Genomic DNA, 56,115 nt, shown 5'->3' with positions numbered 1-56,115 from the left:
CACCGCATTCCGGATCCCGTCCGCATCGTTCGGGGCAGGGCCTTCCATCTCGATCAGCGAGAACAGGGTTGGCTCATAGATCACCAGCGCTCGCACTCTGGTCGGGTGCTGGACAGCCGTGCGCAGGGCCACTGCAGCTCCGTACGAATGACCGACGAGCCCGAACGGATCGCCTGCCCTTCGCAACACCGGCTCTATCAGATCGACTTCGTCCTGTAAGGTAATGGTGCTGTCGGAGGGCCAGTCCGGACTCCGACCTGACCCGTACAAGTCGGGTGCGAGCATCCAATAGCGGTCCGCCAGACGCGTCATCAGCGTGCGCCACTGCCCGGACACACTGGCGTTCGAATGCAAGCAGACGATCGCAGGGCCGGAGCCGGCCTCGCGCCAATAGGGTATCGCGGCGCTCATTTGGTTTCTCGACTGCTCATGTGAAGCCTCCGGGAGGGAGACCTTAAAGCCGCCCAACTTTATCGGCAAGAGGGCCACTGGGCGCTCTTTCTTCGGGTCAGCGCCGCGTGACGACCGCCTCCAAGTACGCGCTGGGCACCACCAGAGATGCGCTGCCGGCGCGGTTTCCCTTGGTCAGCAGTTCGATCATGTCTGACTCCAGCGCCGCCGCCTTGTCGGTCGGCAGCGCGGTAAAGGCCTTGTGGGTGGGGCCGTACCAGGTGCGGAAGACTTCGACGAAGTGGGCGGCAGAGCGATAGCGGAAATTAAATAACCGTGGCGTGGTCGAGATCGTCGCCTGGGCGGGAGGGAACAACTCTATTAAGCGCGCTTCGGTGCCCCAGGCCGAGGGTGGTTTGACGCCGGCCGGTGGCGCCACGTAGCGGCCGAGCGTCTTGAAGAGCTGGCCGATGAAGCCGTCGGGCGTCCAGTTCGCTAGGCCGATGCGACCGCCAGGTCGGCAGACGCGAAGCAGCTCGGCCGCGGCCTTGTCCTGATCCGGCGTGAACATCACGCCGAAGGTGGAGAGCACCGCATCGAACGCGTTCGCTGCGAAGGGCAGCGCCTCGGCATCCGCGGTCTGGAAGCTCACCTCGAGGCGTTCGGCCTGCGCGCGCTCGGCGCCGCGATCAAGCAGAGCGCTCACATAGTCGGTCGAGGTCACCTTGCAGCCGCGCCGCGCAGCCGCGAGCGTGGCATTGCCGTTGCCGGCTGCGACATCGAGCACCTTTTCGTCGGTGCGCAGGTCGCAGGACTCGGCCAGCAGCTCGCCAACGAGCTGGAGCGTGGTGCCAACGATCGCGTAGTCGCCGGAGGACCAGGCCGCCTGCTGTCGACCCTTGACGGCCGCGAGATCGGCGGTTGTGCTGGCGGAGGTGGGCGAAGATAATGGGGACATGACGGGCTCCTTGCAGGTTGGGGATCGAAGCCTCCTTCACTTGCGGGAGACAGAGGCCAACTGTGTGCTTCGGGCGTGGCATTGAGCGCTGCAATCCGCGTGGAATTGAGCGTGGCAACGACTGTTGAATTCACTGCCTCGTCCTCCGAATTCGAGCTCCGCCTGCTCGGTCCGATGGCGATGCTGCGGCGCGGGCAGGCGCTCATCCTGCCCCCATCACGCAAGGCTCGGGCGCTACTAGCTTTGCTTGCGCTGGCCCCGCGCCCCATGTCCCGCGACCAACTTTGCGAGATGCTTTGGGACCGGCCTTCGGATCCTCGCGCCGAGTTGCGTAGCGCCCTGTCGAAGCTGCGTGCCCTTCTCGACGAGCCGCTGCGCAAGCGCGTGCTGGCTAACGCGCAAGGCGTGCATCTGGATTTGGGCGACGGAATAATCGACGTACGCGAGCTGGAGTCGCAGGTCCGCAGCCGCAACGATTCCAGCGCAACGCTGGCGTCGTCCATCCACGCGGCGGGCTTCGACGGCGAATTTCTGGCGGGCCTCGACATCGACGGTGCGCCTATCTACGCTCACTGGGTGATGGCGGAGCGGCGTCGCTGGCGCAGCCTTTACATTGCCCTGCTGGAGCGCATGGCCGACCACTTTCCGCCCCAATCCGCCGAGGCATTGGACTGCCTGAGCCGGTGGCTGCGCCTGTTGCCGCATGACCGCCGCGCGCACGAGCGCCTGCTCGACGCGCTTGCGCGGCGCGGCCAGCTTCGCGAAGGCGATGCCCATCTCGCGACCGCCGTCCGACTCTTCGACTGCGAAGGCCAGGACGCAACAGACCTTGTGCAAGCGTGGCGTCTGGCGCGTGAGCGCCACGGCGGCTCGGCGGTCCGCGCTGTGGTGCAGGAACCGCCGCCCTCCGCCAGTGAGCCACCCCACCTGCGTCGCGGGTCGGTCGCCGTCATGCCCTTCGAGGAGTTGCCTTACGGCAGTTCGAGTGGCTTCGGTCGCTACTTGGCCTACGACGTCACAACGAGGTTGGCCAAACTGCGCAGCCTGTTCGTCATCGCCCCGGCCAGCACTAGCGCACTTGAGGCGCGGGGCATGGGAGCGGAAGCCGCTGCGCGCGTGCTCGATGTCGACTACGTGGCCACCGGTCTTTTGCGCCGAGGCTGCGGGCAGATCGCCCTGTCGACCCAGCTCATCCATACCCGTAGCGCACGCGTAGTCTGGGCCGACAGCCTGAGCGCGGCCGAGTCGGAACCGTTCGACGTGCTGGACGAATTGTGCAACCAGCTGGTGGCCGCCATCGCAGACCAGGTCGAGCTCGCCGAACGTCAGCGCGCCGTGCTCAAACCCCCAGGGTCGCTCGATGCGTGGGAAGCCCACCACCGGGGCCTGGAGCACATGTACCGCTTCCGACGCGAAGAAAATGAACTAGCCCGCCACTGGTTCGAAACCGCCACACGCCTGGAGCCGGGGTTCTCGCGCCCGCACGCGGGCCTCTCATTCACGCATTGGCAGAACGCCTTCCAAGGTTGGGGCGACCGGGCGCGCGAAACAGAACTCGCCTGGCGCCATGCCAACGAAGGCCTCATCGCTGACGACCAGGATCCAGCGATCCACTGGGCCCTGGGCCGTGCTCACTGGCTGCGCGGACAGGTGGCTGAGTCACTCGCCGAACTGAACCAGTCGGTCCTGCTCAGTCCTAACTTCTCGCAGGGCCATTACGCGCTAGCTTTCGTGCACTCGCAGTCGGGCGATGCCCATGCGGCCATTGCTTCGGCCGACCACGCCCGCGAGCTGAGCCCGTTCGATCCGATGCTATTTGCCATGTTGGCTACGCGGGCGATGGCGCTGATGCGCCAGGGTCGGATGGACCAGGCCGCCGACTGGGCCGTGCGGGCGAGCGCGCGACCCAACGCACACCAGCACATCCGCGGCATCGAGGCGCATTGCCTCGAATTGGCGGGCCGCCACGACGAGGCCCTGCAGGCGGTTGCAGCCCTGCGTCGCGAGCACCCGGGCTACAGCGTGACCGACTTCCTGCGGGCCTTTCACTTTGCTGACGACGGCGAGAGCCTGATTCGGCGCGCGGCGGTGGGAATAGGCCTCGCATGAACCATTCTGGGCTGTCCGCGCCGACGCGAATTTGAGCCAGGCGCCGATATTTGAATGAGCCGGGAGATTTGAGCCGAAAGCCAAGCCTAGCGACAATTCCAGTGCCAAGGAAGTGGCTCACTGCCGCGCCGGAAGATGGCTCAAATCGGCGTCGGCGGCAACACATTGAACCATTGGCCGGCATTAGAAATCACCGCCAGCACTTGGGTTGGGAGGTGACGGTCTGGGTCAGCCCAGTGTCGGCGTCAGGGTCAAAAACGCGCCGGCGCCAACATCGCATGATGTTGCCAGCGCAACATCCGCGCCCTGCTGCACGTGTCCTGGTCTAATGAAGTCGCACACTGCGATAGCTGGCAATCAGCTGGACAGTACTTCGGGCGGCGGGTGTGATGCAAAAATGGCGGGCTGCTTCTGTCATGGCGCAGTCGGTCGGCACCTAGTCGTGCCCAAAGGCGCGTACTTGTGCACCAGAATAATGTCGATCACTTCTTTTATCGCAGCACACCTTGTTCGCGCCAAGCCGCGCCGGCTGCATCAGCTTTCATGGGCTTGTAGTAGTAGTAGCCCTGCACGAAATCGGCTCCCATTCCCTGCAGCAGCGCTACCTCGGCGGCCGTCTCGGCGCCCTCGGCCACCACGTCCAGGCCCAGGGTGTGTGCCAGCATCACGACCACTTCGGCAATCTGTCGCTTGTCATCTTGACGATCCATTTGGGTCACGAAGGAGCGGTCGATTTTTAGGGTGTCGAGCGGCAGGCGCCGCAATTGGCTGAGCGAAGAGTAGCCGGTGCCGAAATCGTCGAGGCATAACTTGACGCCCAATTCCCTCAACTGCCGAAAAATATCGAGTGCGTGATCAGGGTCGGCCATGACCGCGCTTTCGGTCAATTCCAGTTTTAGCGTGCCAGCGAGAATACCGGTCTCGCTCAAGGTCTGCGCGACCAGCGCGACCAGGCGATCATCGGACAGCTGCATGGCCGACAGATTGACACTCATCGTCAGCGGCTGCCCGCTGTCTTGCTGCCAGGTCCGCAGTTGGTTGCAGGCATTCCGAAGTATCCAACCACCCATCCCGACGATCAGGCCGATTTCTTCGGCCACTGGTATAAATTCAGCCGGGCCGACCGCGCCATACACTGGGTGGTCCCAGCGCAGCAGTGCCTCGAAACCGCGTATTTGGCCGTCGCGGGGGGTGACGATCGGCTGGTAGGCCAGCCAGAGTTCGCCACGGCCCTGCGCCAACCGCAATTCCGATTCGAGCTTCAGGCGGCGCAAAGCGTTGTCCTGCATGGCGGTATCGAACATGACCCAGCGCGCGCGGCCCTTCTGCTTGGCGTAGTACATGGCAGTGTCGGCGTCGCGCAGCATGTTATGCACGTCGGTGTAGCCGCTCGCGCTGAGGGCAATGCCGATACTGGCCGTGACGATGACCTGCTGCTCGTCCAGCACGACGGGCTCGGCCATGACACTCAGAAGCCTTTCGGCTACACGCACAGGGACCCGCTCGTTGCTAATGTTGTCGAGCAGGATGGTGAATTCGTCGCCACCCATGCGCGCCACGAAATCGGCGCCGCCAACATCGCCCTCACCGCGCGACATCATGTCGATGTGGCGCAGCGAGTTGGTCATGCGGTTGGCGGTGGCGATGATCAGCTGGTCACCGGCTTGATGCCCCAAGCCGTCGTTGACGCCTTTAAAACGGTCAAGGTCGATGAACAACACGCTGAACTGGTAGCCCGGCACGCGCTGGGCGCGTAAGTGGGCCTGTTGCAGGCGGTCAAGGAACAGCTTGCGGTTTCCCAGCTGGGTCAGCGGGTCGTGCAGCGCGTCGTGCATCAACCTGTCCTTGGTGCGCCTGCGCTCGACGACGCGCCCGAGCGTCATACCGATCTGGCCCATCAGGCGCAGCAGCGCCTCGTCGGGCGTCTGATGTTTCATGCTGAAGAACTCGAGCACTGCCACCACTTCAGTGCCGATCATGACCGGGAATGCAAACAGGGAGCGCAGACCGGCACGCTCCGCTTCCGGCAGACGCGGATGAGCATTCGCATCGAGACTGTTGGAGTTGACCCATGCTGGCGCGCTGCTTTCCCATACCCTGCCCGGTAATCCGATACTGCGTCCAAATGCGATAGATTCGGTCAGTGCGCGCAGCGCGTCGTAGCGGCCGCTGCTTTCGTCATGCCAGATCATGGTGGAATCGAACGTCGATCTGGCGTCGCCGTCGACCAGCAGTAAATGGCCTAACGGCCAGTCGGCGAACTTGCATACTGCGGCGAGGGCATGGCGCATAGCGTCTTCAACGCTGTCAGCCTCGTTCGATGCCGCAGCAATCGATTCGAGCAGGCCGATTTCCTGCTGCCGCTGGAACAGGTCGCGCAGGCCGTGTTCAGCGATCGCTTCGGCTTCGTGGCGCGCGGCAGACTCGCGCCGCAGGCGTCGGTTCAGGCGTGCGATTTCGGCGTCGGCAACCGCAGACTCAGCGTCATTGATGGAATCGGACATGTAATACGCACTTGGAAGCTCCTTCATGCATGCACTGTGACTGCGTGATGTCGGCTTGCTCCTGGAAGTGTTTGGCGGCGCCCTGCATGAAGCCTTCCGCCAACGCGCACAGCTTGCGCGGCGAGCTATAGCCAATGATCAAGCCGCCATCGTCGCCGGCGCCGAAATCGAACATCGGCGTGTTCGCGCCGGGATACAACTTATGAACCTCAGGATGAATGACGTTGTTCAAGGTGAGCAGGAAACTGCGCGTTTCGGTATGACTGCTGAAAAAAACGGGGTAGCGAGCAACCATCGAGGGTATGGCGCGCTGGCCGAACCAGCGCAGCACGTCCTGGGTTGGCAGGTTCAGCGCTTTAGATGCCGCGTCGACCAGGGCTACGACTTCGCTGTCGGGATAGTTACCGAGAGAAGTGTAGGCGCCCGACAAGTCCGCTTCATCGAGCAGCTTGTCCCAGGTCGCTTCGCCGAAATCGTTGCTGACGGCTTCCTCAAGCAAATTAAAAACAATGCCCTTCATATGCTGCCTTGCCAGGGTGATGGTCTTCGAATTATGCCTTCGGGATGCATAGTCCCGAACGTTTTGTTACGTGATTTTAGGCAGTGAAGTCCGCATCACACTCTGCCGACGGAGTGGAAGGCAATGTTGCTTATGGCCTCGGCATGGTTGGCGTAGTTGTGCTGCCAGTCGCACACCATCTTCAAGTTCAAGGAGAAGCGCTCCATGACCGAACCGTCCCAACAATTTCTTTGTGACTTACGCTGCCAACCATGCTGTACCTGTGCGCTTGAGTGCTTGAGCAACAAAGCTGAATGCCAACTGCTGACGTTCCCATCGTGCGCAGGCTGGTCGGCTGCGGGCGTCTGAGCGGGGTTGGAGCGACGAAGGCCCTGGCGACGCCGTACGCCTCATCTCGCCTTTACGTGAACTTCTTTCAACCATCGTTCAAGCTGAAATCCAAAACACGCGACGGCGCCAAGGTTCACAAGATTTACTTCACACCGGCGACCCCCTGCGATCGGCTGCTGGCTCACGCGGCCATTGAACCGCTGATGAATGCGCAGCTCAAGGCGCAGCTCGAAAGCCTCGACCCGGTGCAGTTGCTGCAAGATGTTCGGAACGCGCAGCAGCCACTGAGTGAGATCGCAGCGCATGGCGTGCCAAGCGGTGCCGCGCCGGCGAGATCGCCGGTCGTCGACGCCTTCCTCAAGAGCCTGTCCACGGCGTGGAAGAATGGACAGGCTCGACCCACGCATGCAAGCAGCCCGGCGCCAAGCACTGGTGGCGCACAAAGGTTGATCCGTTCGCCGACGCGTGGCCGCTCGTTGACGGCTGGCCGATTGCCGAGCCGTCCGCTTCGGCCAAGGAGTTGATGGAACGATTGGCAACGATGTTCCCGTAAGCCTATGCCGGCAATGCGCAACTGCGAACGTTGCAACGCCGGGTCAAAGCCTGGCGTGCCGAGCGGGCGAAAGAAATGATCCTGGGCCGACTGCGTAAGTCGACCGGCATACCGGCTGAAGTGTGAAACAGCGGCGAAAAAACCTCGCGGCTCACGGGGGCCGGGCGCTTCGTGCCCGGCAGGCTATGGACATGTGGACGATGCGCCTGTGGCTCTCCGGCCGCGACCGTGGACAACGCGCCGCTGTGCGGCCTGCGTTGCCCACCGCCGCAGCCTTCGACCACATGCCCACAGCCTTCGATCATTGAATTGAACAGGGCAGATAGAGAGCCAAAACGACAACCGGCCGGCGGGTAACATTCCTTCGTGAGACAACACGCCGGACAAAGCAATCGTCGCCAACCAGTGAGCCCCTGTAAATTTACAAAGGCATAGGCGTCAAAAACAAAGTCTCGGGGTCAAACATGACCGGCGCCGCTGCGGAAGCTTTCACAGTGCGGCACTCACAGCTGGGTCAAATTCCGTCACCACTCGGTTTCTGCCGCCCCTTTTGGCTCGGTACAAAGCTCTGTCAGCGGCACCCAGTAGTTCATCGGCACCGGCATTGGGGCCAGGGAATACCTGCGCTGCCACGCCTGCGCTGATAGAGACGTAACCCAAAACACTGGAGACAAAGGGCAACTGCAGATTCGCCACCGTCAGGCAGATAGCCTCAGCCACCACGACCGCTCCTGCTGTATCCGTCTCGGGCAGGAGCACGGCTATTTCCTCACCCCCATAGCGCGCCACGAAGTCATGGGGCTGGCGCACTGCCGACGCGATGGCACAAGCCACCGCCTGTAGGCATCTGTCGCCCGCGGGATGGCCGTAGATGTCGTTGTAGAGTTTGAAGTGATCGACGTCGACCATGATGAGTGCCATTGGCCGGCCCGTTCTGCGGGCGTTCGCGAAATCCTGCATGAGGGTTTCGTCAAAGTAGCGACGGTTTGCCAGGCCGGTCAGCCCGTCATGGTGCGCCAGGTGGGTCAGCTGCGCGTTGGTCACAGTCAATTCGTTGCGCGCTTTGCGCAACATATTTTCGTCTCGCAGTCGGTCGCGCATCAAGCGGACCACCTTGTTGCCCAACAGGCCCACAAAGCTACATAGCAGCACGATCCAGACTGTCTGAACATACGTTGTGGTCCGCCAAGGTTGCAGCAGTTCCTGCTTGGATAGCGCCACGGTCACAAACAATGGGTTGTTCTTCAGGTATTGGTAGCTCACCACCCGTTCCACACCGTCGAGGGGCGAGACGAACTCAATCGTGCCGGACCGATGTTTTTGAAGCAGCAAAAACTGGGCAGTACCCGCTACGGTTTTGTCCATGTCGGACTCAGTAAACGGACGCCGCGTTAACAGACCTCCTTCGGACAGGCTCAGCGACAGCGCCCCGTACTGGCCAATCTCGTAGTCCGCCATCAACTGCTGGATATGGGCCACTTTGACGGTGGCAAGCACCACGCCGGTGAAATGGCCGTCCAAGTCGTTGAGGCGCCGCGAAACCGGAATGAGCCAGACGTTGCCAATCCGACTGAGATAAGGCTTGCCCAGATGGCGCGCCAGGCTCAGGCTGTCGCGGTGGTAAGTAAAATAGGCCCGCTGGGAATCGTTAGCAAGCGCATTGCCAGTTGATTCGGAACTGACGATCCGCTGGCCTTGGGCGTCCATTACAAAGAGGCTGTGGATCTGCTCAGTCGCCGCAGCATAGTTGACCAGCATGGGGTGCATGTGTTGGACAGCGATGGGGTCCCCGTCCACGCGCCCAAGTTCAAATGCCACCGTGTCCAGAATTCTGGCAGTTTCGGAAAAAAGGCTGTTCATCTGCTGGGCAATCGCCCGCGTCAGATTCATGTCGGCCAGCGTGGCCTGACGGATGGCTTCATCGCGCGCCTGAAGCGCCAGCCAGACATTGACCCCAAGCAGTGCCACGCACACGAATACCACGAACGCCGTGATCGCCATTACCGCTCGGCGAGGCGAGCTCGCACGAGTGTCAGGCTGTTTTAGGCTCGACTCAGGAACAGCGAGACTTTTATCTACAAGCATCTTGGTAAGCCAGAAAAAAGTGTGTTGCGGGAAGGCCCAGATAAAAACAACGTACGGCAATCCAAACTTTTCTCACAACGCCATTAAATGTCACGCATGTCAGAATTTGTCACAGCGCTTCAAATTGTCAGATCAAATGTGAAACTTAACCCATTAAAACGGAATGCAGTTTTCGGGACGTCGGGAGACGTGTAAACGGGCGCCTCCCGGATTGCAAGAACTCATGTTCGTGACGATTCAGGAGACAGGGCTGCAGTCTCATATCCAGCCTGTTGCTTGTTTCGTTGTTTTCATCTTCTTCGCCGTCTGTACGCGGCCAGCCACGCCTCGGGGCGTCAGGCTGGGCCGGGTGCCGGGGCCGCCCAGATCGTCCGCGCGAGCTTGTTCGCGACCGCGGCGACGGCCACGCTTGCGGCCGGCGCTGCAACAAGGCGGTCAGCCATGGCCATGTCGGACCATCCTTGGATCGGATCACGACGGCCCGGGTACCGTGCATCAGCAGCGTTCGCAGGTAAGCATCGCCGCGCTTGCTGATGCCCAGCTGCCGTACCCGTCCACCGGTGCCAGTCTGGCGCGGAAGCAGTCCGGCCCACGCTGCAAACTCCCGTGCATCCTTGAACGCAGTCAGCTCTCCCATGCTGGCGACGACCGCCGTCGCCGTAAGAAGACCAACGCCGGGAATTTCGGCAACAGCCTTGCAGGCCGGTATTTTGCGTTGGCGAAAAGCGGAAACTGCCGGGGTGCATACAAGGGTGTGCCCCCGCATTCTCAGGTGCTTTCCACTTGGGTGGCATGAGGAACAACCGCATCCAAACCAAGTGAAATAACAGCTCATGCTGGGTGACGATCCGCGTCAAGTGCAGGATCAAGGAACTAGTTCGTTCAACGACTCCTCTCGGCATAGTGCAAGGCTCCTGTGCCGTCCCAGCCGCGGTTTAAAATCAGCGTCGCCCCGACACGGCTTCGTCACTTCGTACCCCTGGTTAAAGTCAACTTCAGGGTGACAACGGGCCGTAGCAATCGCACAACTAAATGCGGTTCAGCGCGCGCAGCAAATGATGGGGCTTGACTGTTCGGCAATCTCATATCGCCGGTACTGCGACATGGTTACTGATCGTGGCCCCATCCCCGTGAAGCCAGCTTGTCGCCCTATCGGCCGCCATTGGTCGCGCGTAGAAATAGCCCTGCCCTTTGTCACAGCCGAGGGTCCGCAGCAACGCTGCTTGGCCAGCGGTCTCAATACCCTCTGCTACCGTGACCATGCCCAGACTTCGCGCGATGTGGACGATCGCCTCGATGAGTACGCGGTGGTGTGCACTGGCTTCGATCGGGGTGACAAAGGAGCGATCGATCTTGAAGACGTCGACAGGAAGTTCGTGCAGGCTGGACAGCGACGAGTAGCCGGTCCCGAAATCGTCAAGCGCCAAGGTCAACCCGAGTCCCCTGAGCTCACTCAACCGGGCCTGAACCGCAGTGTCTTGTGCGGCCAGGCTCTCAGTGATTTCCAGCTGCAGACAGGCAGCCGGCAACCCGCTTGCCTCAAGCGCGTTAGCGACGCGCTCGACGATCTTCCGATCGGCAAGCTGCGCTCGCGACAGATTGACAGAGACCGTACGGGGTGCCCGGTCGCCCAGGAGCGCGCGCCATACGACAAGTTGGCGGCAGGTGTCGTTGATGATCCAGTCGCCCAACTCGCGGATTAGGCCGGTGGCTTCGGCCACCGCGATGAATTCGGCCGGCATGACCATGCCTCGTTGCGGATGGCGCCAGCGCACCAGTGCTTCCATTCCCACTACTGAGCCGTCCGCAAGGGCGACGATTGGCTGGTATTCGGTGCACAGTTGCCCCCCGGACAGCGCGGTGCGTAACCCTAGCTCCAGATCGCCGAGCTGTCGGGCGCGATCCATCATCTCCGACTCAAAAACGACGCGGCGTGCACCTCCTGCGCGCTTGGCATCGCGCATTGCCAGGCTGGCGAGCTCCAGCAGTCCTTCGGCATTGCCAGAACAGCCCTTGCCTGTCACCAAGCCCACGCTCGCCGACAGGTGCACAGTCTGCTCGCCGATGGCGTAAGGCTCCTGCAACATGCTGACCAACCGATCCGCTGCGCCGACCGCAGCGAGCACACTGCCTTCAAGCATATCGAGGAACAGCACGAATTCGTCTGCGCCCAGCCGTGCTGCGAGGGGCGATGGCGTGCCGGAGGAAAGAGAAGCGCCCAACTCGTGCGCGGCCGCGCTCACGCGGCGTCCCATGAGACACAGCACTTCGTCGCCGGTCGCGTGGCCGAGGGTCACGTTGATACGTTCGAATCGGTCTGCGTTGACGAGCATGAGCGCAAAGTCGTACGCAGGTTCTTCCTGTGCCCGACTTAGCGCCCGGTGAATTCGCTCCAGTACCGCCGTTCGGTTCGGCAAAGATGTCAACGCATCAACGCGCTTTTGCCCATGAAGCAGCGCCTGCAGCCGCTGCTGTTCGCGCTGCACCACCACGCTTATGTCCGTCACACAGGCCATCAACGTGGTGTCGTCCAGCCGCATCATGTGAAGTCCCAGAAATAGCGGCTCACCTCGCGTTGCGCCGAGCTGCCGGACCTGCAGTGGCAATGCGTCGCAAACGATATCGCCAGGCTGCGCATTCGCGTTTGCAAGATTGCGCAATCCGGGCGCCACGGTCTTCAATACATCAAATAGGTTGTCCAGCGCTCCGTCGACCGCCAGCGGCATTAGCAACTGTGCCGACATCGGATTGATCAGAATGATCGTGCCGTCGAGTGTGGTTTGGATCAGGCCGATCGGTGCGCGATAGAGAAACTGGACAAGGGCTTCGTCGGCGGCGGCTTCAGCCATGAATGTGTTTGGCGAGATTGCGATCGGCATCGGCGCCGGCATCGGTCTTACCTACCCAGCGCTCAACGCGGTTGCGGCCTTTCGACTTGGCCAGGTACATTGCCGAGTCGGCGCGTTGCAGCAACTCGTCCACGCCGTCAATGCCTTCTTGCATCGTCGCAACCCCGGCGCTGATCGTGTAGCGGATGAAGGTGCCGTGAATCTCGACGGCTTGCGCTTCAATGCTGCGGCAAAGCCGTAGCGCAGCAGCTTCGGCGGCTTCGAGTGTGATCCCCGGCATCAGGACGGCAAACTCTTCTCCGCCCACCCGCGCGACGACGTCCATCGCATGAAAGGTAAACGACATGCCTGCGGCAAGATGCCGCAACACGGCGTCTCCTCCGGAATGCCCATGTTCATCATTGATTCCCTTGAAGTGGTCTGCGTCGATCATCACCACGGAGAGGGGCCTGGACATTCGCATCCAGCGCCGGAGTTCGAGATTCGCTGCGTCAAAAAACGCGCGACGGTTGGCCAGTCCGGTGAGGTGGTCGCTCGAAACCGACTGCCGCAGCGCCTCGGTGGCGTCGCGCCGGTCGGATATGTCGCGAATGATCAGACTGTAGGAACGCTCCGTCTGCCGCTCGTCGGACGGGTCATCACCAGGCACGTGCAGCGGTGCGATCAGGCAGCTACCCCAATAGCGCGTCCCGTCGGCCCGCACTCGCCATCCCTCGTCGAGGCTCCAGCCGCTGTCGTCGGCCTCGTGCAGCCGGTCGAGCGCACGGTCGCCCGACATGCCGTCCAACGGATAGAACATTGCGTAGGAGTGTCCGACCGTAGCTTCGCCAGCAAAGCCCGCAACACGCCCGATGCTCGGGTTCCAGCTCTGTGCGCAGCCGTTCGCATCCAACGCCACCAGCGCGTAGTCGGTCAGGCCGGTCACGATGGTGTTTATCCACGCCAGGCTCTGGCGCAGTTCGCGATCGCGCTTGACGGATTTGGTGACGTCGCTGAGCACGGCCATCAGTCGCCGGTCGTCCAGCTTGAGCAGGCTGAGCGACAGGATTTGTGCGTCTTTGTGGCCACGTCCCGCGTTGACTTGCAGGTGTAAGGCATCGCAAACCATGCCATGACTGCCTTCAAAGGCGGCGGCCATGTGCCGAAGGTCTGGCGCCACACCTTCGAGCGCAGTGAACAGATTTGACAAACCGCCATCGCGCGACAACGGCATCAGCAGTTGGGCGCACAGCGGATTCACCATCACGATCTCGCCGTCGGTATGCGCCTGCACCAGTCCGATGGGTGCGATATACAAAAACTGCGTCAGCGCCTCGTAGTCTTCCTCAAGTGAAAAAGCCATGTGGGAGAGCTCAGCCCACGCGCTGGACAAGAACGTAGCGGAACAGCCCGCTGGGCGACGCGAGCAAACGCAATTGGACCTTGACAGGCCGCATGCGCAGGGTCAGCACGTATTCGATGACCTGGTCGAGGGTTGTACCGTGCTCTACGGCATCCTCGAAGCGCTGTGCAACCAGAAAGTTGTTCATGCACGGTGCAACAACGGTAAATAGGGGCTGGCTCAATACCCGCTGCGGGGAGAGTCCAGCCGCTTGTGACTCAAACGCGTTGTAGCGGCGCACCACACCACTTGCATCGAAGCCGATAACGCCAAAATCAAGCGCATCCAGTTGCGCGTCGGTGAACCCGTCCAGCGTGCCGAGAAGCTCCGGCGTAGCAAAGGCGGCGTATACGATAGGTGTCATTGAGAGTCCACAAATTAATGAGAGGCGGAGTGCATTTCGGCGGTCGTTCAGCTATGGGTGCGCTCCTCGTTGGAATAAGTATGAGCCCGACTGCCGTCGCCTCTTTGTTTTCGGCACTGTGGCCAAAAACTTAAGGCCGTAGGTCGAACCCGATGTCACCCTTCGCGGTGCCGTTCGCTGCGGTTGTCTCCAACAGCTGCTCTGCCAACAAGAACTGCGCGCTCCTCGATTCGATTGCGGCGGCGCTCGTCGTCTGGCAGCATCGCGCCGTGCTGTTCCGTCTTGTCTATGTCAGTCGTGCGGTTTTAGAGACCGGTAACGACTTGCCCGCCATCCTGAAGTGGTGCCACGAGGTCAACCCGGGCCTTGGAGTGACCGGCGTCCTGGGTTTCCTCGATGGGGTGTACTTGCAATACCTCGAGGGTGAAGAAGCCGTTGTCGAGGAACTTTTTGCCAGAATCCAGTCGGACATTCGCCACGCGGATGCCACCCGGCTCGAGTGGCGCACGCTTCCCCGGCGCGCTTTCCCCGACTGGTCAATGCATCTGCTGGAATGGGATGCGAACAACATAGCCGTTTTCAGAAGCTTCTCGCCCGGCGCTAACCTTGACTTGTATGCGAGCGATCCACCTACTGCGGCGCCACTTTTGCGCGCGCTCATACGGGGGCCCGACTAGAAGCTCCAAGCTAGGTGAGCGCTGGCACCTCGAAGTAAGCACAGCTCAGGTGCGCATCGGGCTTTATACGGATGTCCGGCGTTCAGCTTGCGGTGGAATGAAGAACGAAATGAAGAAGGTCGATCACGCCATCGGTGGACGTCGCGTTGGTGAAGGACGGGCAGGCAATCGCGGGATGCAGCGTTGTGGGAGTTTGCGCCGAGTATCTTGTCACCCTGACAACCGCTAATTGAAGACATCGAGAACGTTCGACGGGGGAGCCAACGTATGGCGGCCGCAAGACACTAAGACGATTTCGACGCAGCATCGACTCTGCGCGGGTATCGGTCCAGCCCACTTTTGACCCAAACGCCGGAATTACGCTAAGCCTGTCCAGCAAATCACGGTCTCCGTATTGGCGAAAATCGTAATCCCCGCTCTCGGGTCACGAAGACGCCGGCATAGGGCTCAAATTAGGATCGTGCGCAACACAATAGTTTGCTACCAAGCTGTGTCAAAGCATGGACATGTGGCCGTTCTGAGCTTACATTAACTTACATTAACGTCAACTATCGGGAGTGCGATGAGCCAGCTGATTCGTTTCACATATGCCAGCCGTTCCACCTCGCCGCCTGAGGCACAAGTGCAGGGCCTCGATCTGGGTGTGGCCCGCATTCTTGCGAAGTCGCGAAAGAACAACCGACAGCAACAAATCGTCGGTGGCTTGTTATTCGGCGACGGGTGCTTTTTGCAGTGTCTTGAAGGCGAGGAAGAGACCGTCTTGACGCTCTACAAGAAGATCGAAGCCGATCCTAGGCATTGCGACGTAACGGAACTAGCACGCGTGCCGGTCAGCGAGCGTACATTCGGCGACTGGTCAATGAAGTATGTGCCCGGCGAGAGGGCGCTAGGCGACTTAATGCGAGGCTGGGGAATGGAACGGTTTAATCCGTATGTCTTTGCGCCAGAGCAGCTCGAAGCGGCAATTACCTATTTGCGACAACAGGCCGATGCGGCGCGCCAGTTGCCGGACGAAGAGCAACTAGAGCGATCCAAGAGGCAAGCGCCGCAGAGCTATATTGGCAAGAATATTCCTCTGCCAGTGGCGGCGGTTAAATCTGCCGGCAGCTTGGATAAGGTGCCCGCACAAGGGATGGCTGGTCCTTTGAAGTGGGTAATGACCAGCAGCGTGGTCGCGATACTCGGTACGTTGGTGTATTTCGCTTCTCGATGAATCCGGTCAGTCTCGGCAGCTTCTGAGACGTCGCAGTGCTGGCACCGGGTCGCTTTTGACCCAGACGCCGAAATTGTGCGCTTACCCTGTCCAGCGCCTTGCAATCGCCGTGTTGGCGGAAATCACAAGTTCCACTCTTGGGTGAGTAAGACGCCGGTATAGAGGTCAAATTCAGTCCGGACGCAACAATCATGGCTTCGAAGCATGCAAGGGGCGAGACTTTCTGCAGACGGGAGTGCGGCGGAAATCTCGGAATACATGAAGGTAGTCCATGTACAGAGCTGGCCCCGGAAATCCGAACAATCTGAATCGCCCCGGTTTTGAACTGACCCCCAGAAGTTGGACATTGTGATCCCGCCGATCAGGCGGTGTTTCTCAACCGGTATTGAACCGGGCTAAGCCCTTTCAATCGCAGCTTGATGCGCTCGTGGTTGTAGTAGTGGATGTATTCATTCACGCCCGCTTCGAGCTCATCAACGTCGCCAAGTTTTTCAAGGTGGAAGTACTCCGCCTTGAGGGTGCCAAAGAAGCTTTCGATCACAGCATTGTCAAAGCAATTGCCTCTTCGGCTCATGCTTTGCGTTACCCCGCGATGCGCAAGCATCGCCCGGTATGGCTGCATTTTGTAATGCCAGCCTTGGTCTGAATGTACGGTCAGTCCAGCGACGTGTTTGGCCCGCGCAAGTGCCACATCCAACGTACCGGAGACCAAGTCGAAGACAGGGCGCCTGGCCATGCGGTGCGCAATGATCTCGCCGTTGTACAAGTCCATGCAGGCCGACAGATAGAGCTTCTGCCCGTTCACGTTGAACTCGGTTATGTCGGTCGCCCATTTCTCATTGGGAGTCTTCGCGAAGAAGTCTCGCTTCAGGACGTTTGGCACGTGCACATCGCTGATTTCAGGGGCGTGCCGAGAGCGCTTCCTCGCCCGAATCAGCGCGCGCAATCCCATCTCCTTCATGAGGCGCTGGACGCACTTGTGGTTGACGGACACCCCCAGCGAATTGCGCAGCGCTGCCGTGATTCTTCGGTAGCCGTAGCGGCCTTTATGTTCACCGTAAACGGCGCGAACCTTTGCCTCCAAGCCGCTTGGCTCGATACGCTGGATCGCGTTGCACTGGTAGTAGAAAGTGCTGCGCGCAAGCCCTGCTGCCCGCAGCAGGTCCGCCAATTTGTGGTGATGCCTCAATCCGAGTATCAAGCGCGCTTTGTCGGCGCAAGTGATCTCTTCGCTCGAATCAAGGCGTGCACTTTTTTTAGGTACGCAACCTCCGCGCGCAGTCGCTCAACCTCTTCACGCAGCGCACTGTGCGAGCTCGGGCTGTCCGCGTCTGGTGGTTCTGGATTAGGGTTCTCTGCCTTCATGGGTCGCGCTTGCCTTCTGCTCTCGAGTGCTGCCACACCGCCTTCATCGAAGGCGCGCCGCCAGACAACGACTTGGTTCGGATTGCGAATATCGTAGATCGCGGCCACCTGGCGGCTCGAGAGCTGTTCACGATCCTGATGCGACAGTACCTGTAGCTTGAAATGCGCGGTGGAGGAGCCTCGTTTGGGCCGCAAGCCGGCAATTCCGTGCAACCGGTAGTGGCTGACCCAGGTGCGAATTTTCTCTTCGGGCACTGACCAGCGTCGTGCAAGCAACTTGGTACCGCCCTCGCCAGCTAGAAAGCTCTTAATCACTTTGAGCTTGAACTCTGTCTCGTACTTCTCCATGGGACCCCTTGAAGTTCGTCCAACTTCTGGGGGTCAGTTCAAAGCCGGGGCGATTCAGGCTTGGGTTGGTAGTGCGCGCTGCTGAGACTGATGCTCAAAAGTTGAGCCTGCCGCATGATCAACAGCCCAAGGTCACGCTCGAGCATCGCTTTACGCGCAGCAGGCCGGCCTTGCCGAGCTTACGACGGGGTATTCTGCTCAGCTTTGCTCCTGTGGTCACGGGGCGATGTCCTCGCCCTTGGGAGCAGTTTCCTCACTTACCGGATTGTTCAGATTTCCGGAGCCGCCTCTCTCCAACCCTTTTCTTGGCTTGCATCTGGCCGCTTCCAGCTGTGGACCGCGCCGTAGCGTATCCAGTGTAAGGGTGCCCAGCTGATCGTTATCAAAACCCGTGAGAAGCTCAATGGCGCGACCCAATGCCGGCTCAAGTACAGGCGCAATTACTCGCTCCTTGCCGTGCTGAGTCAGCAGCGCCACTTTCCGACCTGCGTAGCGGGAATACTTCAACATCAAGCGATCTCCAGGTGCATCGGAGACCAAGCCCCGTGCTCATAACGCTCGAAGCCGGCTGGTACAAAGCGCCAAAGGTAAAGCCAGTCATTGGCTAGCAGTTGCCTGACGACCGCATGCTTGCCGATTACAGCGTCAATGGCCGCCTGCGGCGCATCGATGACCACGGTCAGCCGCAGAGGCTCATGCACCCAGCGTTCGCCGTCATGCAGCGACTGGCGGGACAGACCGATCCGCAAATCGCCGCCGTTGCCCTCGAAGATGCCGATGCTGCCACCCACCACGTTGTGCAGCACCTTGTTGCCGCTGCCCAAGCGTAGCGGATCGCAGGTGGACGCGTGGTACTGCCAGTTGATCCAGTGCGCAACAAGCATCGGCGCGGTCATCAGCAATTCTAGAATGCTGCCGTCGGCGTCCTCGGCCGAGTCATAGTCATGCAAGAAACTGCGGCCGTCCAAGGCGACACCACGAGTTTTTTGACGGGGCGCGATGATGAAAGCGGCGTTGCCTGCGAGGCCCCACTCGGGCCGGGTTTGGGCTCCGTCATTGGCACGGCTGCGCAATTGCTTCAGAAGTTCGTTATGTGGCGCGCGCGGGTCGAGCTTGAGACTTGCCGCGCGCTCTCTGCGCACCTGGTCGCAGGCATGTGCAAAGATACGGCGAAGTCGCTCCCACCGGGCGTTTGCATGGGGCGGCAGAAGGTCAAGGTCAAAGCCTTCGATTTCGTCCGTGGTCGTGTTGTGCAGCGCAGCGACGAAGACCGTGGACGCGGGGATGGTAATACCGCCTGCCAGCAAACCTCCGCGCACGGCGCGATCGTTGAGCAGCTGTGCAAGGGCGCGGGCATTGACCTCGCCGGTCTGCCCACAGCACGCACCGCAATCCAGCGCTGCGGCCTGAGCGTTGTTGGCAGACTGGCTTCCATGCCCAACCAACAGCACAAGAGGGGCAATGTGTTTGTCCAACCCCATGGCGTGCAGCACGCTGCCAGCCAGCGCGATCTTAATATCGGGATCGAGACCGACCAGCTGCGGACGGCAGATCGGCCGATAGCGCGCCGGCAGTCCCGCGAGGTCGTCCCGGGCCCTGGCCTGCCTGGATGGCAGCAGCCATTGTCCAAGCTTGCCCAGATACCCAAGTCCGACAGCTTCAACAAACGAGAAGGAAGCACTGGGCCAGCGGCTGGCGCCCTGCCACTGATCGGAGAGGGCGAGATGAACTCGACGCGACCGACCGGCGGCAGTTTGAAGTGTCGCAGTGGAGTCGCGATAGGCTGGATCGGACGAAACGATGCAATCGGTCACCTCCATGACAGGCGCCAGCAGGCCGGGCAATTGCGGTCGTCTGGCTCGCGTACCCAGCGGCGTGTAAGCAACTGGAAGACCAAAAAAACCAGCGAACCCTAGTGTCTGGACAGCTGGCCATACGGCTTCGAGTGCACGGCGCAAAGGCTCGCTGCGCACATCGATGCAGAAGGCGGCCTGGACCTCGATAGTCTTAGACGTTAGCGCCGGACGGCTTGCTGCAAGAAGTTTCTGGGCGAGTTCGCGCTGGTAGCCAACTTCAAGTGCTACTTGCCAGACTTCGTCGATCACCTGTGCTTGCTCAGCTTTACCCAACAAAAATTGGGCTTGACCCCAGGCCTCATGCAGCGCTGCAAACGCCTGCTTGGCCGCAACGTCATCTTTGCATTCAAGAAGCAAAGCGCCCCAGGCCAGACGGATTGCGAGCAACTCACGCAAATGCACGTCCAACTGCCCCTCGAGAGCGGCTTGCCAGCCTAGATAGGCACACCATGAGGCCCAGCCGTTGACGGTGAGAAGCACGGCCTCCAGATAGTCCGCCCATGCCGCCTTCGGCAGGCCCAGACGCGTTAACACCCAATGCTCAGCATCCCTCGCCGTGGCCGGGAGAGCGTCCATGGCACTGCCGATATGAGGCAGGCCCATAAGCAGGCCAATGCCATGGTCATGTTGGAGAGTCTCACGCCAGAATGCATACAAGCCTTGGGAGCGCTCCGGCCGCCAATCGGCCTGGTGCTCATCGAAGTAGGCCGCACAGGTCTGGCTTACCTGGTGCGTGATGGCCTGGCGCCAGGACAGGCGGGTATGGCGCTGCGGATCGTTGTCGAGCACGTCAATCAGCAGCGGCAGAGGATGCACAAAGGCTTCGGCTTGCAGCGCTTCTACGCACTGGTGAGGTGTCAGGCGCATGGCCCGTGCTTCTGGCAGGCGGCGCAGCGCACAATCCAAATCCGTCGGGCTGATGCGGCCCTCGGCCCATGCACGTTGTTGCTGATCCCTCGGTGGGAACACACGGATGTTGCCCAATACTTCCATGCGGGCGGCAACTTGGCGCACCGGCATGTCAATTCGCGACCAGTGCGGGTTGACCGCAATAGCGCGGTCCAAAGGCCACGCAGGTGCGATCGCGCGGCAGGCCTGGCTGCAAGCCAATTCAATGTGTTCGTTCTGCGCGGTGTTCTTATCAGGAACGTTTTCGATTTCCAAAACCCCTTCCACTTCTGGCTGGGCAAAGGCTAGATGAGTGTTGATCATGCTTGTCTCCGTGATAGTCGATTTAGTGGGGGGCATTCATAAGTGCGGATGTCGCGGATTTGGGGTGATCGTCTCGATGGTCGGGCGTCCAGGGGGCTGGCCAGAGTTGCAAGGCGAACCGTGTGTAGGCCTCGTCGACGTAAAACCCTGCATAGCTCCATCGCCGCCAGCGGCTTAGAACCTGTGGTCGAAGTTGCAGGAGCGCGAGGCAGAGGTACATCGCCACCATGCCCACCAGGGCGACAAGGCCAAGCAGGTGTTGAGGAGCATCCAAAATACCAAATGGCAGCGAATGTGCGAGCAGGGCGGCGCCCGTCAGACCGGAGACCATCAGCAGGCCGAACAGCATCTGCTTTGCGCGTTGCCCAAGGTCAGCCGGTATATCTCCCGACCACAGCAATGGCGCCCAGGCCAGTCCCAGCACTGCGCTCCACCACCAGGGCCAGGGTGCGAGGCCGGACAACGACTGGATCATCAGCACGATCGATATTGTCAGCACCGGTGCAAATATCGTGCTGAATGCAGAAGGAGATACAGGACTGTGCAAGGCCTTCAGACGGGTCTGGCGCACGACGCTCGAAGCCGACAGGAAGGCATGTGCCTTGTAAAGCGAGTGGCCCAATAGATGTAACGCTGCAAGGGTATACAAACCGACGCCGCATTCCAGCACCATAAAGCCCATTTGCGCTACGGTGGACCAAGCCAGCCGCACCTTGATGCTGATGCGCGTGAGCATTACCAGACCGGCCAGGACGGCCGACACCAATCCGAAGATCACGAGAAGCCAGCGTGCAGCGGGTACGGCCGCTAGCAGCGGTGCAAAGCTGATTAAAACGTAGCCGCCCAGGTTCACCACGCCGGCGTGCAGCAACGCGGAAACAGGGGTGGGTGCTTCCATCACCTGTATCAGCCAGCCATGCACTGGCATCAGCGCCGTGCGCAGCACGACAGCGAGTACGAGGCACATCGCGCTAATTTGCAGCGCGGCAGAGGCGCCGTTGTGTGCTAAGTGCTGCCACAGCGCCGGCAACGAACCACTGCCGACCGACCACCACGCCAGCCCGGCTGCGGTCAGCAAGAGCGCGTCGGCCAGTCGATCGGCTAGCCGTTTTTTGCAGGCGGCCAGCATGGCAAATGGGCGGTCCGGATAGAAGCACAGCAGTCGCTGCAGCGCCACCCCGACGCACGCCCAGGCCGCGACCAGCACCAGCCAGTGTTGCGCAAGCAGCAGCAGGTGCACGGCCGCGAGCACCGCAGAGAGCGCCGCGACGTATCGACGCTGCGCGGGTTCCCCCTGCAGGTAGCGCGCAGAAAACGCGCCGATCACAGAACCCAGCGTTTGCACCAATATCGCCATCCACACGCCCAGTGCGCTGGCTCCAATCCAGTCGAGTAACGGTATCGCGGCCAGCGCGTGGCGCAACGGCGTCGACGTGGATGCCGGCAGAGAAGGGATGAACGACCAGGCCAGGAGGTTTGCAAGGCACGCAATCGATGCCAGGGCCGACAGCGCGCCGAACCGGCGCCAAGACACCGCAATCGGGCGGTCGGCAGGTAACGGGAAAATCGACGCCAGTCCCATCAGAACGGGTGGCGCCAGCAGGGTTGAAATCATGAGAGCTTTAAGCGTATTCATGGAGTTGTGAGCGGTGTGGGATTTGCAGCAATCGTCATTGCGGTGGACAGTTCTGTAAATTACATTTATAAGAACTGATTGATATCGAAAAGAGAATGATGCAGCTGGACCAACTCAACTTCCACCACTTGCACTATTTTTGGTGCGTGGCCAGGACAGGAAACCTCACGCGCGCTGCAGCAGATCTGCATGTTTCCCAATCGGCTTTGTCGACGCAGATCCGCCAATTGGAGGACCGCCTCGGGCAGGCCCTTTTCACCCGCAACGGCCGACGGCTGAAGTTGACCGATCCGGGTCAGCTAGTCCTCTCCTATGCCGACACCATCTTTGGTCTGGGCCGCGAAATGCTCGGCCGTTTGCAGGGGCGCAGTGACGGCGTGACCCGACTTCGCGTGGGCAGTGTGGCTACGATGTCACGCAACTATCAGGAAAACTGGATTCGCCCTTTGCTTGGCGATCCGTCGCTGGTGCTTACGTTGGAGTCGGGATTGCTCGATGGGCTGCTGGAACGACTGGCGCAGCATCAGATCGACGTGGTGTTGGCGAACGAGCCAGTGCCTGTAGACCCCGATCGGCCTATGCACTGCCGCTTCCTGGGCAGCCAGGCGATTTCGTTGGTCGGACCGGCAAAGGTCTGGAAAGCGAACAGCCTGCGCGTGCCGCACGACCTCGATGGTCTGGACATTGCCTTGCCGGGTCAACGGCACGCCTTGCGTGCACAGTTCGACTCGCTGTGCGCGACGGCGAATGTGACGCCCCGGTTGCGTGCCGAAGTCGACGATATGGCCATGCTGCGTCTGATCGCGCGCGACAGCGGCTGGCTGGCCGTGTTGCCAGAAGTGGTGGTGCAGGATGAGCTGCAGGCAGGCATTCTCATCGCTGTAGGACACTCGACGCAATTGCAGGAGCGCTTTTACGCCATCACCACTCCACACCGTCATCGCATCGAAATTTTGGATTTGCTGCTGTCGGAGGCGCCGATGGCGTTTCCTGAAACGGTCACCATTTGATCGTGCTGAGCGAAATCATGAGAAGCGGGGTCGAAATGGCACCGTCGTCGACAACCGAAGGTGGCTGCCCGTATCCACGCGCGCTAGCATCCGGCGTTAAATTCGAGCAGGTCTGCAACAGCGCGGCCGAAAGAACAGTCGGTACCAAGCCCCCAAGCCTATTGAAAAGCCGTCACATAGTTACGTACGGGTGTGTGTGCCGCATCGATTTTTGAGCGTAGACCGTGAAGAACATCCAGAACCTTGCCGGGCAAATTTTGCGTCAACGCTATGCGGTACCCATGGTTGTCGTTGCGGCCTTCCTTGCTCTGATCGTCAATGAGGTGGCTTTTTATCGCACCTCCGTCATGGTGCGAAGAGGCATTGAACTGACTGACGCGCGCATCGGTGCCGCACGCATTCTGCAGTTGCTCACCGATGCGGAAACCGGACAACGCGGCTATCTGTTGACCAAACAGGATGCCTTCCTTGCACCTTACCGTTCGGCTCTGAAGGAACTACCTGAACCGCGTGCAAACTTGCGCCGCTTCTTTGCTTTCACCGAGAGCGATAAGCAGACACTCGCCCGGCGCTCGAACGCGATCATCGACGCCAAGCTGGCAGAGATGGCACAGACGCTGGCACTGGAAATGCAAGGAAAGCATGTAGAAGCCATCGCCTTGATCGGCTCAGGCGCAGGCCGCGATCTGATGGAAAGCCTGCGCGAGATTTTCAGTCAAGAACTGGATCAGGCGGCGCAAGCTCAGGCGTTGGCTCGGTCCTCAATTTATGACGCGCTGCAATTTAATCGCATCGCGGCGGCATTGCTAACCTTGGCCAGCATGGCCGGGGTAATCGTCTATCTGCAGCAGTTAAAGCAACGCGATCGCGAGCAGGTGGAGCGCGCAGTGTCACTCGAAACCGTGGTGCGTACCCGCACACGCGAGTTGCGCCAGCTTGCCCGCCATTTGCAAAATGTGCGAGAAGACGAGCGAGGGTATCTAGCCCGAGAAATTCATGACGAACTTGGAGGCCTGCTTACCGCAGCCAAATTGGATCTGGCCCGTATGCGTTCCAAACTGAATGATGGTCCGGCGCTCTTAGAAAGGTTGGAGCATGCCATTGAACTTCTGAATCAAGGCATTGCATTCAAGCGTCGCGTGATCGAAGACCTCAGGCCTTCGTCACTGGAGATATTAGGAGTTCGGGCTGCGATCCTGACTTTGTGCGAGGACGCGCAACGAGCGCTTGCGATACCGGTGACTGCCGAGCTCGACGAGCTCAAGCTGATCCCGCCCGACGATCTTGCGGTTTACCGTTTCGTCCAGGAGGCTATGACAAACATAGCCAAGTATGCCGAGGCCACGCATGTCTGGGTCAAGCTTTGGGGCGAAGTCGATTCTGTGGGTATCGAAGTCCGGGATGACGGCGTCGGATTTGTCCGAAATGTGGCTCTTCTCGGTCGACAGGGGCTAGCCGGAATGCGATTCCGGGTCGAATCGTTGGGCGGCTCAATGACCATCGAGTCATCACCCGGGAAGGGTACTGTACTTCGCGCGCGGCTGCCGCTCGCAGAGCGGCCGGTCAATGCGGCGGGGCAAGGGAAGGGTCCTGCATCACATGGTGCAAAGTTGGCCTGAGCTGTCTCGAGAGGGGAGTTGTCCATTCCCGCAAACGCGCAAAGCAGAGCCGTGCAAAAAACATCTGGATGGCCTCTTTCTTTCCGGTATGGCTGGCGTCGCTCCGTCTCGGCGCTGGCATAAGGTGCAGGCGGAAGCGGCGGGGCCGGTGGCAGCGGAGATGGCGGCGGGGGTCTGAGTGGCCGTTCCGCAACAAGCAGCGGATCGAGCGATGGGGCCACAGCAGGCGGTAGCGTATCCAATGGTCAGTCCATTCGCAAAGGCGGCATGAGCAAAGAACCGACGGACAACGACAAGATGCCCAACGGAGCGATAGCCAAGGACAAAATGTCAAAGGACAAGATGAGTAAAGTCTCCTGGACAAGGGGTCGATGCCAGCCGATTCAACCGGCGACATGCGGACGCCCGATGCGAAGTAGTTCCACATCTACGTTTGCCATAGCTTTGGGACAGGGGCCGCGTCGCAAATCGTTTGACCGATGTCGACGTCTTCGTTGAGGCCGGGTTCGACGGGGAGAGAGCTGGCCCCGGAAATCTGAACAACCCGATAAGTGTGGAAACTGCTCCTGCTGGCGAGGACCTCGCCTGTGAAGACTGGAGCAAAGATGGGCAGAAGACCCCGCCGCACGCACTCAGCGGCATTCAAAGCCAAGGTGGCGCTGGCCGCCGTTCGAGGCGACAAGACGTTGGCCGAATTGGCGCAGCAGCATGACGTGCACCCCAACCAGATCACCGACTGGAAGAACCAGTTGCTCAGCCGAGCGGCCGACGTGTTTGGCGGCGAGCCATCGGCAGCAGAACCGGCGATCGACCTGAAGGCGCTGCACGCGAAGATCGGCCAGCTGGCGCTGGAGAATGATTTTTTGGAAGGCGCGCTCATCAAGGCCGGCATGCTGAGCGCAAAGCGATGATCGACCGAGGCCACGATCTACCGATCCGGCGCCAGGCCGAATTGGTGAACATCAGCCGCGGATCGGCCTACTACACGGCCAAGCCCGTGAGCGATGAAGACCTGAAGCTGATGCGCCGCGTTGACGAGCTTCACCTGGAATTGCCATTCACCGGAGCCCGCATGCTGCGCGACCTGCTGCGAGGGCAAGGCATTGCCGTAGGCCGCAAGCACATGACCACGCTGATGCGGCGCATGGGCATCACCGCGCTTTACAGGAAGTCCAACACGAGCAAGAAGACGCCTGGGCGCACGATCTACCCGTACCTGCTGCGCACGCTGCCTGTCACCCGGGCCAACCAGGTCTGGGCGATGGACATCAGCTACATCCCGATGGCCCGGGGCTTTGTCTATCTGGCAGCGGTGATCGACTGGTACAGCCGTCGGGTGCTGGCCTGGCGGGTGTCGATCTCGATGGACACCGAGTTTTGCACGGATGCTGTCGAGGAGGCGATCATCCGGTACGGCACGCCGGAAATCTTCAATACCGATCAAGGAAGTCAATTCACAAGTACGGCCTTCACCGGGCTGCTCACCGACCACGGCATCCGCATCTCGATGGACGGCAAGGGCTGCTGGCGAGACAACGTGTTCATCGAGCGGCTGTGGCGCTCGATCAAGTACGAGGAGGTGTACCTGCATGCCTATGAGAGCGTGAGCCAGGCGCGCAACGGAATCGGCCGGTACATCGAGTTCTACAACACCCGCAGGCCGCATTCGAGCCTGCAGGCCCGCACGCCCGATGTGGTGTACTTCGACTCGCTGCCACGGCCTTCGGCCGAGGCAGCCTGACCCCGCAGGATCCACTTATAAATCTTCGGAATCTGTTCAGATCAACGGGGCCAGCTCTGCCGACTGGGTAGAGCTGGCTCAGAAGGTGGAATCGACCTTGGACAGCGACATCAAGCTCGTGCGGATTGTCATTGACAATGCAGCTGCCTTAAAGGCCATCGTCCCGCGTGACGAACGGTCGGTTATGAAAGAGATGCTCCAGCGCCGAGTCGAAAGCACTAATGGGCTTGCCGAAGCGTTGACCGAGATCCGAGGGTTGCTGATCGATCGCATTAAAGAGATTGATGCGGAGCCTCCCGACAGATAGCCTAAGCTGGCCGCTGTCACCGGGCGCCCTGCGAATGCCCGGTGACGGACTTACAGTCTATGCTCGAGGTAAGGGCGCGAGCGAAATGAGCCGCGCTTGAACTCACCCTTAAGTATTTAGGGGTCTACGCAGCAGATCACTAGCAATCGATCTCGTACGTGATGCCACCAACCGCCCGCCCTCCGACATTTGTCGATGCCGTGTGAGGCTCAGCGCAATCGTTCGCTTGATCACCGGACTGACCAACTTCACGGCTCCGAGCACACCAGCGTCCAGCTCGCTGCCGACGGCGGTTAGCGGCAGCAAGGTCAGCGCATGGCCACTGGCGGCAACGTCTTTCATTGCAGTCCCGGTGTCGACTTCCATCACGATGTTCAGCGACACAGCGTGGCGCCGCGACAGCAGGTCCAGCGTGGTGCGAAGCCCGTTGGGTGCAGTCGGCAACACCAGCGGCACGCTGCCCAGGTCCTTGAAAGCGAAGTTCTGCGCATCGAGCGCCGGAATGCCGGCCTTGCCCACCAAGTAGGTGTCCAGCTTGCCCAGCACGTCTTCGCCACGCAGCGCCGAAGAGCCGTAACGATTGACCACGATCATGTCGAGGCGGCCGGAGGCAAGTTGCTCGTCGAGCGAGCCGCTGAAGCCTTCGGTGACATGCAGTCGCAAGGCTGGCGCGCGCGCCTGCATGTCTTGCAGCAACAGCGGCAGCAGCTGGCGCGAGAGCGATGGGAGCACGCCGATGTGCACCGTGCCGCTCAGCACACCGGCCGCCTCGTTGGCGAGGGTGTCTAACTGCTGGAACTGTTCGAGCGCGCGTCGCGCTTCGGGGTACATGCGCTGGCCGAAATCGGTCAGCTGCATGCCCCGGCCCGTGCGGTCGAAAAGACGCCGGCCCCATGCGGTCTCGAGCAGGGCGATCTGCCGGCTCATGAGCGACTGCGCAGTGTCGGCCGCAACGGCCGCACGTGACAGCGACTGCACATCGGCCACTTGTACAAACGCCACTAGCTGATTGATCTTCATGGTTTCACTTTAATGCAAACCTGAAATCGCCGAGTTCGTCTTTCCAGAAGTCTGTTGCGGACCTAACCTTGCCGCTCACAAGACCGAACCTTCCCAGAAAGACCGGAGACAAACTTGAACTTCAGACACTTCCTCGCCTTAGGTGCAACCACCTTAGCCGCCACCTCGCTGTTGACTGCGTTCCCCGCCACGGCCCAGGATTCAGCCTATCCAAAACAGCCGATCACGCTCGTGGTCCCGTATCCTGCCGGTGGCCCCACCGACGCCATGGCACGCGTGCTGGGCCAGAAGCTAGGAAACCGCCTGGGACAGCAGGTGATCATCGACAACCGCGGAGGTGCAGGCGGCGGCATTGCGGCCGAGTTGGTTGCGCGCGCGCCCGGCGATGGCTACACGCTCTTCTTCGGCACCACCGGCGCGCTGGCAATCAACCCCAGTCTTTATGCCAAGTTGCGCTACGACCCGGTCAAGGATTTCGTGCCGGTGAGCCTGATGGCCACGACGATGAATGTGCTGGTCACCAGCCCGCAGATCCCCGCGAAGAACCTGAACGAACTGATCGCGCTGGCGAAGGCCAAGCCCGGCGAGCTGACCTACGGCTCCGCCGGCAACGGCACGTCCAACCACCTGTCCGGTGAGTTGTTCCGCTCGACCGCTGACATCCAGATCAATCACATCCCATACAAAGGTTCGGCGCCCGCGCTGGTCGACCTGCTCGGTGGGCGGCTGTCGATGATGTTTGACACCATTGCCCAGCAGACCCAGAACATCGCTGCCGGCAAGGTCCACGCGTTGGCCGTGACGGGTACCCGGCGCTCGCCGCTGCTGCCCAATGTGCCGACCGCGCAGGAAGCAGGGCTGAAGGGCTACGACGTCACGATCTGGTACGGCTTGCTAGCACCCAAAGGAACGCCCGCACCCGTCATCGACCGTCTCAACCGCGAGATGGTGGCGGTCATGTCAACCGATGACATGAAAAAACGCATGGATGCCGACGGCTCCGAGGCCCGCACCACGACGCCCACCGAGTTCGCCGCACTCATCAAGAGCGACACCGCCAAGTGGGCGCCCGTGGTGAAAAACTCCGGCGCCACGCTGAACTGATTGAACTGATCGGCATGAACAGCTTCCTCGACTCCCGCTTGCAGCGTGCCTTCGCACCAAAGGGCATCGCCATCGTCGGTGCCACCGAAGACCGCAACAAGGTCGGCGGCCGGCCGCTGCACTACCTGCAACGCTTCGGCTTCCAGGGTGCGGTTTATCCGATCAACCCGAAGCGGCCGACCGTGCAGGGAATGATCGCCTACCCATCGCTCGACGCACTGCCCAAGGCACCCGACGTGGCCATCGTCGCGGTTGGGCAGGATGCAGTGACCGGCGTGATCGACCAGTGCGCCGCACGCGGCGTCGGCACCGCCATCGTCATGAGTTCTGGCTTCGGCGAGACCGGCGCGGAAGGCGTTTCTCGTCAGGCTGCCCTCGTGGCGCAGGCACAACGGCTCGGCGTCAGGCTGGTCGGACCCAACGCGCAGGGCGTAGCCAACTTCCAGACCGGCGCCGTCATGAACTTCAGCACGATGTTCATGGAGGTTGAGCCGGCCGACGGCCCGGTGGCTATCATCAGCCAGAGCGGGGCGGCAAGCGTCATGCCCTATGCGATGTTGCGCGAGCGCGGTGTGGGCGTGCGTTATCTGGTCGCTTCGGGTAACGACGCGGATGCCTCCGTATGCGAACTGGCGCTGACCGCCGCGGCCGATCCCGAGATTCGCGTCGTCCTGATGTACATCGAGTCGCTTAGCGATCCGCTGATGTTGGCCGAGGTCGCACGTCTGGCCGCCGTGCGGGGTGCTGCGGTCATCGCGCTCAAGGCAGGCCGGAGCGCCCACGGCGCCAAAGCGGCAGCGTCGCACACTGGCGCGATCGTGAACGACGATGTGATGGTCGATGCCTTCTTCGAGCGTCACGGTATCTGGCGTGCGCAGGACGTCCATGGGCTGGTGAACGCCGTCGAGCTCTATCTGGCGGCACCGCCGCGCGTCGCAGGACGTCTGGTCGTGATGAGTCACAGCGGCGCCGTTGGTGTCCTGTGTGCCGATGCGGCGGAGGCGCTCGGACTGCCGTTGGCGGATCTAAGCCCCTCGGTCGTTCAGGCGCTGGCCGGCATAATGCCGAGCTTCGCCACGGCACAAAATCCGGTCGACCTCACCGCCGCGCTCATTACGCAGGGCGGCATGTTTGCCGATACCCTGGGCGCATTGGGGGCCGATCCACAGGCCGATATGTTCCTCATCGGCGTGCCCGTCGCCGGCGAAGGCTATGACGTTGTGGGCATGGCGCGCGAGACGGCGCATTTCGCGGCGTCCAGAGGCAAGCCAACCGTCGTGTCGGCCCCGCAGGCCAGCGTTCGCGAAGCCTTCCACGCAGCGGGCGTGCCCGTGTTCGGCCACGAAACCGATGCAATCGATGCTTTGCATCAATGGAGCCGCCACGGCCTGCTGGTGGCGCAGGCAGCCAAAAGAGTCGCAGCCCCTGCAGCATCGACGCCTGCGCTGCCCAGAGGCAATGCGCCGCTTTTGAGCGAAGCCGACAGCCTGGCGCTGCTGGACAAAGTCGGCATCCCGACGGTGCCGCATCGCCTGTGCCGCAACGCGAATGAAGCCGTCGCTGCCTGGCAGCAGTTCGGTCCGGAAGTCGTCGTCAAGGCGTGCTCGGCGGCCATCCCGCACAAGTCCGAGCATGGCCTGGTGTTCGTCGGACTGACCACGGAGCAACAGGTGCGCAACGCCTGGAATGCCTGCGTCGAGCGCGTCGCCGCGATGAACTTTTCGATGGACGGCGTGATCGTCGCCGAGCGGGTACGCGGACGCCGCGAGTTCGCATTGGGTGTTCGGCAGGACCCGCTCTTCGGCACCGTCGTCATGGTGAGTGATGGCGGCAAGTACGTCGAGGCATTGCGCGACTTCGTGGCGCTGCTGTATCCGTTTTGCGAGAGTGATGTGCTCGCGAAGCTGCAGGATTTGCGCATTGCACCGATCCTGGCCGGTGTGCGCGGCGAAGCGCCGGTGGACCTCGACATCGTTGCACGCACGGCCGTTGCGCTCGGGGCGCTTGCCGCAGCACATGCGGATCGCATCGCATCGATCGACCTCAATCCGCTCATCGTGGGCGAGCAAGGGCAGGGCGGCTGGGCCGTCGATGCAGTGATCGAGCGTCAGGGAGTGAACGATGCAATCCACTGAATCCGTTCTCGTCGAGGTGCACGATCGCCTGGCCGTGGTGCGGATGAATCGGCCGGGGGTCATGAATGCGGTCGATGCATCTTTGCGATCGGCACTCAAAGGCCACCTCTACGCGCTCGATGCAGATGCCTCGGTTGATGCGATCGTGCTGACCGGTGCCGGGGACCGGGCCTTCTGCGGTGGCCAGGACCTCGACGAATCCGCCACCATCGACACGCACACGCTCGCCGACTGGCTCAACCGCCAGCACGCGATGTACCAGGCGGTGCGCGACGTGAACAAACCGATCGTCGCTGCGATCAACGGCACGGCCGTCGGTGCCGGTTTCCAGATGGCGCTGATGTGCGACCTCCGGGTGGCGCATCCGGCCTTGCGCATGGGGCAACCGGAAGTGAAAGCCGGGCTCGCGAGCATCGTGGGTTCCTATCTGATGTCGCTGCAGATCGGGCATTCGCTCAATCAGCAGCTGTCGTTGACCGGCGAACTCATCACCGGCGAGCGGGCCTGGCAGCTCGGACTCATCAACGACCTAGTGGCAGTTGACCAAGTGGTGCTGCGTGCCATGGAACGCGCTCGCGCTTTGGCGGCTTTGCCCGGCGCTGCGTTGCGCACCACGAAACAACGGTTCCGAGAGCGTACGCAGGCCGGTTTCGAGGAAGCCTGCGGCGCCGGCATCCGCTATCAGCTCGAGTGCTACTCGACCGGCGAACCGCAGCGCGTGATGCACGAGTTCCTGGCACGTCGCAACGCGAAGGCGGCGACACCTGACGGCAAACCCGATCACTGATTACCCATGCAACTCCATACCCAGTTGTTCATCGACGGCGCCATAGTCGCCGCGCACGGCAAGACCAACATCGCTATCGTCGACAGTTTTACCGAAAAGCCATTCGCAACTTATCAGACCGCGTCGGCAGGCGATGTCGACGCAGCCGTTACCGCTGCGCGTCGCGCCTTCGAGTCCTGGACCACGACGTCCGTCGAAGACCGCATCGCTGCCGTGCGTCGCATCGGTGGCTTTCTGAACGAGCAGGCCGAAACCCTGACAACCGACATTTCCCGTGAAGTCGGCATGCCGCGCAAGCTGGCAGCGCGCATCCAGGTCGGCGCACCGATCGCAGCTTGGACGCAGTACGCCGACCTGGCTGCCGCATTCGAGTGGGAGACGCGCGTCGGCCATTCGCTGGTGCAGCAGGTGCCGGTCGGTCGTGGCCTGCATCACGCCCTGGAACTATCCGCTGCACCAGATCACCGGCAAGGTCGCGCCTGCGCTCCTGGCAGGCTGCACCATCGTGCTCAAGCCGTCTGAGCTGGCGCCGTCGAGCGCGTTCCTGCTGGCGCACGCCATCGAGCAGGCGGGATTGCTGCCGGGTGTCTTCAATCTCGTCCACGGCACCGGCGCCGACGTCGGTGAGCAACTTGTGCGGCATGCCGAGGTCGATATGGTGTCGTTCACCGGCTCGACCCGCGCCGGCCGCCACATCGCAGCGCTGGCCGGCGCCGACATCAAGCGCGTGGCGCTGGAACTCGGTGGCAAGTCCGCCGCCCTTGTGTTGCACGGTGCGGACCTGTCGACCGCCGTCAAGGTGACGTTGGGCGGCTGCATGCTGAACTCAGGGCAGACTTGCTCGGCGACGACTCGACTGCTGGTGCCGCATACAGATCTTGCGGCGGCCGAGACCATTGCTGCGGGTCTGTTGGACAGCTATCGCATGGGCGATCCCGCCGATGCCACAACGCGCCTCGGTCCGCTCCTTTCCCACGCGCAACAGCTGAAGGTGAAGGCGATGATCGACGTTGCCGTTGCAGCCGGTGCGCGTCGTGTCGGCGAGGCCGTTGGGTTGCCAGCCAGCGGCTTCTTCGTGCCAGCCACGGTGCTCGCCGATGTCACTTAGTCGATGGCGATCGCAAAAGAAGAAGTCTTCGGCCCGGTGCTTGTGCTCATGGGCTACGACACGGTCGATGAAGGCGTTGCGCTCGCCAATGGCACCGACTACGGCCTGGCCGCGACGGTGTGGGGCACACCGTCGCCAGAGACCTTGCGCATTGCACGCCGGCTGCGTGCGGGTCAGGTCGACATCAATGTTGCGCCGTTCAATCCCGCCGCGCCCTTCGGCGGTTTCAAGAAATCGGGTATTGGCCGCGAGAACGGACGCTTGGGCATCGAAGAATTCGTCGAAACGATGTCGATCCAGTTACCCGCCGCGTTTCCTGAATCACAAGCGGCCTAGTTTCCCTGGTCCCATTTATTTCACAGATCCCATGCTTTACGAACAGATTCTTTACGTCGTCGACGGTCCCGTAGCGACCATCACTTTCAATCGCGCCGAGCGCATGAATGCGCTGACCAAGGTGCTCGAGGCCGAGTTGCGCACCGCCATCGAGGAGGCCGGCCGCGACAAGGCGGTGCGCGCCATCGTGCTGACAGGTGCGGGAAGGGCGTTCTGTGCTGGCATGGACATGGAAGAGCTCGAGGTGCTGCCGCCCGAGGACATCCAGGCCGAGCAGTGGATGCGTCCATTCGACATGAACCGCCGCGCCGACTACCAGACGCGCTACACCTATTTCCCGGCGGCACCCAAGCCGATCATCGCCGCCATCAACGGTGCGGCTGCGGGCCTGGGACTGGTGATGGCTCTGTACAGCGACTTCCGGATCGCATCCGACAAGGCGGTGTTCGCGACGGCCTTCGCCAAGCGTGGACTCATTGCGGAGCACGGCATCGCATGGATGCTTCCGCGCATCGTGGGCCATGCAAATGCTACCGACCTGCTGCTGACATCGCGCAAGGTCGACGCGAAAGAAGCACTGGCCATGGGACTGGTCAATCGCGTCGTACACGCGGAGGAGTTGCTGACCGCGGCGCATGCGCTGGCGGTCACGTTGTCGACCGAAGTGTCCGCGCGGTCGGTGCGCGTGATGAAGCGGCAGCTGTGGGAAGCGCCTTACCAGTCGCTCGGCGAAGCGGTGTCGCTGGCCAACGCGGAGATGGTGGAGAGCATTCGTAGCGAGGACTTCACCGAAGGCGTGGCGCATTTTGTGGAGCGTCGGCCGGCGCAGTTCTCTGGGCTTTAGGGGCATAGGGCGACGCGATCAAACAGAATCAACAGGTGACATGCCTGTCGGCCTGCGTCGGCGTTCTTGCACGCTGAGATGCAGAATGACGTCGTGACTCAACCCCTAAAAGTTGCTACGAAGTAACTCTAGGGAATTTTTAAATAGTCAACAAAATCAAAGACTTAGGTGGCGCCTGCTGGGAGTCTCACACTCTCCGCCAGTTAGCCCATAAACACGGGTTTCCAAAGGAAGCCAGGTTCCTACGGCCCGCGTCGTAGGTTGCGCTATCGCTGTCTGGCGCGAACAGTCCACCCGTCACCGGTGGTGCCCTTTCAGCAACGCCCCTTCTTGGCCTGGCCCGGCGGACAGTGGTTGCCGCCACCGCGTTGCTCGTCGTCCCACGACCGACGTTCATCACCCTCCTCACGCCCGCGGCGGCCGTCAGGTCGACGGCGCCACTGGTCTTCCGACCAGCGCCAGCCTCCGTCTCCTGCCACCCAGCGACCCGGTGCATACACGTAGTCAGGTCGTGCAGTTTGCCATTGGCCCGCGCGCCAAACATATTCGCGCTCGTTCCAGGCCCATCTGCCAGGCATCCAAATCCGGCCCGGTGTCGCGCGTGGAACCGGCTCATACCGGGGCGGCGGCGGAGCGATCTGCACGATGCCCGGAACATTGATCTGGACCGAGACCTGTGACAGTGCTGCTGAAGACACAGTGCTGAATGCCAGACAGAACAAGACGGCTTTGAGGCGCATGGTGATTCCTTTGAAGGGACGAAAAGTCGATGACAGTGGTGATGAAACAGTCATCCGTAAAGAAGCTCGCCGAAATCTTGGGAGTTCTCGACCTGCTCGCAGACTGCTTCGAGCGTCATCATGATCGGCCTTCTGAGCAGCAAGGCTTGCAAAGCAGCTCGTGGCAGGCTGCCGTGTCGTATTGCGTTCATCGGCGCAGCAGCCAAACGACACCCAGCAACGTCGCGATCAACAGCAATGCAGCGACGTTGCGTCGCCATGCGCGTGAGTGGAGCTGCTCGGTCTCACGCCGCGTGGCTTCGAGTTCCTCAAGCTGCGAGGGTCGCTTCCAGAAGTCGTCGTTATCCACTTTCATCAACGCCTCCCTTGCTTCTTCTTGTTTTCGCCGAGCATGTGTGTAAAGCGGGTTTTAACTCTTGATTCTTCATTCGTGACTGCATCTTGATTAGCTCGTTCGTCGCGTGAGGGCGCCGCGCCGTTACTTAAAGCTAGACAGGCAGTCGGTACAAAAGAAAAGCCAGCACCGCGATGCACAACGAAGCCACCGCGACGCCGCCGATCCAATACAACCAGCGAGCGCGTGGTGATCCAGTATTAGCTGCGGTTATGGGGCGCGCGCTGACTTGCTGCCAGGCGCTGAAATTTTGGATTCGCTGCCCCTTGCTGGTGTCGCTGACCGTTACCTCGGCGAACTCATTGCCGCATCCTCGGCAATGCGTTGAGTCGATTGCGTTTTGCTTGCCGCAAAATCGGCACTCAACCAGCGGCTTGAGAGCCGTCAAAGGCTCTGGAATTGCAACGGTATTCATTCGTCGACCTCGCGTGCTTTGATCATCTCTGTGGAGCACACGACTTTCTGTCCAGCGAATAAGGCCATCACTTGCGTCCCTCAAAACGGTCATGTGAAAAATTCACATGTTGATCCAAGCCTAAATTCCTTGTGCCCAGGGCGAATGTGGGACGACACCGCATTCTTCTGTCCAGCGACTGTCTGAGCCGATTTGCCCTGCAACATTGGGCCGAGCTACGGCTGCTGGCGGCGGAGATTTCTGAACCGGACCTTAACGATTGCGCAGAAATCGCATAAAGTCCTCGCGTATGAGAATTGTTCGCTTTCGCGTCCTGCGATCGCTCGTTGAGGAAACCGTTGACCGATGAACGCTTAGGCTGGGCGCTTTCGGTCTGTGCGCGCGTCATGCGTCCCTTGATTCGCCTTGCCCTCAATATGGGGGTCAAGCATCGTGACCTCGAAGAGCTGGTGCGCGATCTGCTGCTAGAGGAGGCACGGACATCTTGGCGTGAAAAAGGAGTCGAACCCAACATCAGCCAGTTGTCGATCACCACCGGGCTCAATCGCAAGGCGGTCACGCTCAAGGTCAGGGCACCAGCGGACGCACTGCCGCACACCGACATGTCAGCCGCCTCCAAGACCCTTACGGCGTGGCTTGAGCTCGTAAGCACGTTGCCCGATCTCAAAACACTCCCGGTCACTGCCGCGGAGCCGCTGCTCAGCTTCGAGATGTTGGCCCGACGCTCGAGCCGCGGGAACCACCATCATCGCGCCGTGCTTGACGAGTTGACGCGACTGCATATGGTCGAGGAAAAGGATGGCTGCGCCACGCTAGCAGTCGCTGGCTTCGTGCCCGCCGACGATGTGCGATCCATGCTGGCGTTCCTCGGCGACAACGCACGGGATCATCTGCTCGCCGGCGTCTCGAACACGTTTGGTCGGGCGCCCCAGATGCTGGAGCGGTCGGTTTTCGCTGGCGGCCTCACGCTCGACGATTGCGGTGCGATCCAGCAACTGGCGCGACTGCGATGGGACGCTTTGCATCACGAACTTGCCGGGCTGATGACACAGGCCGTCGATGCGGCCGAAGGCCAAGGCGGTGCTCGGATTCGCGTGGGCGTCTATGCCTATCACGAAGAGCGCGCTGCAACAGCGGCGAAGCCTGCCGCGACCGACTGAGATCGCAGGCGCCTGCGCCATGACCGGCGCCTGGCCGCTGGTTCATCCCGAATTGCTCAGTTGAAAGTCACCGTGTTCGCAAGAAGAACGCCGTTCAGAACCTGTGATCCGGTCACCGTCACCTTGACGCCGTTGCCGAGGTTTCCGGCGATCCCGTTTTGGAAAAGCACGTTCTGATTGCTTGCATCGATGGGCTGTCCGCGGACCTTGAAGTCCGCCGTGCTGGTGAACGCGCCTACCGTGCCAATGAGTGCGAATGAAGACGGGCCGCCCGTGCCGGGGATGTGCCGGATCTTCACCTTCGTTGCCCGCAGCATACCGGCGGAGAAGACGCCTGCGACTTCCAGCTTCACGCCGTTGCCAATGCTCGAACTCGGCCCGCCGGTGATCTGCGCTGCGCCCGCATCGACGGGCACGCCGAGTACCTTCAAGGACGCCAGGCCGGCGTATTCGGTCACCACGCCGTCAAGGGTCGCCGTCTGTCCCGTTGCCTGCGCAAGCGAGTACCACGATTGAATGGCGGTTGCATTCAGCGCACCTGCGCTGGCAAATCCGACCCCGCGAACCCGGACGATCGTTCCATTCGCCAGCGTCGCGGAATCGAGACCACCGGCAAACAAGGCATTGGCGTAGTTCACGTTCAACGTGCCGATCGAGAAGACGCCGGCAACCTTGTCCAGATTTTGCACGGTGCCCGTCAGGATGGGCGCGACTCCGGAAGCGACTCGAGCGATACGCGTGGCGCGCAGCATGCCGGGCGCTGCGGGCAAGCCCCAGACCTGCAAGGTCGATCCGTCCGCAATGCCGGACAGCCCGCTCGCGTCGGCCCAGACGGTCTCCCCGTCCGTGGAAACCGTGGTGCCAAGCAGGCTGAAGGTGCCGCTTGCCAGGTCGATGTTAGACACCGTTCCGCGCAAGTCGGCAGCCGACTCGACCGTCCTTGCCGTGCCCGCGGTGAAGTTGCTGTTGACCGGACCTGTGACCTTGACGCTCATGCCGAGCAGCAGCTCTGGCGCGTCCTGCAAGTTGAACACGGCGCTGTCGGTGTTGTAGCGCACGCCATTGAGGATCACGCTGCCCAAGCCGTCGGTCGAACCGATTCCCGCGGCCGACGCAGAGCTCACGCCTGTTCCTCCTGACCCGACCCCGGAGCCATCATCGCCACCGGCTGCGGCAGCAACTCCTCCGGCGGCGCCGGAAGACGAGGCGCCTCCGGTGTTTGCCGCGCCATCGCCTTGCGCAGCGCCTGAAGCGCCTACGTTCACGGCTGTGCCAGTGCCCGCAATGCCAATGCCGCCTGAGCCCCCGCTGCCACCTCCGCCACACGAGCCGATGAGAAGGGTCAGCGCGAAAAGCACAACGGGCTGCCAAATCTTTTTATTCATCGCGGGGTGCTCCAAGCTGTCGGCTCGTGGGCCGGATTGCATTCGCTACTGGATCTTCTCCGCTATTTTCGGTGAACGCATAGATGCCGACACGAATGCGGGCGCTCTTGTCGTCGCTGTCTGCGTCGACCGCGCGCGTCATTGTGGCTGCAAGCTCACGGTGAAGCACAGACCATCGCGTGCGCACCAACTGTTGGATCGCCTCGCAGGCCTCAGGCGTCAGTCCGCGCGCATAGATTGCGCGCTCAAGCATGGGCGGGTTGTCGTGCAGCACATTCGAGACGGCCGCTGCCAGATGATCGTGGGCGTTGTCTCCGAGCACGACAAGCATGCTGCGCAGATCGGCCAGCGGCACAAAACTCGAAGTCTTCAAGCTCGCCCGGCCGCCTTGTACCGCTACCAAATCCAGCCGGATAAGTTCTTCGAGAATGGCGCGGTGGTGCAGGTTGCCCCGACTGGCGCGACGGGCAATGACTTCAAACGTCAATGAACCATCATCCGCGGAGACTGGAAGCGACTGGAGCGCGGGGTCATCTTCGCGCAGTTGGGCCCAGAGCGTGAGTGTCTTGGCCGCCGCCGACAGTTCGGTATGCGGAGCATCCTTGGCAGGCGTTCGTACTCTGAGCGTGATGGCTTTGCGGTTGAGTCCGGTGGTTACAGACAGCTGGCTAATGTTGGGTTCCACAGCTTGTTCGCGCCACAGATGCGTCCCCTCGTCCAGCAGAAGCTCTGTGAGCAGGCGTTGCAAGTGCGAGTGTTTCAGGCCAAGCGAAAGTGCAAGCCGGATGACTGGACGCAAAACACGCCTGCAAGCGTCCAGCGCGACCACGCCTGCTTCCTGGGTGTTGGCGGCGGTCAACGTGCCTTCATGCACATCACGCACATGTCAGTGACGAACCGCCGTGCGCGACAGCCTGTACAGAGATGCGAACGCGTTGCGCCAACACTTCCACCGACCTGACGGCTCATCCGGCGGAGGTGATGCCAACTTCGGTGCGCGCGCGACCTGACTTTGAAGCAGCGTACGCGCGATTCGGTCAAGGTTCTCGACGCAATGGCGGTCGCCCCGCGCCAGCGCTTGCAGCGATTGCGCATATTCATCGGTGAGTTGTTGCCAGTGTGAAAAGGCAACGCCCATCGACAGACTGTCATCCCTCATGGCGTCTCCGGAGTTAGCAGAAGCGTTATTCCCCAACAATTATGTGACATTGTCACATTGTTGTAAATCAGCCCGAAACAATTCCCAAAACCTACAAGCGACGGCGTAATGTCTCACAAATGGAGTACCAAAGTATCGCAATAGTATGTGACTTCCTCACATTTCACACCTTACTTCGGAGGCCACGATGAAGCATGCGCTGTTTGAACGACCCAATCTGAACGCATTACTGGACAGCGCGACGGATGCAATAGCGAGCGCCATCGCACGGCTGGTGTACGGAGCGCAACAACTACTGGCGCTGGCCGCGTTCGAGCCCGACCTTGCAACACGCGCAGCGGTAGCGCGGAGCAAGACAGTCATCGGGGAACTCGAAGCGGAGCGTCGAGTGGATGACAGTCGGCCTCTTTATCAGCGCGGCCGGTCATGAACGCCTGCGCAGTGAAGCGTGTCCCCGTGCGCTCGGGGTTCCAGGGCATCTTTTCGGCCTGAGCCAAGTGATTCCATGGAACATACGTGGCCCTTTCCGGCATTTGCAGACCCGCTGCGCGCTTACATCGCACCGAATGATTTCGTTGGACTGCTGTGGCTGCGCGATCGGTCGCCAATCCAGGTGTGCGCATTCTGTCGAACAGCAGGTTCTCGCAAGGCGCGGTGCGATGTTTGTGGAACCGTGCACATGCCTCACGAAACGTCGTCGACTACTTCTCCCATCACGGGCGATGAAGGGCAGGGCGCCGTGCCGTTGGTACCGATCGTCCGGGTGATGGCACGCTTGCTGATCGTGCCGTTGCTGCTGTTCACCGCGTTTTGCGTTTGGTACGCGCTGCACCACCGGTCGCAAAGCTACGACTCGCAGCAGGCTCAGTCGGCAGCGCCGGTGTCCATGGCCCAGGAGCCCGTCAATGTGAAAGCCCGAAGCCCTCAAGGCTATGTCGCTCCCGTTGTGGCGTCCGCGCCGTCCGCCTCTCGCAGATCGACTTCCTACAGGCCTTCCGGTGGCGAACGCTCAGCTGGTCTTTGCGCAGGTCGCAATGTGCTGATGCGCGCCGTTTGCATGAACAACATATGCGCTTTACCAAACCATGCCCGGCAGCTGCAGTGCGCGGCAGCGGTGGCGCAGCGTCGCCTCGACGAAGAGCGCCGCAACCCGGTTCTTGCGAACTGAAATGCGAACGGCATGCGTCGCGCAATGACGAGCCTGCTCGGCCCAATGAGAATCTTGCACAGTGGGATGCGCGGTGAATGACAGTTTCGTCGCCGCAGCTGACCCAGTTGCCCGCGTCCCGATCAGGATCGGCATCGCGGACGACCACCCGATTGTGCGAACTGCACTTCGGCACTGGTTGCTGGAACACTCGGATCTCTGCATTGCAGGTGAAGCCGCCGATGGTTTCGAAGCGCTTGAACTCGCCACGCGCAACACACTGGACGTGCTGGTGCTGGATCTCACGATGCCCGGAAGGGACGGCTTCGACATCATCGGATCGCTTCGGTCCAAGGCGCCGGGAATGGCCATTTTGGTGTTCAGTGGCCATCCGGAGGCGCAGTACGCCCGCAAGCTGCTCGAAGAAGGGGCCCATGGGTACCTTCACAAATCCTGCGACCCGGATCAGCTCATCGTTGCGATCCGCCGCGTCGCCAGCGGCCGCAGATACCTGAGTGCAACGCTGGCGCAGCATTTTGCGCGCGAACTGTGCGAGGGGGCCCTGCCACTCCATCAACGCCTGTCCAAACGGGAGTTCCAGATTCTTCTGCTTCTGGCGGCGGGAGACAAGCCGGCCGTGATCGCAAAGAAGCTTCATCTTTCGGCCAGAACCGTCACGCTCTACCGGTCGCGATTGGTGAGAAAGCTAGAGCTGTCGACCAACAGCGACCTGACTTACTTCGCTTTAAAACACGGCTTGCTCGATTAAGGACCGCCATTGATCCATGTGCGGAGCGTGGAATAAGAGTCCGGGATGGTTGCCGATCACCGTGGCGCTAGTCCACTTTGCCCGGTGCCTTCGCTGCCGCCGCTTGGTTGATGGCGACCCGCTTCCAAGTCGCATCCACGTCCCGCACCCAGGCTTCGATGCGTTGCTGGCGAACGCGCTGATCACCCGCAGGTTTGTGCGTGAGCCTTGCCACGTCACCGATGTCGAAGTGGGGCGGCACCTGGCTGTACGGAAAGGGTGGCTCTTTCAGGGAAGCATCCCGGATGGACTGGATTTTTGTGCGGAGGCTGACGGGTTCGTTCATGTGGGCGAGTATGACGGTGCCTGCCGTCGTGTTGTTTCTCGTTCGCGCGCACTTGCGCGATAGTCCGACTCAGGCCTTGAGGCTTGCGCGCTATACCTCACCATCATGAAACCGACATGTTTATCGCCGCTTCCAGAAGGTGCCATGTGGCGAGCCATTGCGTTTGCAATGGTCTTGCCCATTGTTCCGTCGCACGCCGCATCACCCACCGATAACCCGCTGGCCGCCGAACGATGGCAGTCGCGGCCGATCGTGGTTGTCGTTCCGGCCTCCGATCGTGCTCTGCTGCGGCGCGTCGAATCAGCGCTGGAACGCCCCACGACGCGCGCAGCGTTCGTCGAGCGCGAGATGGTTCTCTACACCGTCGAAGCGGGTCAGGGTCGACGAAACGGCTTGGTGATGACGCGCGAGCAGACCCGTTCCCTGCTACGCGCGCTCGAGCTCAATCCGGACGGCCCACCGACCTTCGTGCTGGTCGGCAAGGACGGCGGCGTGAAGCTGGTCAAGGGCAACGACGTCGATCTGGATCAAGTATTTGCAACGATCGATCGCATGCCGATGCGGCAGCGCTGATCGTCCTCCGACCCATGCAGTTACGACCCGCCTACCCAGCCGGTGTGAGGCGGTGATCGGCAATCCGGCGCGGATCAGGTAGACACACACTCAGTGCATGCGCCGAGGCGTTCAAGAAGCAGCAATCGCCTGAACGATCAACGCGCGGTGTTGCTTGATATTCAGAGGCCCGCGGCTATTTGTTCCAGCTTGGAACGTCGGTTGTGGCCTGCGTGCCATGGCCCAGTGCGCCAGAATGACGCGATGAACCGGCTCGCACTCTTTCTTTTCGTCCTGCTGATCGCGGGCTGCGGTACACCGCCCAACCAGGTCATCTCGCTCCGTGACGGCACGTTCCGGGCACCGTTTTACGACCAAGCCATCAGTTATTGCCAGAAGGACGGCTTAACCGCTTCCATTCTGGGCAGAGCACAAGCGGAAAACGGGATTGTGTTCGCCTGCAAATAGTTGAGCGGCCCGGGCTCGAGGGGCAGCCTGAGGTTCAGACCCGGCGGTCCAGCATGCCCTTCAACTCACCGCTGTCGATCAAGGCCTTCAACTCATCGGCGCCGCCGACGAGCACGCCCTTGACGAACACCATCGGAAAGGTCGGCCAGCCGGTCCACATTTTGAGCGCGTTGCGGTCGCGCCATCCGCTCAGGTAGCTGCCGTATTCGAGGTACTTGAATGCCTGCCTGGCCTCGTCCAGCAGCTTGCGTGCCTTCTTCGGATAGGGGTTGATCGCCATGCCGACCACCACGATGTCATTGGCTGCGATGGCGCCCATCACTTCGCGCACGATCCCTTGCCGGCTCTCCGAAATCGCGGTGCGCACAGCGGGATGGATATGGGCTTCATCTAAGACGGGACGCGGCATGAAAGCTTTCTGAGGTTTGCTGAATCGAATGGTTTCAGCGATCGCCCCATGCTAGCCCTCGTAGCCCGGCATCAGGGCGCAGGCGTGCCGTTGATCGCGATTTGCTTGATGGCGAGGGCCCTTCGACCGTGATCGGTGCCTTGCCCGCCGCAACGCAATTGATGTCGCTCCAGGTGTTGATCTCCGCCGGAAATGCGGTGCTGCGGCTGGTGCCGATGGTCTTGCCGCAGAGGTCGATCGGCGCGCTCACGTCGGCAGTCGAAGCCAGTGTGTAGAACTGGACGCCCGAATTCAAGTAGTCGATGAAGTCGAGCGCTGACCTGATGACCTGAAGTTGTGGGCGGTATCAATCCCGATACTGCACGCCCGGCAACACGCACAGCATTTCGAACGCCAGGTTGGCGCCGACCAAAGCGGTCGTGCCGTGCGGATCGTAAGGCGGGGAAATTTCGACCAGATCGGCACCGACGATGTTCAACCCGCGCAGGCCGCGGATGATTTCCATGCCCTGGTGCACGCTCAGGCCACCGATTTCCGGCGTGCCGGTGCCGGGTGCGAAGGCGGGGTCGAGCCCGTCGATGTCGAAACTCAGGTAAACCGGACCCTGGCCTGCCAAGCCCGCAACGCGTTCCTTCACTTCCTTCATCAACGGCGTCAGGCTCTTGTGCCAGCACTCTTCGGCCTGCACCACGCGAAAGCCCTGTTTGCGGCACCAGTCGAAATCGTCGGCGTGGTAGCCGGTGCCGCGCAGGCCGATCTGCACCACGCGGTCGCAGTCGAGCAGGCCTTCTTCGACCGCACGACGAAAGGGTGTGCCATGCGCGATCTTTTCTCCACCCATCGTGTCGTTGACGTCGGCATGCGCATCGACATGCACCACGCCGATCGGGCCGTACTTCTTGTGCATCGCGCGCAGGATCGGCCAGGCGATGGTGTGGTCGCCGCCGATGGTGATGGGCCGGCAGCCGTTGGCGATGATGCGGTCGTAGGCAGCTTCGATACGGTCGATCGAATCGAAGATGTTGTACGCGTTGGTCGCCACGTCGCCTATGTCCGCCACCTGCAGCGAGTCGAAGGGCGCGGCGCGCGTCGCCATGTTGTAAGGGCGCAGCAGCACGGACTCGCTGCGCACCTGGCGCGGCCCGAAACGGGCGCCTGACCGGTTGGAGGTGCCGAGATCGAAAGGCACACCCACGAAGCAGGCGTCCAGCCCATCGCTGGTTTCCTGAATCGGTAATCGCATCATCGACGCGATGCCGGCGAAGCGTGGCACGACGTCGCCGCCGAGCGGCTGGTTGAAGCGGGCGGCCGTGGCCGTGGCCGTGGTGGCAGTGGGCGCGACAGTGGAGGTGGGCGATGACATGGCGGGCTCGGCAGAGGGTTGGGAATCTCTCGGCATGTTAGTGAGATGCCCGCGGCGCGAACAGCAAAAAACTCAGCATCGAGGCGGAGATTTATTGACCATGACGCATCGGCAAGTCATGCGCTGGCGGCGGTCACTTGGCGTTCTCTTGTGCGGCTGCAGGACGGAGTGCCCCGATGTCGAGGAAAAGCGATCTCCTTACATGCCCGCTGGCGTGTCGGGCTTACCGTGTGCGTTGTGTCTTCTCCTCCTTATTCTTCTATCTCCAGGCAGCATTGGCGCTGCATCTTTGCACCAGGCTCACTACTCGGCGGTCTGCTCTTTATCGCGATGGTGCAGCCGGCCACCGCGCAACCCGCGCCAGCGGCAGGGCCCGCCTTGTCCTGCGAGCAGGCCAATAGCAACTACCAGGCAGTCAACGGCGCGCCGGTTCGCGAACCGCGCAGCGTCGAACTGGCCTGGCGCGACGTACAGCGCGTGTGCGGCGCCGCGTCGAGCGCGGAACCGCCGCCGCAGCAGTACGTCGGACCCGCTTCGACCGACCCACGGCCTGTAGCGCCAATGGCGCCGAAGGCACCCGTCACGCCGACTGGGTCGGACCTGTCGCAACAAAGGAGCCCCCTCAAATGAACATGCCCAAAGTGCCTTCCGAAGACGATCCGGCGCAGCTCCCCGTGCAGCCGGAGTTCCCGACGGACGAGGATCCGACGAATCCTCACTCGGACGAGGGTGAGCCCGGCGCTGACGAAAACGCGGCCGGCTTCGTCAAGAAAAAGCTCTAAAACTCTGAATCCATGAGGCGACGCCGAGCGCACCACAAACTGCGCTCTTGAACTCATGCGCCCGAGGCTCTACATTCCGGGCATGTACGAACCGGGGAGCGCATTCGATGAGATTTCTCACTGACACCGACGACGAAGTTTTCGACCTGTTGATCGGCTATGCCGGCAGCAGCGAGATCGTGTCCGAGGTGATGGCCCGCCCGGGGCGCGACAGCGTGAGGCTGCCACAGGTCATCAAGGAAATCGACGAGCTGCTGGCAGCGCGCAAAAGCCAGGCAGCACTTCGCTCGCGAGTGCTCGACGTGCCGCTTGCGATGGCTGGCTCGGCCGCAACGGTGGCCGGCGCGATGGCAGTCGCACCGGTCTAGCCGTCCAGCTTTTCGACCGGCTCGCGCGCCCCGTTTCCTTTTAGCCTCCGCACCCGGCCTCTGCTCATGTCCCTTGCCTGGGCAACCGTCGTTGTCGTCGTGCTTCTGTTGCCGGGCTTCGCGTTCTTCTTCGGGTTCTATCTGCCCGACCAGGTCACGCGCGAGGCGACGCCCATCAGCCCGCTCGGGCAGCTCGCAATCGTCGTCGGCGTGGCTTTTCTCGTGCACGCTGGCTGGTATGTCGCCATCAATGGCTGGCTGTGCCGGTCTGAAATCCTCGGTGCCCGCTGTGTCGCGCTCGACGAGTTCATTCCGCTGCTGCGCATCGACAGCCTGCCGGCGCCGCCCCGGCTGAGCGACACGCCGCAGACGTTGTCGGCCATCCGCGGCACGCTCGCTTCCACCAGCAAGATGGTTGACGACAACGTTGTCCAGATCACGGCGTATTTCTTCGTCGTCACCGTGACCGGCGCGCTGCTCGGGCTGGCCGCCGGCATGGTCATGCAACTGCGGGCGATGCGGCGCTTCGCGCGCCATCGCTGGATGTATTCGCTCAACGAGGGGCGGCGTCATGCAGGCGGCTCGAAGAAGGCGAAGCGGGTCCGGGCCAACGTGTTGACCAAGTCCAGCGACACGAGCGGAGCCGTGCTCATCTACACCGGCGTGGTCGAGGATTTTTTCGTCAAGACCGACGGAACGATCAGCCAGCTGGTGCTCCGGTACCCGAAGAAGGGGCACATCAGGATCGGTGACGCGGGCTCGATGGAAGCGATCGCCGTGCAAGACATCCCGCCGGCCGAGTTGGATGCCGGCCTGAGCTTCCTGTTCTTGACCAGTTCCGACATCGCCAACGTCTTTTTCGTGGCAGAGCCGGTGCTGGAGCATACCGAGCAGGAGATGCAGGAACTGCGGCGACTGAAGGAAGCAAGAGACGCGCAGAACGCCGAAAACGCAGAGGCGAAGCGGCCCGGCGACGCCGTTGTCCATGCGGCTGCCGGCAAAACTGTGGTGCCCTGAAAACGCTTGCACGCAACTCCGTCCAGACGTGCCAAATTACGCAGACACGGCATGCATCGCGGGGCAGAATTCTGTTCATGGTTCTTGCGCAATCACCCTTTTGGCAGCGTCGTAACTGGTGGCTGACCGTGGCTCTCGGCGTCACTGTCACGGCACTGGCCGGCGTGCTGGTGGTTGCTGCACTGCTGACGCCGAACGAAGAAAGCTGGTTGCTGAGCGCTGCGATTCTTTGCGCCCTGCCGTGGTCGCTGGTGCTGTTGACACTGGACCAAGCCCCCGGCTTTGCCGAACGCGCCGGCTTTTTCGTGGTGGGCGGTGTCTGCCTGAACGTGGCGCTGCTCTGGCTCGTCTGGCGCTGTGTGGCCGCATACCGGCGCCGGACTGTTTTTCAGTAGCCCCGGACTGGCTCGTACAGCCCATCGGGCGTCTCGCCCCGCTCGAACTTCGCAATCTGCTTCGCAAAGAAAACAGCGCGTGCGCGCCGTGAAGCCATGGCGCCGACATGCGGCGTGACGAAGATTTTTTCGTGCGCCCAGGCCGGATGGTCTGATCGCAACGGCTCCTCTTCGAACACGTCGATGAAGGCGCCGCACAGGTGCGACGCATCGAGCGCCGCGGCCAGCTCGTCGTAGCGCAGATGCGACCCGCGGCCGACGTGGACCAGGCCCGCACCTTTGGGCAACAGGGCGAACGTTTTCGCGCTGAGGATGCCTTCGGTTTCAGGCGTCGCCGGCAGCAGGCAGACCAGCACATCGCAGCGCTCGAAAAAGGCTGGCAGCTCATCGTCACCCGCATGGGATTCGATGCCGTCGAGCACCTTGCGGCTGCGTGACCAGCCGATCACCTCGAAGCCCAGCCCTCGCACCATTTGCGCCGTGTGCGCGCCCATCGCGCCGAGCCCGAGTATGCCGACGCAGGTGTCGGTCGCGGTGCGCTCGGTCGCGAACATGTCCCATCGATGCACGGCCTGCTGCCGCACCATGCGCTTCAAGTCGCGCAGCAACGCCAGCACGGCCATGCAAACGTACTCACTCATACGCTGCGACGCTTCGGGCGTGGCAGCGCGGAGCAGCGGCAAGTGGCGGGGCCAGGCAGGGTCGGCGGTGATGTGCTCGACGCCGGCGGCGCTGCTGAGCGCCAGCCGCAGATTCGGCATCGCAGCCAGGCGGCCCGGCTCCGGCTCCCAGACCAGCGCGTAGTCGACTTGCTCCGGCGACACCGATGCGTCGTCCCACCAGCGCACGTCGATGTGCGGCGCAACGGCTTGAAAGTGCCTGCGCCATTCGGCTACCGCTGCTTCGCCGCCGGACTTGACGACGAGGACGCGCTTCGCTTCGTAACCTGCTGCCATGGGCTCAGCCGATGTCGAAGGTCACGCCCTGCGCGAGCGGCAATTCGGTCGAATAGTTGATCGTGTTGGTGGCACGCCGCATGTACGCCTTCCAGCTGTCGCCGCCGGCCTCGCGGCCGCCACCGGTTTCCTTTTCACCGCCGAAAGCGCCGCCGATTTCGGCACCGCTCGGTCCGATGTTGACGTTGGCGATACCGCAGTCGGAACCGGCGCTCGACATGAAGCGCTCGGCCTCGCGCATGTCGAGCGTGAAGATGGAAGACGACAGGCCGGCGCCGACCGCGTTGTGCCAGGCAATGGCCTCGTCCATGTTTTCGTAGCGCACCACGTAGAGGATGGGCGCGAACGTTTCGCGCAGCACCGCGCCTTCGTGTGCTTTCAACTCGACCAACGCAGGCCGCGCATAAAAAGCGTCCGCGCCGCCGATGCCCGTCACGCGCTCGCCGCCATGTACGGTGGCGCCGGCAGCGCGGCTCTCGTGCAGCGCGTTCTGCATGCCGGCAAAGGCCGCAGCGTCGATCAGCGGACCGACCAGCGTGCCGGGCTCGCGCGGGTCGTCGACCTGCACGCTGGCATACACCTTGGCCAGGCGCGGCACGAAGGCGTCGTAGATGCTGTCGTGCACGAACAGGCGACGCAGCGAAGTGCAGCGCTGGCCGGCCGTGCCCATGGCCGAAAAAGCGACGCCGCGCAGCGTGAGGTCGAGGTCGGCGGAAGGCGCGACGATGGCGGCGTTGTTGCCGCCGAGTTCGAGGATGGCGCGAGCGAATCGGGCGGCCACGCGTGGACCGACCTGGCGCCCCATGGCGGTCGAGCCGGTGGCGGAAAGCACCGCCACGCGCGCATCGTCGACCAGTGTCTCGCCGATGTCGCGCTGCCCGATCAGCAACTCGAGCAGGCCGGCCGGTGCATCACCGAAGCGTGCGAGCGCGCGCTGCGCGATGGCATGCACGGCCAGCGCGGTCAGCGGCGTTTTCTCCGAAGGCTTCCACACCACCGAATCACCGCATACCAGCGCCAGCGCTGCGTTCCACGACCACACGGCCACAGGAAAGTTGAAGGCGGAAATGACGCCGCAGACACCCAGCGGATGCCACGTTTCCATCATGCGGTGCTGCGCTCGCTCCGTGGCGATCGTCAGGCCGTAGAGCTGGCGCGACAGGCCGACCGCGAAGTCGCAGATGTCGATCATTTCCTGCACTTCGCCCGCGCCTTCGGACGGCACCTTGCCGACCTCGATGGTCACGAGCCGGCCGAGATCGGCCTTGGCCACGCGCAGTTCTTCGCCCAGCAGGCGGACCAGTTCACCGCGGCGCGGTGCCGGCACCTTGCGCCACTCGAGGAACGCCGCGTGGGCGCGCCCGATGGCGGCAGTCGCCTCGGCGGGCGAGCTTTGCGTGACCGCGGCGATGGTCTCGCCGGTAACGGGCGAACGTGCCGGCAGATCGCCGCCGACGGTTGCGGCGCGCGGCACGCCGAGACGCTCCAGCAGGGCTGCGACTTCTTCGGAAAGAGCGGATGCAGGGGAGCTTTGGGCTTGGGTCATGGCGTCAAAAAGTGGAGGCATAGGTGGAGGACGAAGACACGTGAGAAAGGCGCATCGGCTGCATTCGCGACATCAAGCAGACGCATTGGCCAGGATCTGCGAGGGCCGGCGCAGGGTGGGATCGAACGGATTGATCTTCGGCCCGATCGCGACCGCCTCGCGCTTGAGCAGTTCGATCACGGTCGGCAGGCGGTCGGCATTCAGTCGGTCGGCGATCGTGCCGACGGCCAGCGCGGCGACGGCGCGGCCTTCGCGATCGAGGATCGGCACCGCGACACCGGCCATGCCGTCGAGCAGCCCTGCGTTGCGAGCGGCAAAACCGGCTTGCCGCACCCGGTCGATTTCGGTGCGCAGGTAGACCTCGTCGTGGATGCCGTACTCGCGCAGCCGCGACAGGTTGAAGCGGATGACTTCTTCACGCTCTGCCTCGGGCAAGAACGCCAGGATGGCCATCGCGCCCTGGCCGACGCCGAGTGCCACGCGCCCACCGATGTCGCCGGAAAAAGAGCGAATGGGAAACGGCCCTTCGCTTCGGTCCAGGCAGATCGCGTCGAAGTTGCTGCGTGCCAGCAGAAAGATGCTGTCGCCGAGGCTTGCGCACAGGCGCAACAGGGCAGGTCGGCACAGCGTGCGAAGGTCGCCCGGATTGCCGGCGTGCGCCGCCATCGCAAAGAACTCGATGCCGAGCCGATACAGCTTGCTGCGCGCGTCTTGCTCGACGATGCCCTCTGCGACCAGCGACTGCAGCAAACGGTGCGCCGTGGCCTGGGTCAGCCCGACGCTGCGCGCGATCTGGGTCACGCGGCCCCCATCCGGGTGCACTTCGGTGAGCGCGCGGATCACCGAAAACAGCCTAGGCACTGCAGCCGTCGAGGCTATGGGTTCTGTCATGTCGTTGCGCGGAATAGTCTTATCTTTTAGTGCTTTAAGTATTCCATTTAATGGAATAAATAAAAGAAAGATTCTATTCTATGGAATACCCGAGCGCTCAGGGCGCATTCCTTGCAATAGATTGCCTGACTTCCGCCACGACGGTGGAAGTAGATGAAAAAGAGGTCGGCATGTCTTTCCTGCAACTCACGGGCGTCACCAAGTTCTACGGCGATACCTGCGCCGTGTCTTCGATGAACCTGTCGGTCGAGAAGGGCGAGTTCGTCTCGCTGCTCGGGCCGTCCGGTTGCGGCAAGACCACCACGCTCCAGATGGTCGCCGGCTTCGAGGCGGTGACACAAGGCCGCATCGAACTCGACGGCCGCGACATCACCCATGCCAAGGCCAACACGCGCGGCCTCGGCATCGTGTTCCAGACTTACGCGCTCTTTCCGCACATGACGGTGCGCGACAACGTCAGCTTCGGGCTGGAGATGCGCAAATTGCCGAAGGCCGAAAGGCGCGAGCGGGTTCGCGATGCGCTGGCCCTGGTCCATCTCGAAGCGCATGCCGACAAGTACCCGCGCGAGTTGTCCGGCGGACAACGGCAGCGCGTGGCGCTGGCGCGTGCCCTGGTGATCGAGCCGCCTGTCCTGCTGCTCGACGAGCCGCTGTCTAACCTCGACGCCAAGTTGCGCGAAGAAATGCAGTTCGAACTGCGCCAGATCCAGCGCAAGGTCGGCACCACCACCGTCATGGTCACGCACGACCAGAGCGAAGCGATGTCGATCAGCGATCGCGTCGTCGTCATGGAAGGCGGCCGCGCCACGCAGATCGACCATCCGCACAACGTCTACGAGCATCCGCGCACGCGCTTCATCTCGACTTTCGTCGGCAAGGCCAACCTGCTCGAAGGGCGCATCGCCGGTGACAGTCCCAATCAGTCGGTGCGGATCGGCACATTGAGCGTCGATGTGGCCGACGCCGGGTTCCGCGCCGGTGCGTCCGTTCTGCTCAGCGTGCGTCCGGAAAAGCTGCAACTGGTGGCGTCGGGCAGCGGCCGTCTCGATGGCGAAGTCGGCGAGCGCTTCTTTCTCGGCAGCCAATGGCTCTATCGCGTCGCCACGCCCATCGGCGAGCTGATGGTGCTGTGCCCGAACGATGGCCGCGACGCATTGGAAGAGGGCGCGCGCGCCGCTGTCGACTGGCCGGACCATTGCACGCGGTTGCTGCCGGCCGATGACGAAACGGTGGTCGCCGAGGTCGCAGCGTGAGCCAGACGATGAGCCTGCCGAACAACGGGCGCAGCAAAGCCACGCCGTGGTGGCTGTCGGGCCCGGCGCTGCTGCTGTTCGCCGCGCTGCTCATGGTGCCGCTAGTGCTCACCGCGGTGCTGTCGTTCAACGTCTACGACCCGGTCACTGGACCGAAGGCCGGCGAGTTCACGCTGGAGCACTACGCACTGATTTTTACCGACAGCTATTACTACGGCATCTTCTGGCGCACCTTCTGGATTTCCGGGCTGGTGGCGCTGATCTGCGTGGCGATCGGCACGCCGGAAGCCTACGTGCTCAGCCGCATGCGCAACCCGTGGCGCTCGATCCTGCTGCTGGTGGTGCTGGCGCCGCTGCTTGTGTCGGTCGTGGTGCGCGCGTTCGGCTGGAGCATGCTGCTCGGCCCCGAAGGCCTGGTGAACGGGTTGCTCGGCCTTGTCGGCATCGGGCCTATCAAGATGCTCTACACGGAGACGGCGGTCGTCATCGCGCTGGTGCACGTGATGCTGCCCTTCATGGTCATCCCGGTGTGGACCTCGCTGCAGAAGCTGGATCCGGGCGTCGAAAACGCTGCGCTGTCGCTCAAGGCGTCGCCCTTCACCACGCTGCGCCGCATCGTGCTGCCACAGGTGATGCCGGGCATTCTGTCGGGGAGCCTGATCGTGTTCGGGTTGTCTGCCAGTTCCTTCGCGATCCCTGGTCTGCTCGGCGGGCGCCGGCTGAAGATGGTCGCGACGGTCGTCTACGACGAGTACCTGCACGAACTCAACTGGCCGCTCGGCGCCGCCGTCGCGTTGGTGCTGCTGGTCGCCAACCTGGTGGTCATGCTGAGCTACAACCGGCTGGTCGAAGGCCGGTACAAGAAGTCCTTGGGCTGATATGAACTCCACGCGCTCATGACCAAGAACGGACCCTTCGCCCTCGCGTTCAACGCGCTGGTCATCGCCTTCATGCTGGCGCCGCTGGTGGTGGTGTGCGTCGTCGCCTTCACGCCCGAAAACACGCTCACGCTGCCAACGACCGAGTTCTCGCTGCGGTGGTTTCGCGCGGTGTTCGCGCACCCGGACTTCATGCAGTCGTTCTGGAACAGCCTGTGGCTGGCGCTGGCGTCGGCCACCATCGCGACGTTGCTGGCGGTGCCCGCGGGCATGGCGATCACGCGCTATGAATTTCCGGGGCGCGACTTCCTCAACGCGCTGTTCTTGTCGCCGCTGATCATTCCGCATCTGGTGCTCGGCGTGGCATTGCTGCGCCTCTTCGCGCTGGTCGGCGGCACCGGCAGCTTCGGCTTCCTGGTGATGGCGCACGCGTTGATCGTCACGCCTTACACGCTGCGGCTGGTCGTCGCGGCGCTGGTCGGCTTCGACCGCAGCGCCGAACAGGCGGCACTGTCGCTCGGCGCCACGCAAGCCACAGTCTTCACGCGCATCACGCTGCCGATGATCCTGCCGGGCGTGACGGGCGGCTGGATGCTGGCGTTTATCAACAGCTTCGACGAAGTGACGATGTCGATCTTCGTCACCTCGCCCAGCACCGTGACCTTGCCGGTGCGCATGTACATGTACGCGACCGAATCGATCGATCCGCTGATGGCAGCGGTGTCGGCACTGATGGTGGCGGTGACTGCTGTCGCGATGATCCTGCTCGACCGCGTGTATGGGCTCGACCGCGTGCTGGTGGGGCGCCGCTAGCCATGTCTTCATTCCAACCCCTGCTGCGCCGCGTCGCTGAACAAGATCGCGAAGCCGTGGCCTTCAGCATCGACGGTGTGGCTGCGAGCGCGCTGGTCGGCGACACGGTGCTGACGGCCATGCTCACGCAGGTCGGCAGGCTGCGGCGCAACGAGTTCAGCGGTGAGGCGCGGGCCGGCTTCTGCATGATGGGTGCGTGCCAGGACTGCTGGGTCGAGACGGCCGATGGCGCGCGGCTGCGTGCCTGCTCGACGTTCATTGAGCCGGGAATGGCGCTCACTACAGGCAGATCAGGCGCTACGGACGGAGCGCTTGCATGAAGACGACCCTCGCGTTGCAGCCGGTGATCGTCGGCGCCGGACCGGCCGGCATCCGTGCCGCGCAGACGCTGGCCGGCTACGGCATCAGGCCCGTGCTCATTGATGAAGCATCTCGCGCCGGCGGCCAGATCTATCGCCGCCCGCCGGTGCACTTCAAGCGTGCGCCTGAATCGCTCTACGGCATGGAAGCGTCCCGCGCGACAGCGCTGCATGGCGCGATCGATGCCGTGGTCGATGCAATCGACTACCAACCCGACAGCCTGGTCTGGAACGTGCAGGACGGGCGGCTCGACGTGATGCACGGACCGACGCAAACCACGCACACCGTGCCCTATCGCCAGCTCATCGTCGCGACGGGGGCGACCGACCGTGTGCTGCCCGTGCCGGGATGGACCTTGCCCGGCGTGTACACGCTCGGTGGTGCGCAGGTGGCGCTCAAATTTCAGGGTTGCACGATAGGCTCCCGCGTGGTGTTCATGGGCACCGGGCCGTTGCTGTATCTGGTCGCGTACCAGTATGCGAAGGCCGGCGTCGACGTGGCGGCGGTGCTCGACACCGCGCGCTTCGCCGACCAACTGGCCGCGGTCCCGGCCCTGCTGACGCAGCCTGCTGTCTTCATGAAGGGCGTGTACTACGTCGGCTGGTTGCGTGCGCATGGCGTGGCGTTGCACAGCGGCGTGCGGCCCGTGCGCGTGCTTGGCGACCAGCGCACGAGCGCTGTCGTGTGGGAGCAAGACGGCCGCGAGCACACGCTCGATTGCGACGCCATCGGCTTCGGCTACGCGCTGCGCTCCGAGACGCAATTGGCAGACCTGCTCGGCTGCCGCTTCGCCTTCGCACCGATGCAGCGGGCGCACCTGCCCGAGCGCGATGCGGTGGGCCGCTCCAGCGTGGCCGGTGTGTACCTTGCGGGCGATGGCGCCGGCATCATGGGCGCCGATGCCGCAGAGTGGGCCGGTGAACTGGCAGCGCTGTCACTGCTCGCCGACGAAGGCGTGCACATCGACGCCGACCGTGCGCGAAAACTCGAGCGCAAGCTTGCAAAGCTGTCGCGTTTTCGCGAGGGCCTCGAACGCGCCTTTCCGTTTCCGCAAGATTGGGCAGCGCACGCACCCGACGAGCTCGTGGTGTGCCGCTGCGAGAACGTGACGGCAGGCGAGCTGCGCCAGACCATCCATGACAGCGGTGCCGATGAACTCAATCGGCTCAAGGCCTTGAGCCGAGTCGGCATGGGTCGTTGCCAGGGCCGCATGTGCGGCGTGGCGGCGGCGGAAATTCTTGCGCACGCCGTCGGCAAGCCGGTGCAACTGGTCGGTCGCCTGCGTGGTCAGGCACCCATCAAGCCGATCCCGATTCACCTGATGCACGTAGCGAGCGAAGGAGCCGGCGGATGACGCGCCGCATCGCCACCGATGTGGCCATCGTCGGCGGCGGCATCGTCGGCAGTTCGGCCGCGCTCGCTTTGCGCCGCATGGGGCTTGGCGTGTTGCTGCTGGAGCGCGACCTGTGCGGCTCGCGGTCGAGCGGCATCAACTACGGTGGCGTGCGCCGCCAGGGTCGGCCGCTCAGCCAGTTGCCGTTGGCACAGCGCGCGCACGAAATGTGGGGGCGCTTGCCCGAACTCATCGGCACCGATGGCGAATACCTGCGCTCCGGCCACTTCAAGATCGCACGCAGCGAGGCCGACCTGGCAGCGCTCGAAAGCTATCGCGACAGGGCGCGCGATTTCGATCTCGGCATTGAAATCTTGTCGGGCGCCACGCTTCGTGCGCAGTGTCCGTGGCTCGGCGGCAAGGCGGTCGGCGGATCGCTCTGCGCCGAAGACGGCCAGGCCAATCCGCGGCTGGTGTCGCCGGCCTTCGCGATGGCCGCGCGGCGTGCCGGTGCGGTAGTCCATGAGGGCACGCGCGTCGATGAGATCGCGCACGACGGCCAGCGCTTTCATCTGCGGGCTTTGAATCTGGAATCAGGCAACGCGATCCACGTCGAGGCGCCGGTCCTGCTCAACTGCGCTGGCGCGTGGGCCATCACCATCGCTGAACAGTTCGGCGATGTGGTGCCGATGGTTTCGCGCAGCCCCGCCATGGCCGTCACCGAGCCGTTGCCGTTTTTCATGCAGTGGAGCCTTGGCGTGGAAGGTGGCGGCGTGTATTGCCGCCAGGTCGCGCGGGGCAATCTGGTGCTGGGCGGCGGTCCGGGTCGCCTGCTCGATGCCGACCGCTCGCGCTCCGATCGCGACACCATCGCCC

General features: G+C 62.3%; 54 protein-coding genes and 2 pseudogenes (2 of these 56 running past the window's edge). 29 read left to right on the top strand and 27 right to left on the bottom strand.

Annotated elements, in window-relative coordinates:
* Both QN397_RS10065 and QN397_RS10060 read right to left on the bottom strand, forming a co-directional pair.
* Positions 1 to 411, bottom strand: partial view of an alpha/beta hydrolase gene (locus QN397_RS10065; RefSeq protein WP_323500836.1) — the 5' portion only. 390 nt of this gene lie to the left of the window's left edge; only the first 411 of its 801 coding nucleotides appear in the window; the start codon lies at positions 409 to 411; the stop codon falls past the left edge of the window.
* A 97-nt stretch (positions 412 to 508) separates the two neighbouring features.
* Positions 509 to 1,348, bottom strand: coding sequence for a class I SAM-dependent methyltransferase (locus QN397_RS10060; protein WP_323500835.1), 840 nt, complete (start codon positions 1,346 to 1,348; stop codon positions 509 to 511).
* Positions 1,349 to 1,459: 111 nt separating this feature from the next.
* Here QN397_RS10060 and QN397_RS10055 point away from each other — a divergent pair, with 111 nt between their 5' ends.
* Positions 1,460 to 3,457, top strand: a complete 1,998-nt coding sequence (locus QN397_RS10055; RefSeq protein WP_323500834.1) for a transcriptional regulator — start codon at positions 1,460 to 1,462, stop codon at positions 3,455 to 3,457.
* Between the two features lie 491 nt (positions 3,458 to 3,948).
* On the opposite strand, the gene QN397_RS10050 is transcribed toward QN397_RS10055, so the two are convergent.
* From QN397_RS10050 to QN397_RS10015, 8 genes and pseudogenes are all read right to left on the bottom strand, one after another.
* Positions 3,949 to 5,961: a putative bifunctional diguanylate cyclase/phosphodiesterase gene (locus QN397_RS10050; RefSeq protein WP_323500833.1), complete on the bottom strand. Its 2,013-nt coding sequence runs from the start codon at positions 5,959 to 5,961 to the stop codon at positions 3,949 to 3,951.
* Positions 5,942 to 6,481, bottom strand: a complete 540-nt coding sequence (locus tag QN397_RS10045; RefSeq protein ID WP_323500832.1) for a heme NO-binding domain-containing protein — start codon at positions 6,479 to 6,481, stop codon at positions 5,942 to 5,944. Before QN397_RS10045 ends, QN397_RS10050 begins: the two co-directional genes overlap by 20 nt.
* A 389-nt stretch (positions 6,482 to 6,870) precedes the next feature.
* Positions 6,871 to 7,218: a hypothetical protein gene (locus tag QN397_RS10040; protein WP_323500831.1), complete on the bottom strand. Its 348-nt coding sequence runs from the start codon at positions 7,216 to 7,218 to the stop codon at positions 6,871 to 6,873.
* A gap of 635 nt (positions 7,219 to 7,853) precedes the next feature.
* Entirely contained in the window at positions 7,854 to 9,365 is a 1,512-nt protein-coding gene (locus tag QN397_RS10035) for a sensor domain-containing diguanylate cyclase (protein WP_323500830.1), read from the bottom strand.
* A gap of 419 nt (positions 9,366 to 9,784) precedes the next feature.
* Positions 9,785 to 10,152, bottom strand: a pseudogene (locus QN397_RS10030) (transposase); the annotation flags it as partial.
* Between the two features lie 379 nt (positions 10,153 to 10,531).
* Positions 10,532 to 12,298: a bifunctional diguanylate cyclase/phosphodiesterase gene (locus tag QN397_RS10025; RefSeq protein WP_323500829.1), complete on the bottom strand. Its 1,767-nt coding sequence runs from the start codon at positions 12,296 to 12,298 to the stop codon at positions 10,532 to 10,534.
* The gene (locus QN397_RS10020; protein WP_323500828.1) at positions 12,291 to 13,436 is read right to left on the bottom strand and encodes a sensor domain-containing diguanylate cyclase; all 1,146 of its coding nucleotides are present in this window, start codon (positions 13,434 to 13,436) and stop codon (positions 12,291 to 12,293) included. Before QN397_RS10020 ends, QN397_RS10025 begins: the two co-directional genes overlap by 8 nt.
* Before the next feature lie 214 nt (positions 13,437 to 13,650).
* Positions 13,651 to 14,043: a PAS domain-containing protein gene (locus tag QN397_RS10015; RefSeq protein WP_323500827.1), complete on the bottom strand. Its 393-nt coding sequence runs from the start codon at positions 14,041 to 14,043 to the stop codon at positions 13,651 to 13,653.
* A gap of 152 nt (positions 14,044 to 14,195) precedes the next feature.
* Here QN397_RS10015 and QN397_RS10010 point away from each other — a divergent pair, with 152 nt between their 5' ends.
* Both QN397_RS10010 and QN397_RS10005 read left to right on the top strand, forming a co-directional pair.
* Positions 14,196 to 14,720, top strand: a complete 525-nt coding sequence (locus QN397_RS10010) for a BLUF domain-containing protein (RefSeq protein WP_323500826.1) — start codon at positions 14,196 to 14,198, stop codon at positions 14,718 to 14,720.
* 562 nt (positions 14,721 to 15,282) lie between these two features.
* The gene (locus QN397_RS10005; protein ID WP_323500825.1) at positions 15,283 to 15,933 is read left to right on the top strand and encodes a BLUF domain-containing protein; all 651 of its coding nucleotides are present in this window, start codon (positions 15,283 to 15,285) and stop codon (positions 15,931 to 15,933) included.
* A 361-nt stretch (positions 15,934 to 16,294) separates the two neighbouring features.
* On the opposite strand, the gene QN397_RS10000 is transcribed toward QN397_RS10005, so the two are convergent.
* The 4 genes from QN397_RS10000 to QN397_RS09985 all read right to left on the bottom strand — a co-directional run bounded on the left by QN397_RS10000 (position 16,295) and on the right by QN397_RS09985 (position 22,350).
* Positions 16,295 to 17,646, bottom strand: a protein-coding gene (locus QN397_RS10000) for an IS3 family transposase (RefSeq protein WP_323500824.1) whose coding sequence is annotated in 2 segments (ribosomal slippage) — positions 16,295 to 17,182 and positions 17,185 to 17,646 — 1,350 coding nt in all. Because the reading frame shifts where the segments join, the coding sequence is not laid out codon by codon here.
* Positions 17,647 to 17,862: 216 nt separating this feature from the next.
* Positions 17,863 to 18,156, bottom strand: coding sequence for a hypothetical protein (locus QN397_RS09995; RefSeq protein WP_323500823.1), 294 nt, complete (start codon positions 18,154 to 18,156; stop codon positions 17,863 to 17,865).
* The gene (locus QN397_RS09990) at positions 18,156 to 20,714 is read right to left on the bottom strand and encodes a YbcC family protein (RefSeq protein WP_323500822.1); all 2,559 of its coding nucleotides are present in this window, start codon (positions 20,712 to 20,714) and stop codon (positions 18,156 to 18,158) included. The genes QN397_RS09995 and QN397_RS09990 overlap by 1 nt, the downstream gene beginning before the upstream one ends.
* 22 nt (positions 20,715 to 20,736) lie before the next feature.
* Positions 20,737 to 22,350 carry an NADH-quinone oxidoreductase subunit L gene (locus QN397_RS09985; RefSeq protein ID WP_323500821.1) on the bottom strand — a complete coding sequence of 538 codons (1,614 nt, stop codon included), beginning with the start codon at positions 22,348 to 22,350 and terminating at the stop codon, positions 20,737 to 20,739.
* Between the two features lie 98 nt (positions 22,351 to 22,448).
* Between QN397_RS09985 and QN397_RS09980 the strand changes: the two genes are divergently transcribed.
* The 4 genes from QN397_RS09980 to QN397_RS09965 all read left to right on the top strand — a co-directional run bounded on the left by QN397_RS09980 (position 22,449) and on the right by QN397_RS09965 (position 27,027).
* Positions 22,449 to 23,360 (top strand): LysR family transcriptional regulator, encoded by a 912-nt coding sequence (locus QN397_RS09980; RefSeq protein WP_323500843.1) that lies wholly within the window; start codon positions 22,449 to 22,451, stop codon positions 23,358 to 23,360.
* Positions 23,361 to 23,584: 224 nt separating this feature from the next.
* A complete protein-coding gene (locus QN397_RS09975; protein ID WP_323500820.1) occupies positions 23,585 to 24,979 on the top strand; it encodes a CHASE3 domain-containing protein in 1,395 nt (464 codons plus the stop codon).
* A 605-nt stretch (positions 24,980 to 25,584) separates the two neighbouring features.
* Positions 25,585 to 26,720, top strand: a protein-coding gene (locus QN397_RS09970; protein WP_323500819.1) for an IS3 family transposase whose coding sequence is annotated in 2 segments (ribosomal slippage) — positions 25,585 to 25,846 and positions 25,846 to 26,720 — 1,137 coding nt in all. Because the reading frame shifts where the segments join, the coding sequence is not laid out codon by codon here.
* A gap of 97 nt (positions 26,721 to 26,817) precedes the next feature.
* Positions 26,818 to 27,027, top strand: coding sequence for a hypothetical protein (locus QN397_RS09965; protein WP_323500818.1), 210 nt, complete (start codon positions 26,818 to 26,820; stop codon positions 27,025 to 27,027).
* Between the two features lie 108 nt (positions 27,028 to 27,135).
* Here QN397_RS09965 and QN397_RS09960 read toward each other — a convergent pair whose 3' ends face one another.
* Positions 27,136 to 28,047, bottom strand: coding sequence for a LysR family transcriptional regulator (locus tag QN397_RS09960; RefSeq protein ID WP_323500817.1), 912 nt, complete (start codon positions 28,045 to 28,047; stop codon positions 27,136 to 27,138).
* Positions 28,048 to 28,161: 114 nt separating this feature from the next.
* On the opposite strand from QN397_RS09960, the gene QN397_RS09955 reads away from it, so the two are divergent.
* The 5 genes and pseudogenes from QN397_RS09955 to QN397_RS09935 all read left to right on the top strand — a co-directional run bounded on the left by QN397_RS09955 (position 28,162) and on the right by QN397_RS09935 (position 34,361).
* A complete protein-coding gene (locus tag QN397_RS09955) occupies positions 28,162 to 29,151 on the top strand; it encodes a tripartite tricarboxylate transporter substrate binding protein (protein WP_323500816.1) in 990 nt (329 codons plus the stop codon).
* Between the two features lie 14 nt (positions 29,152 to 29,165).
* A complete protein-coding gene (locus QN397_RS09950; protein WP_323500815.1) occupies positions 29,166 to 31,286 on the top strand; it encodes an acetate--CoA ligase family protein in 2,121 nt (706 codons plus the stop codon).
* Positions 31,273 to 32,073 (top strand): enoyl-CoA hydratase/isomerase family protein, encoded by an 801-nt coding sequence (locus tag QN397_RS09945; protein ID WP_323500814.1) that lies wholly within the window; start codon positions 31,273 to 31,275, stop codon positions 32,071 to 32,073. The genes QN397_RS09950 and QN397_RS09945 overlap by 14 nt, the downstream gene beginning before the upstream one ends.
* Before the next feature lie 6 nt (positions 32,074 to 32,079).
* Positions 32,080 to 33,517, top strand: a pseudogene (locus QN397_RS09940) (aldehyde dehydrogenase family protein).
* A gap of 31 nt (positions 33,518 to 33,548) precedes the next feature.
* Complete coding sequence (locus QN397_RS09935; RefSeq protein ID WP_323497968.1) at positions 33,549 to 34,361, top strand: enoyl-CoA hydratase; 813 nt, start codon at positions 33,549 to 33,551, stop codon at positions 34,359 to 34,361.
* A 314-nt stretch (positions 34,362 to 34,675) separates the two neighbouring features.
* On the opposite strand, the gene QN397_RS09930 is transcribed toward QN397_RS09935, so the two are convergent.
* From QN397_RS09930 to QN397_RS09920, 3 genes are all read right to left on the bottom strand, one after another.
* Positions 34,676 to 35,101, bottom strand: coding sequence for a hypothetical protein (locus tag QN397_RS09930; RefSeq protein ID WP_323500813.1), 426 nt, complete (start codon positions 35,099 to 35,101; stop codon positions 34,676 to 34,678).
* A 187-nt stretch (positions 35,102 to 35,288) separates the two neighbouring features.
* A complete protein-coding gene (locus QN397_RS09925) occupies positions 35,289 to 35,456 on the bottom strand; it encodes a hypothetical protein (RefSeq protein ID WP_323497966.1) in 168 nt (55 codons plus the stop codon).
* A gap of 133 nt (positions 35,457 to 35,589) precedes the next feature.
* Positions 35,590 to 35,910: a hypothetical protein gene (locus QN397_RS09920; protein WP_323500812.1), complete on the bottom strand. Its 321-nt coding sequence runs from the start codon at positions 35,908 to 35,910 to the stop codon at positions 35,590 to 35,592.
* A gap of 296 nt (positions 35,911 to 36,206) precedes the next feature.
* Here QN397_RS09920 and QN397_RS09915 point away from each other — a divergent pair, with 296 nt between their 5' ends.
* Positions 36,207 to 37,070 (top strand): DUF6502 family protein, encoded by an 864-nt coding sequence (locus QN397_RS09915; protein ID WP_323500811.1) that lies wholly within the window; start codon positions 36,207 to 36,209, stop codon positions 37,068 to 37,070.
* 56 nt (positions 37,071 to 37,126) lie between these two features.
* On the opposite strand, the gene QN397_RS09910 is transcribed toward QN397_RS09915, so the two are convergent.
* Positions 37,127 to 38,194, bottom strand: coding sequence for a DUF5666 domain-containing protein (locus QN397_RS09910; protein ID WP_323497963.1), 1,068 nt, complete (start codon positions 38,192 to 38,194; stop codon positions 37,127 to 37,129).
* Between the two features lie 253 nt (positions 38,195 to 38,447).
* Entirely contained in the window at positions 38,448 to 39,314 is an 867-nt protein-coding gene (locus QN397_RS09905) for a DUF6502 family protein (protein ID WP_323497962.1), read from the bottom strand.
* 487 nt (positions 39,315 to 39,801) lie between these two features.
* Here QN397_RS09905 and QN397_RS09900 point away from each other — a divergent pair, with 487 nt between their 5' ends.
* From QN397_RS09900 to QN397_RS09890, 3 genes are all read left to right on the top strand, one after another.
* Positions 39,802 to 40,044, top strand: coding sequence for a hypothetical protein (locus QN397_RS09900; RefSeq protein WP_323500810.1), 243 nt, complete (start codon positions 39,802 to 39,804; stop codon positions 40,042 to 40,044).
* Positions 40,045 to 40,293: 249 nt separating this feature from the next.
* Positions 40,294 to 40,782 (top strand): hypothetical protein, encoded by a 489-nt coding sequence (locus QN397_RS09895; RefSeq protein ID WP_323500809.1) that lies wholly within the window; start codon positions 40,294 to 40,296, stop codon positions 40,780 to 40,782.
* Positions 40,783 to 40,855: 73 nt separating this feature from the next.
* The gene (locus QN397_RS09890) at positions 40,856 to 41,530 is read left to right on the top strand and encodes a response regulator transcription factor (protein ID WP_323500808.1); all 675 of its coding nucleotides are present in this window, start codon (positions 40,856 to 40,858) and stop codon (positions 41,528 to 41,530) included.
* A 67-nt stretch (positions 41,531 to 41,597) separates the two neighbouring features.
* On the opposite strand, the gene QN397_RS09885 is transcribed toward QN397_RS09890, so the two are convergent.
* Positions 41,598 to 41,855, bottom strand: a complete 258-nt coding sequence (locus tag QN397_RS09885; protein ID WP_187052953.1) for a hypothetical protein — start codon at positions 41,853 to 41,855, stop codon at positions 41,598 to 41,600.
* 144 nt (positions 41,856 to 41,999) lie between these two features.
* Between QN397_RS09885 and QN397_RS09880 the strand changes: the two genes are divergently transcribed.
* A complete protein-coding gene (locus QN397_RS09880; protein ID WP_323500807.1) occupies positions 42,000 to 42,428 on the top strand; it encodes a DUF4174 domain-containing protein in 429 nt (142 codons plus the stop codon).
* A gap of 243 nt (positions 42,429 to 42,671) precedes the next feature.
* Entirely contained in the window at positions 42,672 to 42,875 is a 204-nt protein-coding gene (locus tag QN397_RS09875) for a hypothetical protein (protein WP_323497957.1), read from the top strand.
* A gap of 34 nt (positions 42,876 to 42,909) precedes the next feature.
* Here QN397_RS09875 and QN397_RS09870 read toward each other — a convergent pair whose 3' ends face one another.
* The 3 genes from QN397_RS09870 to speB are packed head-to-tail and all read right to left on the bottom strand — an operon-like array spanning position 42,910 to position 44,647.
* Positions 42,910 to 43,284, bottom strand: coding sequence for a glutaredoxin domain-containing protein (locus tag QN397_RS09870; protein ID WP_323500806.1), 375 nt, complete (start codon positions 43,282 to 43,284; stop codon positions 42,910 to 42,912).
* 34 nt (positions 43,285 to 43,318) lie between these two features.
* The gene (locus QN397_RS09865) at positions 43,319 to 43,579 is read right to left on the bottom strand and encodes a hypothetical protein (protein ID WP_323497955.1); all 261 of its coding nucleotides are present in this window, start codon (positions 43,577 to 43,579) and stop codon (positions 43,319 to 43,321) included.
* A gap of 51 nt (positions 43,580 to 43,630) precedes the next feature.
* Complete coding sequence (gene speB / locus QN397_RS09860; protein ID WP_323500805.1) at positions 43,631 to 44,647, bottom strand: agmatinase; 1,017 nt, start codon at positions 44,645 to 44,647, stop codon at positions 43,631 to 43,633.
* A gap of 237 nt (positions 44,648 to 44,884) precedes the next feature.
* On the opposite strand from speB, the gene QN397_RS09855 reads away from it, so the two are divergent.
* The 5 genes from QN397_RS09855 (at position 44,885) to QN397_RS09835 (ending at position 47,209) form a co-directional block, all read left to right on the top strand.
* On the top strand, positions 44,885 to 45,277 hold the full coding sequence (locus QN397_RS09855; RefSeq protein WP_323500804.1) for a hypothetical protein: 393 nt from the start codon (positions 44,885 to 44,887) through the stop codon (positions 45,275 to 45,277).
* Positions 45,274 to 45,429, top strand: a complete 156-nt coding sequence (locus QN397_RS09850; protein ID WP_323497953.1) for a hypothetical protein — start codon at positions 45,274 to 45,276, stop codon at positions 45,427 to 45,429. Before QN397_RS09855 ends, QN397_RS09850 begins: the two co-directional genes overlap by 4 nt.
* A 107-nt stretch (positions 45,430 to 45,536) precedes the next feature.
* The gene (locus QN397_RS09845) at positions 45,537 to 45,797 is read left to right on the top strand and encodes a hypothetical protein (RefSeq protein ID WP_323500803.1); all 261 of its coding nucleotides are present in this window, start codon (positions 45,537 to 45,539) and stop codon (positions 45,795 to 45,797) included.
* A gap of 66 nt (positions 45,798 to 45,863) precedes the next feature.
* Positions 45,864 to 46,814: a hypothetical protein gene (locus tag QN397_RS09840; protein WP_323500802.1), complete on the top strand. Its 951-nt coding sequence runs from the start codon at positions 45,864 to 45,866 to the stop codon at positions 46,812 to 46,814.
* Positions 46,815 to 46,891: 77 nt separating this feature from the next.
* The gene (locus QN397_RS09835; protein ID WP_323500801.1) at positions 46,892 to 47,209 is read left to right on the top strand and encodes a hypothetical protein; all 318 of its coding nucleotides are present in this window, start codon (positions 46,892 to 46,894) and stop codon (positions 47,207 to 47,209) included.
* Here the strand turns inward: QN397_RS09835 and QN397_RS09830 are convergent.
* From QN397_RS09830 to QN397_RS09820, 3 genes are all read right to left on the bottom strand, one after another.
* Positions 47,203 to 48,165 carry a glyoxylate/hydroxypyruvate reductase A gene (locus QN397_RS09830; RefSeq protein ID WP_323500800.1) on the bottom strand — a complete coding sequence of 321 codons (963 nt, stop codon included), beginning with the start codon at positions 48,163 to 48,165 and terminating at the stop codon, positions 47,203 to 47,205. The two genes, QN397_RS09835 and QN397_RS09830, sit on opposite strands and share 7 nt — an antisense overlap.
* A gap of 4 nt (positions 48,166 to 48,169) precedes the next feature.
* Positions 48,170 to 49,711 carry an aldehyde dehydrogenase family protein gene (locus QN397_RS09825; protein ID WP_323500799.1) on the bottom strand — a complete coding sequence of 514 codons (1,542 nt, stop codon included), beginning with the start codon at positions 49,709 to 49,711 and terminating at the stop codon, positions 48,170 to 48,172.
* A 72-nt stretch (positions 49,712 to 49,783) separates the two neighbouring features.
* A complete protein-coding gene (locus tag QN397_RS09820; RefSeq protein WP_323500798.1) occupies positions 49,784 to 50,602 on the bottom strand; it encodes an IclR family transcriptional regulator in 819 nt (272 codons plus the stop codon).
* 170 nt (positions 50,603 to 50,772) lie between these two features.
* On the opposite strand from QN397_RS09820, the gene QN397_RS09815 reads away from it, so the two are divergent.
* The 6 genes in view from QN397_RS09815 to QN397_RS09790 are tightly spaced (at most 18 nt apart) and all read left to right on the top strand, a layout consistent with a single transcriptional unit that may run on beyond the window.
* Positions 50,773 to 51,855 carry an ABC transporter ATP-binding protein gene (locus QN397_RS09815; RefSeq protein WP_323500797.1) on the top strand — a complete coding sequence of 361 codons (1,083 nt, stop codon included), beginning with the start codon at positions 50,773 to 50,775 and terminating at the stop codon, positions 51,853 to 51,855.
* An 8-nt stretch (positions 51,856 to 51,863) separates the two neighbouring features.
* A complete protein-coding gene (locus tag QN397_RS09810; protein WP_323500842.1) occupies positions 51,864 to 52,733 on the top strand; it encodes an ABC transporter permease in 870 nt (289 codons plus the stop codon).
* Positions 52,734 to 52,751: 18 nt separating this feature from the next.
* Positions 52,752 to 53,546 (top strand): ABC transporter permease, encoded by a 795-nt coding sequence (locus tag QN397_RS09805; RefSeq protein ID WP_323500796.1) that lies wholly within the window; start codon positions 52,752 to 52,754, stop codon positions 53,544 to 53,546.
* A gap of 2 nt (positions 53,547 to 53,548) precedes the next feature.
* Positions 53,549 to 53,866, top strand: coding sequence for a (2Fe-2S)-binding protein (locus QN397_RS09800; RefSeq protein ID WP_323500795.1), 318 nt, complete (start codon positions 53,549 to 53,551; stop codon positions 53,864 to 53,866).
* Positions 53,863 to 55,260, top strand: coding sequence for an FAD/NAD(P)-binding oxidoreductase (locus tag QN397_RS09795; protein ID WP_323500794.1), 1,398 nt, complete (start codon positions 53,863 to 53,865; stop codon positions 55,258 to 55,260). The genes QN397_RS09800 and QN397_RS09795 overlap by 4 nt, the downstream gene beginning before the upstream one ends.
* Positions 55,257 to 56,115, top strand: the 5' portion of a protein-coding gene (locus QN397_RS09790; RefSeq protein ID WP_323500793.1) for an FAD-dependent oxidoreductase. 299 nt of this gene lie beyond the right edge of the window; only the first 859 of its 1,158 coding nucleotides appear in the window; its start codon is at positions 55,257 to 55,259; the stop codon falls past the right edge of the window. Before QN397_RS09795 ends, QN397_RS09790 begins: the two co-directional genes overlap by 4 nt.

The organism is Variovorax sp. RTB1 (assembly GCF_035018765.1).
Classification (GTDB): Bacteria; Pseudomonadota; Gammaproteobacteria; order Burkholderiales; family Burkholderiaceae_C; genus Variovorax.
This window is presented reverse-complemented; position numbering and strand designations above follow the sequence as displayed.

What these genes read in the sequence shown, in the direction of transcription:
- QN397_RS10060 (WP_323500835.1), bottom strand. Translation starts at nt 1,348, where the DNA reads ATGTCCCCATTATCTTCGCCCACCTCCGCCAGCACAACCGCCGATCTC.
- QN397_RS09795 (WP_323500794.1), top strand. Translation starts at nt 53,863, where the DNA reads ATGAAGACGACCCTCGCGTTGCAGCCGGTGATCGTCGGCGCCGGACCG.
- QN397_RS09935 (WP_323497968.1), top strand. Translation starts at nt 33,549, where the DNA reads ATGCTTTACGAACAGATTCTTTACGTCGTCGACGGTCCCGTAGCGACC.
- QN397_RS09995 (WP_323500823.1), bottom strand. Translation starts at nt 18,156, where the DNA reads ATGTTGAAGTATTCCCGCTACGCAGGTCGGAAAGTGGCGCTGCTGACT.
- QN397_RS09895 (WP_323500809.1), top strand. Translation starts at nt 40,294, where the DNA reads ATGCCTCACGAAACGTCGTCGACTACTTCTCCCATCACGGGCGATGAA.
- QN397_RS09985 (WP_323500821.1), bottom strand. Translation starts at nt 22,350, where the DNA reads ATGAATACGCTTAAAGCTCTCATGATTTCAACCCTGCTGGCGCCACCC.
- QN397_RS10010 (WP_323500826.1), top strand. Translation starts at nt 14,196, where the DNA reads ATGTCACCCTTCGCGGTGCCGTTCGCTGCGGTTGTCTCCAACAGCTGC.
- QN397_RS10020 (WP_323500828.1), bottom strand. Translation starts at nt 13,436, where the DNA reads ATGGCCGCCGCCTTTGAAGGCAGTCATGGCATGGTTTGCGATGCCTTA.
- QN397_RS09810 (WP_323500842.1), top strand. Translation starts at nt 51,864, where the DNA reads ATGAGCCTGCCGAACAACGGGCGCAGCAAAGCCACGCCGTGGTGGCTG.
- QN397_RS09960 (WP_323500817.1), bottom strand. Translation starts at nt 28,047, where the DNA reads ATGAAGATCAATCAGCTAGTGGCGTTTGTACAAGTGGCCGATGTGCAG.
- QN397_RS09850 (WP_323497953.1), top strand. Translation starts at nt 45,274, where the DNA reads ATGAACATGCCCAAAGTGCCTTCCGAAGACGATCCGGCGCAGCTCCCC.
- QN397_RS09920 (WP_323500812.1), bottom strand. Translation starts at nt 35,910, where the DNA reads ATGAATACCGTTGCAATTCCAGAGCCTTTGACGGCTCTCAAGCCGCTG.
- QN397_RS09840 (WP_323500802.1), top strand. Translation starts at nt 45,864, where the DNA reads ATGTCCCTTGCCTGGGCAACCGTCGTTGTCGTCGTGCTTCTGTTGCCG.
- QN397_RS09845 (WP_323500803.1), top strand. Translation starts at nt 45,537, where the DNA reads ATGAGATTTCTCACTGACACCGACGACGAAGTTTTCGACCTGTTGATC.
- QN397_RS10045 (WP_323500832.1), bottom strand. Translation starts at nt 6,481, where the DNA reads ATGAAGGGCATTGTTTTTAATTTGCTTGAGGAAGCCGTCAGCAACGAT.
- QN397_RS09880 (WP_323500807.1), top strand. Translation starts at nt 42,000, where the DNA reads ATGTGGCGAGCCATTGCGTTTGCAATGGTCTTGCCCATTGTTCCGTCG.
- QN397_RS09820 (WP_323500798.1), bottom strand. Translation starts at nt 50,602, where the DNA reads ATGACAGAACCCATAGCCTCGACGGCTGCAGTGCCTAGGCTGTTTTCG.
- QN397_RS09815 (WP_323500797.1), top strand. Translation starts at nt 50,773, where the DNA reads ATGTCTTTCCTGCAACTCACGGGCGTCACCAAGTTCTACGGCGATACC.
- speB (WP_323500805.1), bottom strand. Translation starts at nt 44,647, where the DNA reads ATGTCATCGCCCACCTCCACTGTCGCGCCCACTGCCACCACGGCCACG.
- QN397_RS09950 (WP_323500815.1), top strand. Translation starts at nt 29,166, where the DNA reads ATGAACAGCTTCCTCGACTCCCGCTTGCAGCGTGCCTTCGCACCAAAG.
- QN397_RS09945 (WP_323500814.1), top strand. Translation starts at nt 31,273, where the DNA reads ATGCAATCCACTGAATCCGTTCTCGTCGAGGTGCACGATCGCCTGGCC.
- QN397_RS09930 (WP_323500813.1), bottom strand. Translation starts at nt 35,101, where the DNA reads ATGCGCCTCAAAGCCGTCTTGTTCTGTCTGGCATTCAGCACTGTGTCT.
- QN397_RS10025 (WP_323500829.1), bottom strand. Translation starts at nt 12,298, where the DNA reads ATGGCTGAAGCCGCCGCCGACGAAGCCCTTGTCCAGTTTCTCTATCGC.
- QN397_RS09825 (WP_323500799.1), bottom strand. Translation starts at nt 49,711, where the DNA reads ATGACCCAAGCCCAAAGCTCCCCTGCATCCGCTCTTTCCGAAGAAGTC.
- QN397_RS09800 (WP_323500795.1), top strand. Translation starts at nt 53,549, where the DNA reads ATGTCTTCATTCCAACCCCTGCTGCGCCGCGTCGCTGAACAAGATCGC.
- QN397_RS09900 (WP_323500810.1), top strand. Translation starts at nt 39,802, where the DNA reads ATGAAGCATGCGCTGTTTGAACGACCCAATCTGAACGCATTACTGGAC.
- QN397_RS09875 (WP_323497957.1), top strand. Translation starts at nt 42,672, where the DNA reads ATGAACCGGCTCGCACTCTTTCTTTTCGTCCTGCTGATCGCGGGCTGC.
- QN397_RS09835 (WP_323500801.1), top strand. Translation starts at nt 46,892, where the DNA reads ATGGTTCTTGCGCAATCACCCTTTTGGCAGCGTCGTAACTGGTGGCTG.
- QN397_RS09925 (WP_323497966.1), bottom strand. Translation starts at nt 35,456, where the DNA reads ATGAAAGTGGATAACGACGACTTCTGGAAGCGACCCTCGCAGCTTGAG.
- QN397_RS10015 (WP_323500827.1), bottom strand. Translation starts at nt 14,043, where the DNA reads ATGACACCTATCGTATACGCCGCCTTTGCTACGCCGGAGCTTCTCGGC.
- QN397_RS10005 (WP_323500825.1), top strand. Translation starts at nt 15,283, where the DNA reads ATGAGCCAGCTGATTCGTTTCACATATGCCAGCCGTTCCACCTCGCCG.
- QN397_RS09830 (WP_323500800.1), bottom strand. Translation starts at nt 48,165, where the DNA reads ATGGCAGCAGGTTACGAAGCGAAGCGCGTCCTCGTCGTCAAGTCCGGC.
- QN397_RS10035 (WP_323500830.1), bottom strand. Translation starts at nt 9,365, where the DNA reads ATGGCGATCACGGCGTTCGTGGTATTCGTGTGCGTGGCACTGCTTGGG.
- QN397_RS09885 (WP_187052953.1), bottom strand. Translation starts at nt 41,855, where the DNA reads ATGAACGAACCCGTCAGCCTCCGCACAAAAATCCAGTCCATCCGGGAT.
- QN397_RS10050 (WP_323500833.1), bottom strand. Translation starts at nt 5,961, where the DNA reads ATGTCCGATTCCATCAATGACGCTGAGTCTGCGGTTGCCGACGCCGAA.
- QN397_RS09980 (WP_323500843.1), top strand. Translation starts at nt 22,449, where the DNA reads ATGCAGCTGGACCAACTCAACTTCCACCACTTGCACTATTTTTGGTGC.
- QN397_RS09870 (WP_323500806.1), bottom strand. Translation starts at nt 43,284, where the DNA reads ATGCCGCGTCCCGTCTTAGATGAAGCCCATATCCATCCCGCTGTGCGC.
- QN397_RS09990 (WP_323500822.1), bottom strand. Translation starts at nt 20,714, where the DNA reads ATGATCAACACTCATCTAGCCTTTGCCCAGCCAGAAGTGGAAGGGGTT.
- QN397_RS10040 (WP_323500831.1), bottom strand. Translation starts at nt 7,218, where the DNA reads ATGCGTGGGTCGAGCCTGTCCATTCTTCCACGCCGTGGACAGGCTCTT.
- QN397_RS09805 (WP_323500796.1), top strand. Translation starts at nt 52,752, where the DNA reads ATGACCAAGAACGGACCCTTCGCCCTCGCGTTCAACGCGCTGGTCATC.